The organism is Candidatus Woesearchaeota archaeon (assembly GCA_016187565.1).
In the GTDB taxonomy this organism is placed as follows: domain Archaea; phylum Nanobdellota; class Nanobdellia; order Woesearchaeales; family JACPJR01; genus JACPJR01.
Genome location: JACPJR010000010.1, coordinates 1 through 57,671, shown reverse-complemented (window position 1 = coordinate 57,671; position 57,671 = coordinate 1). Strand labels below are relative to the sequence as shown.

58 protein-coding genes and 3 tRNA genes (1 of these 61 running past the window's edge) are annotated in these 57,671 nt (G+C 41.3%); 24 read left to right on the top strand and 37 right to left on the bottom strand.

Going from position 1 to position 57,671, the window contains the following annotated elements:
- The 5 genes in view from HYW21_02990 to HYW21_02970 are tightly spaced (at most 53 nt apart) and all read left to right on the top strand, a layout consistent with a single transcriptional unit that may run on beyond the window.
- On the top strand, positions 1-174 hold the end of the coding sequence (locus HYW21_02990) for a VWA domain-containing protein (protein ID MBI2548291.1). Its footprint begins 2,247 nt before the window's first position; only the last 174 of its 2,421 coding nucleotides appear in the window; its start codon lies beyond the left edge, outside the window; its stop codon occupies positions 172-174.
- 1 nt (position 175) lies between these two features.
- Positions 176-703, top strand: coding sequence for a hypothetical protein (locus tag HYW21_02985; protein ID MBI2548290.1), 528 nt, complete (start codon positions 176-178; stop codon positions 701-703).
- Positions 704-756: 53 nt separating this feature from the next.
- Entirely contained in the window at positions 757-1,581 is an 825-nt protein-coding gene (locus tag HYW21_02980) for a hypothetical protein (GenBank protein MBI2548289.1), read from the top strand.
- Between the two features lie 13 nt (positions 1,582-1,594).
- On the top strand, positions 1,595-4,120 hold the full coding sequence (locus HYW21_02975; protein MBI2548288.1) for an AAA family ATPase: 2,526 nt from the start codon (positions 1,595-1,597) through the stop codon (positions 4,118-4,120).
- Between the two features lie 46 nt (positions 4,121-4,166).
- Positions 4,167-5,015 (top strand): DUF58 domain-containing protein, encoded by an 849-nt coding sequence (locus HYW21_02970; protein MBI2548287.1) that lies wholly within the window; start codon positions 4,167-4,169, stop codon positions 5,013-5,015.
- Between the two features lie 49 nt (positions 5,016-5,064).
- Here the strand turns inward: HYW21_02970 and HYW21_02965 are convergent, their stop codons facing one another.
- The 6 genes from HYW21_02965 to HYW21_02940 all read right to left on the bottom strand — a co-directional run bounded on the left by HYW21_02965 (position 5,065) and on the right by HYW21_02940 (position 11,359).
- Positions 5,065-5,466, bottom strand: coding sequence for a translation initiation factor IF-2 subunit beta (locus HYW21_02965; GenBank protein MBI2548286.1), 402 nt, complete (start codon positions 5,464-5,466; stop codon positions 5,065-5,067).
- 59 nt (positions 5,467-5,525) lie between these two features.
- Positions 5,526-6,116 (bottom strand): hypothetical protein, encoded by a 591-nt coding sequence (locus tag HYW21_02960; GenBank protein MBI2548285.1) that lies wholly within the window; start codon positions 6,114-6,116, stop codon positions 5,526-5,528.
- A gap of 32 nt (positions 6,117-6,148) precedes the next feature.
- Positions 6,149-6,601, bottom strand: coding sequence for an NUDIX domain-containing protein (locus HYW21_02955; GenBank protein ID MBI2548284.1), 453 nt, complete (start codon positions 6,599-6,601; stop codon positions 6,149-6,151).
- A gap of 60 nt (positions 6,602-6,661) precedes the next feature.
- Complete coding sequence (locus HYW21_02950) at positions 6,662-6,844, bottom strand: hypothetical protein (protein MBI2548283.1); 183 nt, start codon at positions 6,842-6,844, stop codon at positions 6,662-6,664.
- A gap of 71 nt (positions 6,845-6,915) precedes the next feature.
- A complete protein-coding gene (locus tag HYW21_02945; protein MBI2548282.1) occupies positions 6,916-9,078 on the bottom strand; it encodes a hypothetical protein in 2,163 nt (720 codons plus the stop codon).
- Complete coding sequence (locus HYW21_02940; GenBank protein ID MBI2548281.1) at positions 9,071-11,359, bottom strand: type II/IV secretion system ATPase subunit; 2,289 nt, start codon at positions 11,357-11,359, stop codon at positions 9,071-9,073. The genes HYW21_02945 and HYW21_02940 overlap by 8 nt, the downstream gene beginning before the upstream one ends.
- 154 nt (positions 11,360-11,513) lie before the next feature.
- Here HYW21_02940 and HYW21_02935 point away from each other — a divergent pair, with 154 nt between their 5' ends.
- Positions 11,514-12,011 (top strand): hypothetical protein, encoded by a 498-nt coding sequence (locus HYW21_02935; protein MBI2548280.1) that lies wholly within the window; start codon positions 11,514-11,516, stop codon positions 12,009-12,011.
- Between the two features lie 237 nt (positions 12,012-12,248).
- Positions 12,249-12,905 carry a hypothetical protein gene (locus HYW21_02930; protein MBI2548279.1) on the top strand — a complete coding sequence of 219 codons (657 nt, stop codon included), beginning with the start codon at positions 12,249-12,251 and terminating at the stop codon, positions 12,903-12,905.
- A gap of 24 nt (positions 12,906-12,929) precedes the next feature.
- Here HYW21_02930 and HYW21_02925 read toward each other — a convergent pair whose 3' ends face one another.
- The 5 genes from HYW21_02925 to HYW21_02905 all read right to left on the bottom strand — a co-directional run bounded on the left by HYW21_02925 (position 12,930) and on the right by HYW21_02905 (position 16,284).
- Positions 12,930-13,616: a nucleotidyltransferase gene (locus HYW21_02925; protein MBI2548278.1), complete on the bottom strand. Its 687-nt coding sequence runs from the start codon at positions 13,614-13,616 to the stop codon at positions 12,930-12,932.
- A complete protein-coding gene (locus HYW21_02920; protein MBI2548277.1) occupies positions 13,617-14,246 on the bottom strand; it encodes a hypothetical protein in 630 nt (209 codons plus the stop codon).
- Between the two features lie 124 nt (positions 14,247-14,370).
- The gene (locus HYW21_02915) at positions 14,371-14,955 is read right to left on the bottom strand and encodes a hypothetical protein (GenBank protein MBI2548276.1); all 585 of its coding nucleotides are present in this window, start codon (positions 14,953-14,955) and stop codon (positions 14,371-14,373) included.
- 6 nt (positions 14,956-14,961) lie between these two features.
- Positions 14,962-15,576 carry a hypothetical protein gene (locus HYW21_02910; protein MBI2548275.1) on the bottom strand — a complete coding sequence of 205 codons (615 nt, stop codon included), beginning with the start codon at positions 15,574-15,576 and terminating at the stop codon, positions 14,962-14,964.
- A gap of 111 nt (positions 15,577-15,687) precedes the next feature.
- Positions 15,688-16,284 (bottom strand): hypothetical protein, encoded by a 597-nt coding sequence (locus HYW21_02905; GenBank protein MBI2548274.1) that lies wholly within the window; start codon positions 16,282-16,284, stop codon positions 15,688-15,690.
- 142 nt (positions 16,285-16,426) lie between these two features.
- On the opposite strand from HYW21_02905, the gene HYW21_02900 reads away from it, so the two are divergent.
- Positions 16,427-17,623: a redox-regulated ATPase YchF gene (locus HYW21_02900; protein ID MBI2548273.1), complete on the top strand. Its 1,197-nt coding sequence runs from the start codon at positions 16,427-16,429 to the stop codon at positions 17,621-17,623.
- Between the two features lie 38 nt (positions 17,624-17,661).
- Here the strand turns inward: HYW21_02900 and HYW21_02895 are convergent, their stop codons facing one another.
- The 4 genes from HYW21_02895 to HYW21_02880 all read right to left on the bottom strand — a co-directional run bounded on the left by HYW21_02895 (position 17,662) and on the right by HYW21_02880 (position 19,852).
- Entirely contained in the window at positions 17,662-18,252 is a 591-nt protein-coding gene (locus HYW21_02895; protein MBI2548272.1) for a histidine phosphatase family protein, read from the bottom strand.
- 49 nt (positions 18,253-18,301) lie between these two features.
- Positions 18,302-18,697 (bottom strand): hypothetical protein, encoded by a 396-nt coding sequence (locus tag HYW21_02890; protein ID MBI2548271.1) that lies wholly within the window; start codon positions 18,695-18,697, stop codon positions 18,302-18,304.
- Between the two features lie 88 nt (positions 18,698-18,785).
- Complete coding sequence (locus HYW21_02885) at positions 18,786-19,199, bottom strand: DUF2073 domain-containing protein (protein MBI2548270.1); 414 nt, start codon at positions 19,197-19,199, stop codon at positions 18,786-18,788.
- Between the two features lie 20 nt (positions 19,200-19,219).
- A complete protein-coding gene (locus tag HYW21_02880) occupies positions 19,220-19,852 on the bottom strand; it encodes a 50S ribosome-binding GTPase (protein ID MBI2548269.1) in 633 nt (210 codons plus the stop codon).
- 94 nt (positions 19,853-19,946) lie between these two features.
- Between HYW21_02880 and HYW21_02875 the strand changes: the two genes are divergently transcribed.
- Genes HYW21_02875 through HYW21_02865 form a run of 3 tightly spaced genes read left to right on the top strand, consistent with a single transcriptional unit; the run spans position 19,947 to position 23,704 of the window.
- Positions 19,947-21,320, top strand: coding sequence for a TldD/PmbA family protein (locus tag HYW21_02875; GenBank protein MBI2548268.1), 1,374 nt, complete (start codon positions 19,947-19,949; stop codon positions 21,318-21,320).
- The gene (locus HYW21_02870) at positions 21,253-22,593 is read left to right on the top strand and encodes a TldD/PmbA family protein (GenBank protein MBI2548267.1); all 1,341 of its coding nucleotides are present in this window, start codon (positions 21,253-21,255) and stop codon (positions 22,591-22,593) included. Before HYW21_02875 ends, HYW21_02870 begins: the two co-directional genes overlap by 68 nt.
- Positions 22,532-23,704 carry an aminopeptidase P family protein gene (locus HYW21_02865; GenBank protein MBI2548266.1) on the top strand — a complete coding sequence of 391 codons (1,173 nt, stop codon included), beginning with the start codon at positions 22,532-22,534 and terminating at the stop codon, positions 23,702-23,704. Before HYW21_02870 ends, HYW21_02865 begins: the two co-directional genes overlap by 62 nt.
- A 23-nt stretch (positions 23,705-23,727) precedes the next feature.
- Here the strand turns inward: HYW21_02865 and HYW21_02860 are convergent, their stop codons facing one another.
- From HYW21_02860 to HYW21_02850, 3 genes are all read right to left on the bottom strand, one after another.
- Entirely contained in the window at positions 23,728-25,047 is a 1,320-nt protein-coding gene (locus HYW21_02860) for a hypothetical protein (protein MBI2548265.1), read from the bottom strand.
- Positions 25,048-25,191: 144 nt separating this feature from the next.
- On the bottom strand, positions 25,192-25,704 hold the full coding sequence (locus HYW21_02855) for an NUDIX domain-containing protein (GenBank protein ID MBI2548264.1): 513 nt from the start codon (positions 25,702-25,704) through the stop codon (positions 25,192-25,194).
- A 14-nt stretch (positions 25,705-25,718) separates the two neighbouring features.
- The gene (locus HYW21_02850) at positions 25,719-26,072 is read right to left on the bottom strand and encodes a hypothetical protein (GenBank protein ID MBI2548263.1); all 354 of its coding nucleotides are present in this window, start codon (positions 26,070-26,072) and stop codon (positions 25,719-25,721) included.
- A 99-nt stretch (positions 26,073-26,171) separates the two neighbouring features.
- Between HYW21_02850 and HYW21_02845 the strand changes: the two genes are divergently transcribed.
- The gene (locus HYW21_02845; GenBank protein ID MBI2548262.1) at positions 26,172-26,813 is read left to right on the top strand and encodes a hypothetical protein; all 642 of its coding nucleotides are present in this window, start codon (positions 26,172-26,174) and stop codon (positions 26,811-26,813) included.
- A gap of 37 nt (positions 26,814-26,850) precedes the next feature.
- On the opposite strand, the gene HYW21_02840 is transcribed toward HYW21_02845, so the two are convergent.
- The 6 genes from HYW21_02840 to HYW21_02815 all read right to left on the bottom strand — a co-directional run bounded on the left by HYW21_02840 (position 26,851) and on the right by HYW21_02815 (position 32,648).
- Positions 26,851-26,924: transfer RNA gene (locus HYW21_02840), tRNA-Phe, on the bottom strand.
- A 63-nt stretch (positions 26,925-26,987) separates the two neighbouring features.
- The gene (gene coaD, locus HYW21_02835) at positions 26,988-27,461 is read right to left on the bottom strand and encodes a pantetheine-phosphate adenylyltransferase (protein ID MBI2548261.1); all 474 of its coding nucleotides are present in this window, start codon (positions 27,459-27,461) and stop codon (positions 26,988-26,990) included.
- Positions 27,462-27,541: 80 nt separating this feature from the next.
- The gene (coaE, locus tag HYW21_02830) at positions 27,542-28,099 is read right to left on the bottom strand and encodes a dephospho-CoA kinase (protein ID MBI2548260.1); all 558 of its coding nucleotides are present in this window, start codon (positions 28,097-28,099) and stop codon (positions 27,542-27,544) included.
- A gap of 108 nt (positions 28,100-28,207) precedes the next feature.
- Positions 28,208-30,946: a hypothetical protein gene (locus HYW21_02825; protein MBI2548259.1), complete on the bottom strand. Its 2,739-nt coding sequence runs from the start codon at positions 30,944-30,946 to the stop codon at positions 28,208-28,210.
- An 88-nt stretch (positions 30,947-31,034) separates the two neighbouring features.
- The gene (locus HYW21_02820) at positions 31,035-32,030 is read right to left on the bottom strand and encodes an aminopeptidase (protein ID MBI2548258.1); all 996 of its coding nucleotides are present in this window, start codon (positions 32,028-32,030) and stop codon (positions 31,035-31,037) included.
- 30 nt (positions 32,031-32,060) lie between these two features.
- The gene (locus HYW21_02815; protein ID MBI2548257.1) at positions 32,061-32,648 is read right to left on the bottom strand and encodes a hypothetical protein; all 588 of its coding nucleotides are present in this window, start codon (positions 32,646-32,648) and stop codon (positions 32,061-32,063) included.
- Between the two features lie 178 nt (positions 32,649-32,826).
- Between HYW21_02815 and HYW21_02810 the strand changes: the two genes are divergently transcribed.
- Entirely contained in the window at positions 32,827-33,579 is a 753-nt protein-coding gene (locus HYW21_02810) for a ParA family protein (protein ID MBI2548256.1), read from the top strand.
- A 235-nt stretch (positions 33,580-33,814) separates the two neighbouring features.
- Here the strand turns inward: HYW21_02810 and HYW21_02805 are convergent.
- Positions 33,815-34,008 (bottom strand) — tRNA-Arg (locus tag HYW21_02805).
- Between the two features lie 114 nt (positions 34,009-34,122).
- Between HYW21_02805 and HYW21_02800 the strand changes: the two genes are divergently transcribed.
- The 6 genes from HYW21_02800 to HYW21_02775 all read left to right on the top strand — a co-directional run bounded on the left by HYW21_02800 (position 34,123) and on the right by HYW21_02775 (position 38,468).
- On the top strand, positions 34,123-35,376 hold the full coding sequence (locus tag HYW21_02800) for a hypothetical protein (GenBank protein MBI2548255.1): 1,254 nt from the start codon (positions 34,123-34,125) through the stop codon (positions 35,374-35,376).
- 5 nt (positions 35,377-35,381) lie between these two features.
- A complete protein-coding gene (locus tag HYW21_02795) occupies positions 35,382-36,389 on the top strand; it encodes a hypothetical protein (protein MBI2548254.1) in 1,008 nt (335 codons plus the stop codon).
- Between the two features lie 135 nt (positions 36,390-36,524).
- A complete protein-coding gene (locus tag HYW21_02790; GenBank protein ID MBI2548253.1) occupies positions 36,525-36,764 on the top strand; it encodes a hypothetical protein in 240 nt (79 codons plus the stop codon).
- Between the two features lie 148 nt (positions 36,765-36,912).
- Positions 36,913-37,596: a hypothetical protein gene (locus HYW21_02785; protein MBI2548252.1), complete on the top strand. Its 684-nt coding sequence runs from the start codon at positions 36,913-36,915 to the stop codon at positions 37,594-37,596.
- Positions 37,597-37,632: 36 nt separating this feature from the next.
- Positions 37,633-37,905: a hypothetical protein gene (locus HYW21_02780; protein MBI2548251.1), complete on the top strand. Its 273-nt coding sequence runs from the start codon at positions 37,633-37,635 to the stop codon at positions 37,903-37,905.
- 89 nt (positions 37,906-37,994) lie between these two features.
- A complete protein-coding gene (locus HYW21_02775) occupies positions 37,995-38,468 on the top strand; it encodes a hypothetical protein (GenBank protein MBI2548250.1) in 474 nt (157 codons plus the stop codon).
- A gap of 204 nt (positions 38,469-38,672) precedes the next feature.
- Here the strand turns inward: HYW21_02775 and HYW21_02770 are convergent, their stop codons facing one another.
- The 5 genes from HYW21_02770 to HYW21_02750 form a co-directional block, all read right to left on the bottom strand.
- Positions 38,673-39,929: a radical SAM protein gene (locus HYW21_02770; GenBank protein ID MBI2548249.1), complete on the bottom strand. Its 1,257-nt coding sequence runs from the start codon at positions 39,927-39,929 to the stop codon at positions 38,673-38,675.
- 16 nt (positions 39,930-39,945) lie between these two features.
- Positions 39,946-41,076, bottom strand: a complete 1,131-nt coding sequence (locus HYW21_02765) for a mechanosensitive ion channel family protein (GenBank protein MBI2548248.1) — start codon at positions 41,074-41,076, stop codon at positions 39,946-39,948.
- Between the two features lie 19 nt (positions 41,077-41,095).
- Positions 41,096-41,452 (bottom strand): hypothetical protein, encoded by a 357-nt coding sequence (locus tag HYW21_02760; protein MBI2548247.1) that lies wholly within the window; start codon positions 41,450-41,452, stop codon positions 41,096-41,098.
- Between the two features lie 39 nt (positions 41,453-41,491).
- Positions 41,492-41,605 (bottom strand) — tRNA-Gly (locus HYW21_02755).
- A gap of 69 nt (positions 41,606-41,674) precedes the next feature.
- Positions 41,675-42,364 carry a hypothetical protein gene (locus tag HYW21_02750; GenBank protein MBI2548246.1) on the bottom strand — a complete coding sequence of 230 codons (690 nt, stop codon included), beginning with the start codon at positions 42,362-42,364 and terminating at the stop codon, positions 41,675-41,677.
- 137 nt (positions 42,365-42,501) lie between these two features.
- Here HYW21_02750 and HYW21_02745 point away from each other — a divergent pair, with 137 nt between their 5' ends.
- Both HYW21_02745 and HYW21_02740 read left to right on the top strand, forming a co-directional pair.
- A complete protein-coding gene (locus tag HYW21_02745) occupies positions 42,502-42,930 on the top strand; it encodes a DNA-binding protein (GenBank protein ID MBI2548245.1) in 429 nt (142 codons plus the stop codon).
- Positions 42,931-42,941: 11 nt separating this feature from the next.
- Complete coding sequence (locus tag HYW21_02740) at positions 42,942-43,412, top strand: hypothetical protein (protein ID MBI2548244.1); 471 nt, start codon at positions 42,942-42,944, stop codon at positions 43,410-43,412.
- Between the two features lie 37 nt (positions 43,413-43,449).
- On the opposite strand, the gene HYW21_02735 is transcribed toward HYW21_02740, so the two are convergent.
- From HYW21_02735 to HYW21_02710, 6 genes are all read right to left on the bottom strand, one after another.
- Entirely contained in the window at positions 43,450-43,992 is a 543-nt protein-coding gene (locus tag HYW21_02735) for a hypothetical protein (GenBank protein MBI2548243.1), read from the bottom strand.
- A 79-nt stretch (positions 43,993-44,071) separates the two neighbouring features.
- Positions 44,072-45,109, bottom strand: a complete 1,038-nt coding sequence (locus tag HYW21_02730) for a tetratricopeptide repeat protein (protein MBI2548242.1) — start codon at positions 45,107-45,109, stop codon at positions 44,072-44,074.
- A 172-nt stretch (positions 45,110-45,281) separates the two neighbouring features.
- On the bottom strand, positions 45,282-45,953 hold the full coding sequence (locus tag HYW21_02725) for an SMC-Scp complex subunit ScpB (GenBank protein MBI2548241.1): 672 nt from the start codon (positions 45,951-45,953) through the stop codon (positions 45,282-45,284).
- A complete protein-coding gene (locus tag HYW21_02720; GenBank protein ID MBI2548240.1) occupies positions 45,950-46,627 on the bottom strand; it encodes a hypothetical protein in 678 nt (225 codons plus the stop codon). Before HYW21_02720 ends, HYW21_02725 begins: the two co-directional genes overlap by 4 nt.
- A 115-nt stretch (positions 46,628-46,742) precedes the next feature.
- Complete coding sequence (locus HYW21_02715) at positions 46,743-48,050, bottom strand: hypothetical protein (GenBank protein ID MBI2548239.1); 1,308 nt, start codon at positions 48,048-48,050, stop codon at positions 46,743-46,745.
- Between the two features lie 256 nt (positions 48,051-48,306).
- Positions 48,307-53,559: a hypothetical protein gene (locus HYW21_02710; protein MBI2548238.1), complete on the bottom strand. Its 5,253-nt coding sequence runs from the start codon at positions 53,557-53,559 to the stop codon at positions 48,307-48,309.
- Positions 53,560-53,785: 226 nt separating this feature from the next.
- Between HYW21_02710 and HYW21_02705 the strand changes: the two genes are divergently transcribed.
- The 3 genes from HYW21_02705 to HYW21_02695 all read left to right on the top strand — a co-directional run bounded on the left by HYW21_02705 (position 53,786) and on the right by HYW21_02695 (position 56,217).
- A complete protein-coding gene (locus HYW21_02705; GenBank protein ID MBI2548237.1) occupies positions 53,786-54,835 on the top strand; it encodes a tyrosine--tRNA ligase in 1,050 nt (349 codons plus the stop codon).
- A 64-nt stretch (positions 54,836-54,899) separates the two neighbouring features.
- Positions 54,900-55,442: a hypothetical protein gene (locus HYW21_02700; GenBank protein MBI2548236.1), complete on the top strand. Its 543-nt coding sequence runs from the start codon at positions 54,900-54,902 to the stop codon at positions 55,440-55,442.
- 64 nt (positions 55,443-55,506) lie between these two features.
- Positions 55,507-56,217 (top strand): hypothetical protein, encoded by a 711-nt coding sequence (locus HYW21_02695; protein ID MBI2548235.1) that lies wholly within the window; start codon positions 55,507-55,509, stop codon positions 56,215-56,217.
- A gap of 176 nt (positions 56,218-56,393) precedes the next feature.
- Here HYW21_02695 and HYW21_02690 read toward each other — a convergent pair whose 3' ends face one another.
- The gene (locus HYW21_02690) at positions 56,394-57,212 is read right to left on the bottom strand and encodes a TrmB family transcriptional regulator (protein ID MBI2548234.1); all 819 of its coding nucleotides are present in this window, start codon (positions 57,210-57,212) and stop codon (positions 56,394-56,396) included.
- Positions 57,213-57,671: the final 459 nt, after the last annotated feature.

Genomic DNA, 57,671 nt, shown 5'->3' with positions numbered 1-57,671 from the left:
GGAAAAATATTTAAATCTCCTCAGGCGGATCTTATCGTAGAGCACGCCAAGGCTCGTTCAAAGCGTATGAAGGTTCAAAAAGTCCTGTACCGTTGGCACTTTGTCGGGCTTGCATCAGCTCTTTTTTTGCTTGAAGTAAGTATTCGAAGAATACGAACCTATCACCGAGGTTAATATGGGAGAACGATTAATTCAACAAAACGTGAATACGGTATTGCTCTTTGTCCTGTTATTGATTATTGGAGGTATTGCTCTGCAGACCATCCATTTCCAAACAAAACTTGCTGAAATGGCTGGGCAAGTTGAGGAAAAGTCCCTAGCCTACAATAACGTGAGCGAGGAGTTAGTAGTTTATAAAGACAAGTATAATCAGACCCTTGCCTCACTTCAAACGTCACTGAAGGATTTAGGGTACTATGACAAGCTCTATGTCAATAAAAGTTCAGAGCTAGAAACAACCAAAGAAGGATTAATGGTTGAGATTAGCACGCTTAATGCAGACATTGAACAGAAAAAGAAAGAACTGAACGACTCAAGTGTCGTGCTTCGTCAAACAAATGATGCCTTGATAAGCGCCCAGGAAAGCAATAAACTGCTGCAAGACAATATCACAACAATAACGACTTCCCTCAACGATTTACAAGGCCTATATGATGAGCTCAAAAAAGATTTTGATGCCCTTGATGAAAATTGTAATCAATAGAGAATTAGTGTCGATGTGAGTGCTATAAAAGTACAAAAGAGTTGAAGCAGAGAATGGAAGGCGCAGGAATCCTGAGAGTTTTTCGGGAATTGAAAGGAGAAATCCTGAAGATGTTCTTCATAGAAGTATTTCTCAACGCAGTACTGTTTTTCCTCATGACGTACCTTCTCTTTTCCATGCTTCGTATTCCCATTTTTTTGGTTGGTGTAGCATTGATTCTTTTCTTTATTGCGAATACGATCTACAGCCTGAAAAGAATACGTTTAACACTCGTGGAGGAAAAATATCCCTCGCTGCGTGAAATGTTACGGACCTCTGCAGATAATATCAATCAACAAACATTCATGGCACGAGCCTTGCATTACGATGTTGCACTCAAAGTACGAGCGGTAAAGACTTCCTCATTCATGAGTATTAACCGAATGCTTGTGAAGATCTTTGCAATATTTCTCGTCTCTTTTTTTGTCATCTACGCTTCCTCAGTTAATATTCGCGTACCTGCATGGCAAAGAACCCTTGATTTTAATATAAAAGACCTCTTCCCATGGCAAAGTGGACCTACAAAACCACCGCTTGTGCCCATTTACCTCAATGACAGTGCGAAAACAAGTGAGGAATATACGCAGATCTATGGGGATGCGTCATTTGCATTGCTGGGAGATGAGGAATTAGTTATTGAGATTCAATCATTACAGGATGACATTAGTTTTGATCAGGTTCAAGATGAAGATGCAAACGCATTGAAGAACGACTATCCTGAAGATGTTTTTATTGCAGCACAAGAGGCATACCAGGAGAATATTCCACGAGAACAACAGGAACTCGTGAAGAGTTACTTTACGTTGCTCAGGGATGCAGAGGATCAGACAACCGGATGATAAGGTGAGAATCATGAAAGAACTAGATCGTATTAAGAATCTTGAAAAGTTGGGTGAAACCTTTAGTGATGTCAAGGAAGAAATAAAGAAGGTTATCGTTGGCCAGGACGAAGCAATTGAGCAGATTTTTGTAACCCTGCTCTGCGGAGGAAATGCGCTTTTGGAGAGCTATCCCGGACTTGGAAAAACACTAACGATCCGAACGCTTGCAGAGGTTCTCAATCTTAAATTCAGCAGAATCCAGCATACTCCTGATTTGATGCCCTCCGATATCATCGGGACGTATGTTATCGATGAACAGAATGGAAAAAAAGTATTTAACTTCCATAAAGGACCTATCTTTGCAAACATTGTGCTTGCTGATGAAGTCAATAGGGCAACACCGAAAACACAATCTGCGCTATTAGAGGCAATGCAGGAAAAGCAAGTAACTGTAGGAAATCAAACCCTGAAATTAGACGAGCCTTTCTTTGTCTTAGCGACGCAAAACCCCATTGAGCAAGAGGGAAGTCTAGCATTGGATCAACCCGTGTTCATCAATGGAATACTCCAAACTGGTGAAACTCTCCTTGCATTGGCAAAGGACAATCAGCTTCTGGAAGATAAAGACGGAAGAAAACTCTATGCGGTTAATGGATGGACCTTTGCGTTAAACGCTCAGGGAAAGCTTGAGAAAAAGTCTTGCTATCTGTATACGCTTCCGTATCAGGGCGAGATGATAACCATTTCCAGTGCTACAGGAAGAAGTATTACGGTTACAAAAAATCATCCGTTTCTTGTTAATGACCGAGGGGAAATTCTCTGGAAAAAAGCTGAAGAGCTCACTAAACAGGATTACTTGGTAAGCCCTGCACGAATTCCCGAAATAGATGAAATCGTTCCTCCAAGCCATGAGGAAATGATAGGTCGCATCAAGCACCTGCCAGTAACACAGATGCCGTTTGATAAAGATTTTGCGTTCTGGATTGCATTTGTTTTATCGGATGGATATGTCGGGGAAAAATGCGTGGAGGTATGCCAAAAGAACTATCCTGACGCACTGCAACGCTTTGTTTCTATCTCTCAAGGGTATGGCCTAAAGGTGCATCTCTCAGAGAGAAGAGGTTGTTCCTATGCCCGTATTTATTCAAAGCCTTTAGTTGAATATCTTCAGGCACGTTTTGGCGTAGAATCCATGAAAAATAAGCATATCCCTTCATGGTTCATTGCATGGCCAAAAGAGCTCCTGGCAGAATTTGTCAAAACCTTTGTCTCGCTTGAATCATCAATTGGAGAGAATAAGATTCATTTTACCCAAAAAAAGAAGGAAGATGTAAACGTTCTTTCCTATATGCTCTTGCGTTTGGGTATACTCTCCTGGGTGCACCATGATGGGCGAATCTATCGTCTGAAGATTCAGGGAAAATACTTTGCTCACTACCTAAGGAATGTTGGGTGGATCGATGACGCTAAGATTGCTTCTTTTGATCTCACCAAGAAAGCAAGATCGAGTTTTCGTGTCGTTCCAGTAAAACGAGAGTGTGTTTTGAGGCTCGTTGCATTGCTCGGCATGAATAGCTTTCATACACTTCCAGAAAGGAAAAGGTTCGTTGCACGTTCTTGGTATGGAAGCTATAAGGGTATTAAAGAAGGAGAAATCGTGATGAGTGTGGACTCGCTTCAGCAGATGGTTGGAGATATACGAAATGAACTTACCCAAAGAGCCAATCCCCGTTTTGCTGAGCTTCTTCATACAAATCCAAGAAGGTTTGCTGCTTCTATTGGCCTGCCTCTGACAAAAATATCAACTGAGTTGGCGATCTCAAAAAACCACATTTGGAACCTCTATACGACGGGCAAGAGCAAGCATGCTCAGCAGATTCTGAGTACCTTAGAAAGAACCTCTGCGAATCACCTTGCGGAAGCAAACGGTCTTCTCTCCTATTTTGAGCATCTATTGAGTGAAGATGTTCTCTATGAAAAAGTTAAATCAATAACCTATGTCCCCTCTACGGGGGTTGCTTTCGGCTTAACCGTCCCCGAACATCAAAATTACCTTGCGGGATATGGTGCATGCGGGATTAACCATAATACCTACCCCTTACCTGAAGCACAAAGTGATCGTTTTCTCCTAAAGATTAAACTAGGATATCCTCCTGAGAAAGATGAAGAAGAAATCGTAAAGCGTTATGCCTCTGCACAGGAACTACCAGAACTCAAGGTTAAGCTCTCTGCGCAATCAATTTTACTGCTGCAAAAATTAACCCGTCAAGTGCCAATAGCAGAGGACATCCAGAAAAAGGCCATTGGATTGATTGTTGCCACCAGAAATATGAAAGAACTTATCGAGTATGGTGCCTCGCCAAGAGCTACTATTGGCTTGGTATTAGCGGCAAAAGCCCATGCTCTGGTTAACGGAAGAAAATATGTCAGTGCAAAGGATCTCGAGTACATGGCCTACCCTATTCTCCGGCATAGGATTATTCTTAACTTTGAGGCAGAGCGAAAGGGTATGTCAGTCGATGATGTCATTAAACATGTCATTGAAAAACATCTCTGATGCTCCAAAGATACCACCAAACATGAAATAAGGTTCATCTATCCCTATGATTGATACAACGTTCCTTCGACAATTGGATAAGTTCAATTTGATTATCAGAAAGAGGATTACCTCTAATTACAGCGGTTCACGGGCATCAACAAGCTTTGGTCAGGGATTAACTTTCAAAGATTACAAAGATTATGTTAAGGGAGATGACTTCCGAAAAATTGATTGGAAGCTCTACGCCAGAACAGATAAGTTCTACATTAAGCATTACGAAGAAGAACGTAACCTAACCGTCCATATCCTCCTCGACCGAAGCGCAAGCATGGATTTTGGTGCAGGAATAACCAAGTTTGATTATGCTGCTATGATTGGTGTAGGATTTGCTTATATGGCAATGAAGAACAACGAACGGTTTCGTCTGGCAACCTTTGCAGAAGAACTCACCATGTTTAAATCCGGAAGAGGGTCTCACCATCTTCTGTCTATCCTTGACTATCTCAACAAATTAAAAATAGAGGGAAAATCAAAGCTTGAAGATAACCTTGTTCCCTATGGAAGCGGCATCAGATCAAAGTCTCTTCTGATCCTTCTTTCTGATTTTTTGTTTGATGTTGATGAATTAAAAGACTCTCTGGCTGCACTCCGAAAGAATGAACTCATTGTTGTTCAGGTGCTCGATCCGAGTGAAATCGATTTCCAACTTGAAGGCGATGTCATGCTTTACGATTCAGAAACAAAAAACGTGTTGCGAACGTACTTTAGCAGACGCATGAAAGAGATGTACAAGTATCGCTTTAAAGAGCATGTTTTCCAAATTCAAGATATGTGTGACAAAATGGGTATTACCTTCATGCCCGTAACTACCGACGCCCCTATCTTCGATACCTTCTATAAGATCTTACAGTAAATGTTATTAAAGTAACCGGAAAAAGAACTCCTTTTCTATAATAGATTAATTATATCTTCACCGGATGACGTGCACCACAGGCCATGCATTGGAGATACGAAACCTTCCCTTCCTTGACAATTTTCGTATCTGGCTTACCACAATCACGGCAGATGACAAATTCCTGAGCATACTTTCTGATTTTTTCGTTAATAACACTCGCACTTACCTTTCTTCCGACAAAAACAGCTCCTTTTCTCTGTTCGCCAGGCGTAGCTAACTCGCGGAGAATGTATTTCAGGATATGTGCGCTATCTCGATTGAGGACACCAACGATCTGACTAAAGTTACTGATGATGGTTTTATTCCCCTGAATATGTCCCCTGATTTTGGGAATTTCAAAACGTTCTGCAATCTTTACTGATTCAGGCATACGGCTATGGGCCCGTTCAAGGAGTTGTTCGTAATCCATATATCCTCGCGGTAATTGTTCTTATTCTACGAGTAAGGATTAGCGCTGTCTTTTTAAATCTATAGCTTTTTAATAAGTTCTTCACGAAGGCGTTGAAGATCTGCATCGATCCATAACTCAGAACCAACCCGATGAGTGATCTTTCCAGCATTCGCAACCGTAACCGGAGAAGTTTGCCTCATTTGAGGAGAGGTAATAGTAATCGCTCCTGCTTCTTTCCGTAATTTTGCTCGATAACCAACAAGAAGTAGGCCGCCGAGAAAAAGAACGATAAAGATAATAGTGAGGACAAAACGAAATGAAGAAAGACTTTCAGAAATTTGCTCGCCAACAACAAAACCCGTAAGTCTCGGCTCAAGAAGGAAAGGAAGACCAACCAAAAGCAGGATAAGAACCCCGTACTGGAGCGGGAGATATTTCTGCAATCGATACTGTTCTTCAAGATAGCGGAGTTTTTCTTCTATGGCATGAAGCTGTTCATAGGATTCTTTGAGGGTTGCATGAAGAATAACCTTCTGCTCAGTGGGATGGTGACTTGGTCTCACCTGCTTCTGTTTCAGTCTATCGATATGGTTCAATAACGCAAGCCGTTGTGCTTCTAAGAGAGAAATCTTTTCCAGAAGCTCGTCATCATTACGGGCTGTTACCATGGTGGTCAAGACATATCAAAAAATCAAAGAATTTAAATCTTTGTATCTCGCTGTTTTTTCATGCTATCCCTTAAATATCCGAAATCTCCTTTTGCTTTCAAAAAAGGTAGAATTTTATTCCGTAATACCGGAGAAAGTACAGTCTCGTCGTCGTTGATGCCAAACCAACGTAACTCTTGAATTTCACTCTGGGTTGTCGGTTCTCCTTCAATATCCCCAGAATAAACCGTTATGCTAATGATGGTATTTGGCTCGTTTGCTGCACGATCTTCAAACGTGCCAAGGAGCTTAAGTGAAGACCGAAGGACTTCACAACCATGCTCTTCTGCAATTTCCCTCACCAGACAATCAAGAGCAGATTCTCCATGTTCTGGCTTGCCGCCGGGAAGCAGAAACCATTTGGTACCATACTTTCTATTAATCAAAAAAGAATGATCACGAAAGGTTACCAGACCATACTTAACAATACGGTGCATATCATGCATACACCAAGAAAAATGGAGGGGTTTATATGTGTATGGTGGAATGTGGATATTGGTGAATGTTTACGTCCTTCTTTTGTACCGTTTAGCTAAGTTTTTGTTGAGCTCTGCGCCAAGGCGTAGTGCATCTGCTTCTGTCAGAGTACTGTCTTCCTTGAATTTCTTCAAGAATTCAAGATCTTTAACACGCTGCATAAACGCTTGCCTTGCTATTTCTGACCAATTCATCTCCGGGAATGTATCCATCTTGCTCTTTAATTCAGATGGAACTGCTAAAGTCATGGTTGTCATGTTCATAACTCGGGATCATTAGATGGTTATCCGGTCATACCCGTGCCAATGATATTTACGGCAATAATATTGAAGACAACCATTACTAAGAGCGAGATAACACAGTATAAAAGCGTGCTTCGTATGAGGTATGTTCCAAGGAGATATTCCTCATTTAACGTGTCAGAGCCATTTTCAATGCCATTGACGAGAATAGAGAGGATATACACGACCTGTACCACATAGATGCCAACCATCAATTGGAAATAATACGTCGGAACACCATCGTGAAACAATCCAACCATCCCCGTAATAGGGGTTCCCTCCTCTACCTGAAGTGTTGCCATCTGCTGGCCAAGCTTTCCAATAATGGTAGAGACCATAGAAGTAATACCAATGACAATCCCTGCAATAACTGGCGCTAAAAAGGCAACCTGGGATTTCATCGAGGTAATGACATCTTCCATAATATCCTTCAAGCGTTCATCAACGCGATGGATCTGCTTAATGTAGTTCGAGATATTAATAATAGCATTTGCCGCTATCCTCGGGCTTTTCTTTACCGATACAACTAAGACTTTCATAGAACTTTCAATAAGTTTTGAGGGAAAATAAACAATTGCACCACTCTTCTGCCCAAAGATAGCTTCGTCCACATTCATTCCCAAACTCTTAATATTGGTGCTTACCTGCTCAAAGAACTTTCCTGAAGTTGTTCCTTCCATGACCTTTGCTACCTTTCCAAAGGCAATTTCAGCAGGCAGGCCATCCCCTAAACGATTCCCTAACTGAAAAAGGGCTGAGGCAAATTCACGCTCGAGTTCCTTGACCCGGTTTCTGATGGCATAGACATTCTTCGAACGCAGACTGTAATAGAGGCCAATGGCAATACCAAATGACAGAGGAAAAAATAAGCTGATAATGGCTGCACCAAATCCAAATGGCCCTATGGTCTCATCAGGGTTTAACGTACTTGCACGATAATCCAAAAGAACAAATTTCCCATCCGCAAATCGTAGGTCAAAGTCAGGATTAAGTCGATGGATAAGAAGAGGAGAAATGGCTATCAAAAAAAGAAATGAAAAAACAATGATGCTTAGCCAAAGCGGACTGATCTTTATTTCTTGTGATCCCAGAGGAATGATCAGTTTACGGTATTTTTTGAGTTCAGGGTTCTCTTCAGAAAGATCAGTATCACCATACCCTGTAGGCCGCTTAGAAAGAATACTTTTGCCAAGATAATACACCGCCAATGGAATACAGATATTATAGAGGACTGCCAAATGATACCATTTGACATTACCCATGAAACTGACAACAAGAGGCAAGATGACAAGACCTAAAACCGGAAGAATGATACCAAGCATGTTTAAGATGTTTAAAGGTGACTTTAAGTTATGGGCATAATGCAACATCTTCTCGAAGGTTTCCTCGAGCATGACTTCGAGAGATTTATCCAACAGACTTAATCGTCGTGCTTCAGATCCCTCATAGAGTGAGGACTCAATAAGATGGAATGACTCAACAAATTCAAGATTCCACTTTCGCCAGGACTCAAGGTACATATCTAGGGACTCTTTAACGGATTCATAGCGTTCACTCTCTACATCCCAAAGCACTTTTTTCAAGTCAATAGAAAGGGGTGGAGAAAGATGCTCGGATGCAAACTCAATTGCCCGTTCAAGATTTGATGTATGACGCATGTACATAACCACATAAAAAATACACAGTACCATTTGATTGCTGGCCTTTAATCGCCAATTGTTTGCAAAATATTCGGGGATCCGTTGCAAAATGATAATGCAGGCAAGACCAACAAGAATACTAAAAATTGCAAGGAAAATACTTGGATTTGCTCCTAATATCACTGGAACGACAAAGCTCAAAAGCAGTGAAATGATAATGAAAAAAATAGGACCAAGAATAGCAAAACTCAATGCTCCAGTAGGCGTAATATCAAGGTGACAAATACTGATAGATTCCTGTAATACTGCCTCGCTTTCTTTATTCGGCTTAATTTGGAGAATCCGCTCACTGAAATTACACGCTTTTTCATAGAACGTCATATGTTTCGGCATGTACGATGCCTTGAATTCCTTGTATTCCCGAGAAGCATGCGGAAGATCATCAAGAGTTTGCTCATTAAGTTTTTGCTGTAAGTCTTGCTTAAATCGACGAAGAATTGATTGAAGTTCTTGATCATCAGGCATTTTTCGTGTACATCACTCGTTTTCTCATCTCTCCTTTGAGCCACTCTTCCCATTCAAACAAAATTCGTTTTGGATCGGGGAATCCTACTTCTTCTCGTACATTTTCCGAAAGAACATGAAAAAGATCATTTGCCTTAATGACAAAGGGAGCTTCAAGGAGCTCATTATCATTTGTCTTCTCTGCATAGTCTACCAATAGCTGTTTCATGGTTCCTCGAAGAACAATATTCTCCCAGACTGCGTCCCAGTTTCCAGCAAATTCCTTGATATTTCCAGCCACATCTTTCAGAATATCAGAATCTCCGGTAGTAAGTGCATCTTGAGGGACAAGCTGATCTGTTTTGACGTCATATTTCATAAGATCAACAAAGGCATGCTCCAGTAATGGGTCTTTATCCCACTTTTTTCTCACTTCGGTAATTTGCGTAATCCTTCTGGTGCTATGAATGCCATCAGCAGATTTTACTGGTGTTGCTACGATAATAATGTCTGTTGCCTTAAAAGACGTTTTGGGAATGCCTATATCATTCACCACACGGTCATACACCCCATACGGAGAGTCGCCATGAATCGTACCAGCAACAACATTAGCAGCAGCACCGACGCGCATAGCCTCGTACAAAGCAACTGCTTCCTTACTTCGAACTTCACCAACAATTAATGCAGAATCTCCCAACCGTAAGGTCGCTCGAATACCGTCTGATGCATTTACTTCAGCACTCTCCCGGGAAAGTGCACTTGCTACCTTCATCGGTTGAATGTTGTAGCCTAATTTACGTAGTGCATTCGTTGGTAATTCTAAGGTATCTTCGATAGTAATAACCCTTGTTCTTCGCATGATTTCAACCATAACACTGGTCATAAAACTGGTCTTTCCGCTACTTCGTGTTCCTGCAATAAGAATAGTTCTTGTTCCATCAACCAGAAAACTGATGAGACCTGCCCCTAATGGATTAATCATCCCTGCTTTGATAAACAAGGGCAAGGTCCACGGACGATCACGATGACGTCGAAAAGAATATGCCAATCCACTAGGGTCTAAGGGTTGCGTAATAACAGAAACTCTGGTATTTGCACCAGGAAGCTCAAGTTCTGTATCAAGGATAGGATCTGCCTCATCTAAGGGCCTACCTGAAATCATACGGAGCTTTGATGCCCAGGATTCTGCTTCGGTCGGTGTTGGAATAATATTGGTAACGCAATCCCCGTATTGACTGTGTACAATAAACAAGGGCGTTTGACCCATAGGACTATTAACCGAGATATCCTGAATTCTTTCGTCCTGCAAAAGAACTTCGATCAACCCGAATCCAACCGTATAACGCACTAGAATGTTAGTTAATTTTTCAATATCCTTACTTCGAAGCGTAACACCTCTATATGCAGATAACTCTTCTAAAAGATCACGGCCAACATTAAAAAAAACCTGCCGCATCCGTTCTGGGTCGACAAATTCTGATTTTTTCGGTTGATGCTCCGACATGATTTTTCTTGCCATGTCCAACAGTTCATACTTCTCTTCAGTTAACTTAAATTCAGGAGGCATCATATGATAAACATACTGGACACTGTCAGGCAGCTTAAAGACCGTAATTTCAGTGTCTTCATTAACCACATAATTATCAAGCTCCTCACCATCGGTTGGGTAAGAAGCCATCAGTTTGGTAAACATAAAATCAGGTTTTATGGTTGGGTAGAAGAGCTTTCGATAAACATCACGTTCTCCCATCTTAAAGCCACTCAAGTGGGGCTTTGCCAAACTAAGCAGTTTTGTCTGGTCAAGCTTACTCAACACAAAGGTAAGGAAAGATATATAACGTTGGGTATAGTAAGCCATCTGTTGATCTGTTTCCTTATCAAGGACGATTCTCTCTCTTCTCAGAATGCGTTTAAGCTCGACATATGCCCCTAAAGGATCTGCTTTTAAACGATGATAGAGCAGTTCCTGTGCTTCGTTGTAGTGGAGGGTATAATTCCTGTCGGTAGCTGGGTTTTGTGCAGAAAAATAGGTTGCTAAAACTCGTTGCTTGACCAGTTGATGGACAAGGCGGGAGATCTCAACCAAGAGTTGGGTTTGGCTATAGTCATATTCATAGTCCCGTTTTTGAGTAAAGACGATTTTAGAAATTGGTCCAGCTTCAACAATCTTATCAACGGTCCGAGACATGCAGAGCTCATCATCCTCTAGTGAAGGAATATGAGAGGAACTGCTATAATCAATCCGCATAATGGTATCTTCTCCCTCACGGATAAGTTCGTAGGTATCCTCTTTTTTTTCCATGAACTGGCACCACTCAACTATACTAACACAACATTTATTATGGAGATCCCCTTCTATTCTCTCCGAAGACTATGAGAGTAGACACTATATAAAATTTGCTATTCATCAGAGTTTATTCACCCACGTACTGTCGAGAACATAAGAGAAAGAGAAGATGTTTGAACCTCACCAAGAGAACCAAGAGGAGAAAAAGAAGTCAGCAGGAATTTTTGGCTCTAAAGGGAATAGTACTGATGACCTTATGCTTCTGAGAAATGAATTAAATAATTTATCAAGAAGAGTGAGGATTCAAGAAGAGCGTGATCTTAACTTACGAAAAAAAATCCAGGTTATCGAGCAGAATATGCTCAGCTCGCAGAAAAAGGCTTCCACAGAGATAAAAATACTCCAAGATGACCTCAAAACAGTGAAGCGAGAGCTGCTTGATGTCAAAGATAAAGTAAAGCTATTGATCCTTGAGCTGCGAGAGTCTGCAAAGAAAGAAGACGTTAAAGTACTTGAGCGATACATCAATCTCTGGGAACCAGTAAATTTCGTGACTCAACAAGAAGTTGTCAAAATGGTGCAGGATATCGTAGAAGAGCGTGCAAGCAGCAAAGAAGCAATGGAGAGAAAGACAGAGACAAAGAAAAAGGAACCTCTGGCCCTCTGAGGAAAGAGCCCCATCCAAAAATTCGCTAGCGCTCAGGTTAGCAGCTCAAACTTCTTGCTTCTTTCCAGTAAAGCTGAGAGACCCCGTAAGGGACGTCCCCCCTCTCAGCTGGACGCTTGATAAAAAGGAAGTTTGACTGAAGGCTGCTAACCCTTTTTTGGATGGAGCTTGAGGAAAGGAAAGGTTTAAAAACATATAACCGTAGGTAGTACGAGCAGAAAGAAAAAAAGAGGTACCATGCCCAGTAATGATCGCTTTGCACAACCAGGACCGTCTGGCCCCCCTATTGATCAAGTCATTAATATGCGGCAGCAGGGCTTTAGTAACAATCAGATTGTCCAAACGCTGCGCCAACAAGGATTTGCTCCTACAGAAATATTTGATGCCATGAATCAGGCAGATATCAAAGGCAGTGTTGAAGAGATTCCTGCTGAATTTCTTGAAAATCCACCACCAGAACAACCCATGCAGATGCAACCCGAAGATCAAGCCGGTGGATACTACCCTCCTCAACCTCAAGAGACAGGTGGAAACTACTACGCTCAACATGGATCTGAGGAAAGAATTGAGGAACTAGCCGAGGCAATTATTGACGAAAAATGGGAAGAACTGGTCAAGAGCATCAACAAGATGATTGAATGGAAGGACAAGGTAGATATCAGGATTTCAAAACTCGAGCAGGAGATAACTGATGTACGGGCTGAATTTGATAAAGTCCATCAGGCCATTATCGGAAAAATTGGTGACTATGATAAAAACATAGTAAGTATAGGAACAGAGATTAAAGCCATGGAGAAGGTCTTTCAGAAGGTGTTGCCAACCTTTACTGAAAATGTCAATGAGTTGAACCGAATTACCAAGAACCTGCGTCAAAAAGGACCTCCTGAGGAGTGAAAGGAGGAGTAAACGTTTTTTTTTCTATCTCGATTTCAAAGCAACACGTGATCGCTTCTTCTTTCCCGCGTGTTCAATCAAAGCCTTCTCAGCGATTTGCCGTATCTTTTTCAGGACTTCTTTTGGAACGTCTGCATGCAGATCTTCCTTGAGTTCATGCAGGAAATCATCGAGAAAGACAACGAATAGTTCCTCACCGGGTCTTGTTTGTGCTTGGGCTTCTTCTATGATGCTATCCCACTTAAGATTATAATGGTCAACCAATGATTTCGCATCTTCACGATCCCCTGGACGTTCGGTCGCACACTTTAACAGAAGAATGTCTTCAGGTGCAACAATATGGGCTACAAAGTTTCCATATTCATATACCTTTCTTATCCGGTCAATCATTCCGTGGGACAAATCAAAACAAATAATTCTTCGATAGAAAAGATCGATGCGCGTCTGACCTCTACTCAGAAGAAGAGGAACATTTTTTTTGTTAAAATAGAGAAAACGAAATTCCCTGTCTTTAAATCCAAGATCCTTAAGCAACTGAAGGAGGATCTCTCTGTCTTTCGTCGTTTGACACACTATATCAATATCTTTTGTTTTCTCCTTTGCCTTGTAGTAAAGCATTGCAGAGCCCCCAACAATATAGTAGTCTCCCTTCTGCTTTAATCCTCTTCCCAAGAGATGGAACAAATTTTCCTGGTTTTCTAGGTTTATCATTTATGCCCCCTTATAACGCAAAAGGTCCCCTTTATTTAAGGGGATCTTAATACCCCACGCTGATTCAATACCCCGGAAATCAGTAGATTGCAATCCTTGAATAATAAACCTTCGTCTCTTTTTCTGAAAGCTTTTCAGAAGACCCCGGATTTTAGAAGTCATTTTTCGTACTTTTATGGCCGTACGTGCAACATCATAGAGTGCCCCTACCTCATGGCATACATCATATTGCTTAGCAAAAGAGTAGAGACGATACCAGTTCTTCACCTGATTAAACAATCCTAAAGTCGCGAGGATTAACCGATACTTTCTCGTAGCTATTGCACGAACAATGGTCTCTTCAACAGAGATGTTCCTACCTATTATTTTGTGTTCGTACGGCTCAGCTAAGGTCACTTTCGAGTATCTATTAATAACATCATACATCCCTTCTTCTTTCTTAGGAATTCCCAATGAGCTGATGGAATAGAGGCGTTTTTGTTTACCTCCTCCAGAACTTTGTAAGAACCCCTCTTTTCGTAGTTGATGAAGCAATTTGATAGCCGTACTTCTCGCAATGCAACGTTCTTTTGCCACCTGATCTACGGTCCATATGCCTTCAAGTTGTTTAGCAATGGTTATGCATTCCATACTAATAGCAATGCATTATAACTTATATATAAATATTTGCTTTTTTAGGGTGGTTTATTGACAAAAAAGGTGCAAGAACCAAATCCAGACCAAAAGCAGAAGACATTACCCTGAAATAAATGGCCTAATGATACACGCGCGGACTTCGTGCAAGCGTCAGAACAGTAAACATACTAATCATTAAGATAAAGATAAGACCCAACATTTTGGGGTGGAAAATTACTGCCCAAAAGGTCTCAACAGATTCTTCCTCACCGACATCACCACCAACGATTGTTCCTTTGGTCGTGGCATTGATGTTTGTCTCTGTTTCTCCGGTAAAATAAACCTTTCCCAAAGACCCGATGAAAATGATGATCCCAATAACAATAATGGTATAAATAATTTCAGGATGACCCTCTTGCGTATTGCTCAAGACTGCCCGAACATCTCCATCACTGACGTTAAATACTTTAATAATCATTAGCAAGAAAACCAAAAAGAGCGCTAAGAGAACATACCAGGGGGTCATAACCGTAATGACATCGCTGACGCTTGGTGATAATAAAAAGAGAATGGCAATCAAAATGGCAATAAACCCATGAATTGCTTTGCTATCACCCAACAGTTTGGTATATTGAAGCACCCCATACACCAGAATAAGAATTAACAACGCTGCAAAGATCTGTGAGAAATGCTGAAGAAGCCCAAGATCAAGAAGCGTTGCCATGGTTCGCTAATGGCTCTTTCCGCCGCCGAAGAGTTTCCCAATTTCTCCCATGAGCTGACCGGTACGTACTGCTCCTTCTGATTTAGTATCGTCTTTAGTAATGTACCAGACAATAATACCAAAGACCAGAAGAATGATGACTAAGGCAACAGAGTCTTCACCAAAGAAATTATCAAGTGCATTAATAAAACCTTGATCGCCCCACCAACCAGCAGAAGCGCCAAAAATAAAGATAACCAGGAGGAAGGAAATAATAGCTACCCAACCAGAGAGGGAGCTTCCCATCCAAACAGATTCACCGCCAAAAAGACCAATGAGGATTAATGCCATAATCACGCCCACAATAAGGATAGAAACATTGGGCAATGCGCTATTCATTATGTCAACAACATCTGCGCCAGGCGGATACTGGTCTAAGACGTGGGGAATGACCACCAGTAAGGCAAAAACAAGGGCAATAACCACATTAAAGTTCTTTTTTCCGTGGCCTAGGACATTGGTTTTCTGTAAGATAGCAAAAAGAATAGTAAAGATAAGCAAAAAGGGCAGCATGACGTCTGTTAATCCCCATGACTCCATAATTTCGATAAAGTTTGACAGGTTATATGCATTTGTTGCCATTGGGAATGCCTCCTTTTTTATCTCCCTGTTGCATGAAATGATATCATAACAAGCTTTTTATTGCAAAAGATGAGGTTACTTATTAATTTTTTTATTTTAATACCCTTGGTGTTAATGTTTTTTCTCGGTTGGTGTCCCTCCCTGGGAGTTGTGTTTCGGCTCGTGCACAATATAAAACATAAAGACAACAATCACGATCATAAGGATGACTGAGCCAACGGTTTGAGTATCCCATCGCTCTGCCAAGTAGTCATTCCAGAACCACATCAGCCAAGGCTCGCCCTCATCCGTCTGAATGGCATAGAGAAAGATGAGGACAATACCAACAAACATGATAATCACGAAAACCGTCCGTTGCCATCCCTCCAAAAACACCTCTTCCTTTTCTGAATAAAATGTTCCGATAAGGAGAAGAAACAGGACTGAGAACATGACAAGGATGACAATATTGGCAACCGCCTGATTGATAAGGCTAACTAAACGTGTTGAGGCAATGAACAAGAATCCGGAAACGAAAGCAACCATGGCATTGAGGTTTCTTCGAGGATATTTCTTGCCATCATACTCATCGACACCTAAAACTTTGGTTTTATCGAGGATAGCAAACATAATGGTAAAAACCAGGAGAAAAGGAAGCACTACATCATAAATACCTATGGCAAAGAAAAAATCAAGGACGCCACGAAAGGCTGATTGCGTTTCTACCATGGGGAATAACGATATCCTTCAATATATAAAGGTTTCGATTTAAAAAAGGGTAACTACGTCGAAAAAACTTGCGTACCCGGTCCAAAATAAGATCAGAGAATAGGGCAAAGTTTAAGAAGAATCTCAATTTTCTTTTCCCATCATGCTTATCGGTGTTGTTGGCAAAGCAAACGTCGGGAAATCAACCTTTTTCAAGGCAGCTACGTTGGCAGAAGTGGAGATTGCAAACTATCCGTTTGCCACAATCAAGCCAAACCACGGCTGTGGATTTGTTCGTGTGGCATGTATTGACCATGAATTTAACGTCCAATGTAATCCTCGATTTGGTTATTGTATCAATCATATGCGGTTTGTCCCTGTTGACTTGATTGACGTTGCCGGCCTAGTCCCTGGAGCCCATAAAGGCCTTGGCATGGGCAACCAGTTCTTGGATGATTTGCGGCAAGCAGATGCTCTTATCCATGTCATAGATGTTGCTGGAACAACGAACGAGAAAGGAGAGCCTATTGCCGTAGGAAACTATGACCCTACAAATGATATCCGTTTTCTTGAAGAAGAGCTTGATTATTGGTATTTAGGCGTGCTTAAACGAGGATGGGAACGCTTTGCTCGACAGATGATTCAAGAAAGGCAAGAGATCCAAAAGGCACTGGCGAAGCAATTGAGCGGGCTGAAAGTAACTGAAGAGATCGTTGAACAAGTTATAACAGAACTTGCATTAGACCCTGAAAGACCAAACAGTTGGAGCGAAGATCAATTATTGAAACTGGCGCATGAGCTGAGAAAAAAGACAAAACCTATGATTATTGTGTGTAATAAGATCGATGTTCCTGGAGCACAAGAACACTTTGAGCGGTTGCAAAAAACCTTTCCCGCATACACGCTTATTCCTTGTAGCGCTGAAGCAGAGCTTGCCTTGCGTGAGGCAGCACGGCATCATCTTATTAGCTATGTCCCCGGAGACAAGACCTTCCAGATAACCAGTACACAGATGAATGAAAAACAACAACAGGCATTGTCCTTTATCCAACGAACGATCCTTGATATCCATCAAACAACAGGAGTCCAGCAAGCCCTTGATACAGCCGTGTTTACACTGCTCAGGATGATTGCCATCTTCCCTGGAGGAGTAAATAATCTCATGGACAAAGACGGAAATGTCCTTCCTGACTGCTTCTTAATGCCACCAGGAACAACTGCCTTGGATTTTGCCTTTAAGATCCATCAAGATCTTGGCAAGAACTTCATCAAAGCGATTGATGTACGAAAGAAACTACCGGTTGGTAAGGACCACCCCTTACAGCACCGGGACATCATCGAGATTAAAACAGGCAGATGAGTTCTTGGACTACAATAGAAGGTTCTTGGAATTGACTGTTAGTCTAGGTGTTGTTTACTATTGAATAGATGGATTTTATGACGTTTATCTTCATCAATGTCAAAAATGCAAATGCCGGTGTTATGTAGGTTCTCAATTGATTGTATGTCCTCAGGAGTCCTATGAGTAATGACTGCTATTAATGCCTTATTAATTCCATTGTGAGCTACGAATAAAACAGTGTCATTTGGACGTTTTGTTAAAACCTTATGCAAGAATGCTTTAGCACGATTGAATAATGACTCTAGCGTTTCTCCATTTTTTAGAGAAAGACCTGCGACGCTTGTGGTTTTTGAAAATCCAAGGTCTGATTCTTTCTTTCCCTGCAATTCGCCTAAATATCTTTCTCTTAATTCTTCCACAAATTCAACAGGTGTATGAGGATGATACTTTGCAATTTCTTTTGTTGTATCTGAAGCCCTTGCTAAATCACTCGAATAAATATAATCTATTTTCTCAGTTTTCAATCGTAATGCAACTTTCTTCGCTTGAGAAATACCTACATCTGAAAGTTTTCCATGAAGATGACCTTGAAAAATACCTGCTACATTCTCTTCAGTTTCACCATGTCTTGTAATAATCAGTCGCATAACCATCAACATAAAACCAACGTTTATATTCGTTTATATTTTGTGGGTTTTACTTCTTTTTTGATCGCATAAGCTGGAAGGTAGAGGGAAGATCAATGATATACTTTCCTTCCTCAAGTTTATAGATCAAGGGATGCTGTTTCAGGATATTGACCAGATCGAGCTCATATTGTCCTGGCTTGACAATCTTTATAGCCTCCAAATCAAGAACAACGGGCTTTGAACGGTCGATGTCATTGCCAATGAGATCATACACATCCTGCTCAATGTGTTCTTTTTCTTCTTGCGTCAGTTGGAGAGGAAGTTCCTTTGCACCTGTATCTGCTGCATCTGAGGTCTTTTTTTTGATGAAAAAGAAAAATCTACCTCCACAAGTACATCCCTCTAAAATTGCTTTAGATCCATCCTCATAAATAGATCCACAACGAACACATTGATGCGGCATGTTGACCTCTAGAGAAGATTTGTTCTCTGTAAGTTACGATGATTTGGGTGATTTACCCAACTACAAACAATTTGTCTTGCTGCTAGTCTTACTTTCGAGAACCACCGAGTTTTCTTCTGAGATATTCGTCGTCAGTAAGGAGCTGTATTTGTTCAGGATCTCTCTTGATCTCCTTCACAATATTTGCTGGCCCAATAATGGTAAACCCTTGGCGATCGCCTAATAACAGGCTGATAAATCTTTTTCTGAATTTTTGAAAAAACTGAAAAAACGCTGCGCTATCTTTATCGCTGGGATATATTACCGATAACTCAATCCCCTTAAAATGGTCGTTAATTTCTTCCATTGTCCGTTTGATGAGCTCTGCTTCTTCTTCTTTCTTCAGTCGACCCTCAAGCAAGACAATCTTGTTATCCTTAACAAGGTCCAACAATTTTTTAATACGTTTTGCAGTTCCGAGCTGTTCGATCTCTGCATACGGTATAAATTGGAGGGTTATCATTTTGGTGTTATTTTTTGGTATTATCCTGCAACCGTGAAGAGGGACTCATAAAATGCTTCGATTTGGGTCCCATATTTTGCTGAAATGCCGACGACCGGATACTGAGGAAATGCACTCTCGACTCGCTTTAAATCAGCCTTTTTCAGATCAATCTTATTTGCAATAATCATCACCGGAATATTACGAGCCTGGAGATTTCCGACAATAGTAATATTCACTTGACTGTACGGGTCTTTGGTAGCATCAAGGACAATAATGACAACATCCATTTCATCAAGCCATTTGATTGCATCAACAATGCCTTTTGTCGCTTCTTTTGCACGTTTTTTTGCTTCTTTTTCATTTAATCCGCTTTTGAGAAAATCTTCAAAGTCAACCTTGGTTGCAATCCCGGGTGTATCAACAAGGTTAAAAGAGAGCTCTTTACCGTTTGATTTAATATTAATCTGTTCTTTAATCTGAATTTCTCTGGTTTCATGGGGAATGTCAGAAACCGTTCCCATTTCTTCTCCAAGCCAGTCAGTACAAATCTTATTTGCCAGTGTTGTTTTTCCTGCATTTGGCGGTCCGTACAACCCCAATTTGATGTGCCTCTTTTTTCGGAAAATATCACGAAATACCTTGTTGATAAACTGTTTTAAGACGGCAAGCATAAGTATTTCTGGATCAGATATGACTATAAAAAGCTTTCGCTTTGTTTTTTTAGAACAGAAAAGGTAATAAATGAGCAGTCGTTATGAGAAAAACATGGAAAGAAAACTTCTCCGTTTATTTGCTGATCGTTCAATCACGTACTGGGAAATTCGAAACGAAACAATCAAAACAACAGCACTTAATGCATGGAATAAAGAAACAAAAGATATTGTCCTTGGAGAAAAAAACGGACATTCTGTCCGGGTTCTGTATAAAAATGGATGGGGTTTTGTTTCTAGTGACGGGACTTCGCTCGCTAAATCAATAAAAAAAGCTATGAGTATTGCGAAATCGTTAAACACCTCCATGACACGGTCTCCTGCAACACGAAGCGTGTGGGTCGGACATCCAAGAAGTGGACAAAAAAAAAGTCTGGTGAAGATTGCGCCCGACACTATCTCCTTAGAAGAAAAAAAGAGTCACATCGTTGCAGCAACAACCGAATATCTTCAACGAAAATTCGTCAAAAGTGTGCAGGTTTCTTATTCAGATAGTATAAAAGACTCAAGCTTTTGGAATGCCGAAGGAACAGAAATCCATCAGCAGTTAACCTATGCTGCAGTAAGTGCTTCAATGACGGTAAAAAATAAAACATTGGAAACCTTTGATGAACGGGCGGGTGGAGTCATGGGATATGAAGTAACAAAAGCCCTTCCCGAGGTAATGGCATCTACCTACAAAAATGCATGTATCCTTACCAAAGCAAGAGTACCAAAAGGGGGCATGGTTCCGGTATTATGTGATCCCCAGCTCACTGAAGTGCTTATCCATGAAGCTGTTGGTCATGCCACCGAGGCAGACATTGTACTTCAAAAGGAAAGTTGCCTTCAAGCATTACTCGGAAAACAGATTGCTCCTTCCTTTTTAACCATCAGCGATGATCCAACGCTCAAAGGATTATGGGGCAGCTACTTTTATGATGACGAAGGAGTACCTGCACAAAAAACATCAATGGTAAAACATGGTATTTTGCAGAACCTTCTCCATACTCGGGAAACTGCTGCTGCATACGGAACATCACCGACCGGAAATGCACGAGCACAAAGCGTGGAATACCTTCCCCAGGTTCGTATGTCCAATACCTATCTTGAAAAGGGGGATCATCGTTTTGAAGAATTAGCAGAAAAAGTTAAAGACGGTCTCTATCTTATCGGTTCTCGTGGTGGTCAAGCAGATACGCCAACTGGAGATTTTCATTTTTCTGCGCAAATGGGATACAAGATAAAAAACAGCAGAATTACCGAGCCTGTCAAGGGAGTCTCATTACTAGGAAATACGTTGCGTACCTTGTACGACATACGCGCCATTGGGAATACCTATGGAAAAGGTTCCCCGGGTTATTGTGGAAAAGGAGGACAGTATGTACCAGTTATTGGAAATTGTCCTCCCATGGTTGTTGGAAAAGCAATTATTGGCGGAAAAGCTTAATACCATGTTCAACGAAGCAACGAAATTACTCAAGGAAGCTGAAAAAAAAGCAGATTATGCTCTTGTTCGCATAGAAGAATCACAAGAAGAAAGTATCGATGTCAAGCATAATACGATTCACACCTATGATGCTGATTTGAGTCATAAATATCTTGTCAAAGTTTGGATCAATGGAAAGGAAGGTTTCTCCTACAGCAATCAGTACAGTCCTGAGCTGGTAAAAAACGCTTTGAAAATTGCAAAGGCAAGTACTCAGTTAGACTATTTTTATGGAATCCCAGAACCAAAAAAAAGTAAACAGGTCAAACTGTGCGATAAAAAAGTTCTGCAGTTATCCCCTGGTGATTTAGTGAGATATGCGACCGATATGATTGAGGACATTCATGATGAGCGAACGACGTTAAGCGAGGGCGGTGTCTCTTCTGCAAGAAATGCTACGGTTTTGATGAATTCAAATGGTGTTGAAACGCATGAGGAATCAACAGAGTTTGCGATAGGTGCAGGAGCCATTGCCAAAGACGGGAAAATTGCTACCTACTGGGATAGCATGAATGACCATCGATACTTCGGCTTAGGATCTTTCGCTCAAACGATTAAAGAAAAAGCTCATACCTTTCTTGATGCTCAGCCCTTTAAGAAAAAACCAACCATAGTTATGTTTATGCCAAATGTATTTGGTGACTTACTTCAGAACGCCTTCCTTGACAATCTTAATGGAAGAAATGTTGTGAAAAAAAAATCGTTGTTTACAAAAAAATTAGGAGAACGTATCTGCTCGCCACAGGTCTCCCTGATTGATGATGGAACTTTGGATTATGGTATCCATTCTCATCTGGTTGATGCCGAAGGAACACCCATGCAAAGAACAAGTCTTATACATGACGGTATTTTGAAAAACTTTATCTACGATTACAACACCGGAAAACATCATCATCGTGAAAGCACAGGAAATGCAAGCACCGAAGGCATAAGTTTTAGAAACATTATTATGAAAGGATCACCTTTTCCGATTGATGAGTGTTTAATTGTTGATCACATCATGGGATCTCACACGAGTAATCCATTAACAACAGCATTTTCAGTGACCATGGAACATGGATATTATCTCAAGAATGGAGAAAAGATTCCTGTCAAAGGTGGATTGATCCATGGTAAGATGGCCGAGGTTATGCAAAACATCATTGCCATAGGAAAAGAGATTGAACAACGCAATGGAGTCTATACAGGACCAGTTGCCTGTAAAGGTGTGCACTTTACCCAAAGCTACCATTAGCAACATGACGCGTATCAAACATCTACAAAAAATTCTTGATGAGAAGAAAATAGACTATCTCATTCTGATGAATGATGGGAACAGTATAGATCCCCATATGGTGTACTACACAAACATCAAGGTCGAATATGCATTGCTGATTGTTCCAAACAAGGGGAGTGCTCTTTTTGCAGTACCTTCGCTGGAATATGAACGCGTTCAGCGAGTGTTGTCGCAGAAAACCATAAAGATAATCCTCAAAGAATGGAAACCGGGATTCTTAAAACAGTTTTTTGCCTTGCCTAGAAAAAATAATGGAAGAAAAATAGAAAAAATAGGAGTAAACTATGCAGCGTTGTCATTGTTGAGTTCTCAAGCGATACGTAAAGCAACAGGAAGAAAACAAATCGATATGAGTCAGGCCTTGCGTGCTCTGAGGATGGTAAAAACAAAAGAAGAAATTGCTCTCATTAAGAGGGCATGTGCAATGACGACAACTATTATCCAAGAAGTAAAAGCCTTCCTCAGTAAGAAAAAAAAGGAATTTGTTACTGAACAGGATGTTGTAGCCTTTATGGAAGCTGCAATGAAGCAGCGAGGAGTAGAACCTGCATTTCCAATGATTGTTGCATCGGGAAAACACGGAGCAATGCCCCATTATGTGCCTCAGCGAAAAGTTCTTCAGAACGGATTTTTAGTGATTGATGTCGGTGTACGATATAAGGGCTATTGCTCAGATATTACTCGCACTTTTTATGTAGGAAATCCTTCTGAAAAAGAACGACAAGCATATCTCGGTGTTATGCGAGCTCAAGAGGCAAGCCTGCACCAAGTGCGGGAGGGAACACCAGCAAAACACGTTGACCAAGCAGCCCGAAAGGTTCTGGGAGAAAAGTATTTCATCCATAGTACTGGCCATGGTCTTGGTATGGATGTCCATGAAGGTCCAAATATCAGTAAAACATCGGTGGATGTTTTACAGGAAGGAATGGTTATTACGATAGAACCAGGCATTTATTTTCCGAATGCTTATGGGATACGCATTGAAGATGACGTTCTCGTCAAGAAAGATGGCTATGAAGTCTTAACAAAGATGTCAAGCTCTTTTAATGATATAGTTATAAAAAAATAAAAAGTATTCTCTATCAGGCAAATTCAGACATGAAGGTCGTATCTCAAAAATGCAGTTGAAACGCGATCCACAAGCTCGTCATTTCTGGATTTCCATGGTTTGTCAGGATCATGAAATCCTTGCGGATCGTTAAATGTTCGATAAGTGTCAAGTGTTACCGGCATCCCCAGTATCTCACGAATACCATTACGATCAAGAGGAATTGGACTAGGGTCTGTACAAGTACCTGCTCTGGAAAGCGCATGCGTCATTCTTTCTCTGAGTTGTCCTAATTCACGGGTGTCATAATGTGCAAGAGCTGGATCAAGATCTTCTATCTGCACAACGATCTGTTCTTGATTATGCTGTGCCTGCAATCGAACTGCAGCATATTGTGCACGCGTCGCTTCACTGACTGCACGAGCTAAGGCATATGCATAGGGATAGAGTGTTGAACTTGCTTTCCATAAACATTTTCCCCAAACAGCATCAGTTCCATGCTGATGAATACCCCCCGTGGCTATCACTGAGTCTTTTACTTTACTCACGCCAGCATCAACACGAAGAAAGTATTCGTTAAAATCCCCGCCAGCATTAACAGCAATCGCGCCCCTAGAAACATGATATCGAGAAAGATTATCAGCAAGATAGTCCTGCACGGCATGAAAAAATGCAGGAGAAACTCCCTTCTGGTGTGCAAGTGAAACATAAACGCCATGGGCATCATCACAAACATAAACGTCATGGGTATCATCACAAACAAAACCGTTTGGTGTATAACGTACGGTTACATGAACTTTGCCGTCTGGCCGTGATTCAGGAGAGCCTTGAAAATACAATGCCAATAGTCTATCAATGGCGGAAGCGATACCTAAACTGGGAAAGGTACCATCAATACCGTAAGGATCTGCAAGGTAATGGCCATGTACTATACAGCTATCGGCAAATTTGTTTTGCTTTGTGGTGCCATTGAGAACTATACCTTGTGGAGTAATGTGCCGTATATCAACATTAACATGATCTGGATGAAAATCGCCGTCACGAAAATAACCTGCATTGTCTAGTGTTGTGACAACAACATCCCGAGCAATTTGCTCTAAAGGGGTGTCTTCTGGAATCATCAATTGGCCGGCAATACTAACATTAATGGGAAACGGTGGAGACGAAGTTGCATCCAAAGTTCGTGCTGAGGACTGCACATTCAGATCTGCACGAAAACCTTGAAGCTGACCCTTACGTGCTGCAATTTCTGCAAGTTTTTGAACAATTCCTGCAGCAACCGCTGTAGAATATACATCCGGATGCCTCCGAAAGAACTCTACTTCTGCAACTTCTCTATAACCTGGATCAATAATAATCGTCATGAAATCACCTTCCAACTTTTCAACGGTCAAACAATGCTCAAATGAAGGTGTGCCAGAAAGAGAGTCCCATATAAATATATGTGTGAAAAATAAATTCCGATAGGAATAATCTCCGAAGAGACTTGAAAAGTTCGTTAACGAGGATTAAAGAGGATACTTTGCAAAAACAAGTTTCAAAGACTCACGAAGATGGGGTGTCATTTTCAAGGACTTTTGTGATTGCTTTCCTTGAACGAGGCACTGTTTTAAGAAAGCAACTGGAAAAAAAGTAGCTTCTTCCATTTCTTCTTCCTGCAATACAAAAGGCCCATCAGTTCTACCAAAATAAACACTTAAGAGTTCGTGCTCCTCGGGTTCATTAATGATAATCTTTCCAACAAACTCCAGTGGAACCTGAACTCCAAGTTCTTCCTGCATCTCACGAACAGCTGCATGATCTGGCATTTCACCTGCATCAACATGGCCTGCAACAGAGTCACACCAATAAAGAGGATACTGGTATTTTGTTGCTTTTCGAAGCTGTAAGAGTACTTCATGTTTACTATTGACGAGCACAATCCCAACAGCACGATGAAGGAGGTGCTGGGCATGAGCAACATCCGTACTAACAACGCGAAGCACTTTTTCATTCTTGTCAATAATATCAACGTCATCCATGTGAAAGTGAAAACTCAAAGTTTCGTAGACTCTGCATTACTCTCTTCTTTGGGTTGTATGCATTCGCAATTATATGGAAGATTGGAGTTTTCATACAATCTTACAACTTCACCAGAGATTTGATCATAGAATTCAATGCCGCGGTTTTGACCAAACCATACTACTGTTCTGCTATCTCCACTATCAAATCTATATGTTTGACCTTGTTGACCTTCTTTTGGTCTACATTTATATATCCCATCTGGCTTAAAGTTTAATTCACGATAACCTAGGTCGCAAGATTCCACGGCAGTGATAAGTGCTAAGCCCGAGAGTCCCAATGACATTTTTCGAGAAGGACCTTTCATGAGGAGGTTTACCAGCTCCATTGTAACAGTATGTATCCTCTCCTCATTTATAAATGTTTGTAGCTTCCAAAATAGTAAAGAAAACAAAAGTATTTATACCCTCTCTCCTCGTCAGTTCCCATGGAAAAAAAAGAAGTTCTGCCAACAATACAAACACACATGCACCTTATCATAGGCAGTGACGAAGCACTGAAGGGAGATACCTTTGGGGGTATTGTTGTTGCCGCAGTTATGGCAGGACCAGAAGAAAGAAAACAACTCCAAGAACTAGGAGTAAAGGACTCTAAAAAGATTTCTGATCTTGTTGTCCATCGACTGGCACAGGTTATAAAACAAAAATTTCAGTGGAGTATTCGCAATGTTTATCCCGAAGAGTACAATCAACGTGATGGTGAAGTCATCCTTACGTCACTTTTGAACAAACTTCATCGTGAATGCGCCGATGAGCTGAGGGGAAAATACACAACGAAACGTGGAAAAATAGTGCATGTGGTTGACCAGTACCCTGGTTGTACGGTTGGGGATATTATCGTAACAAAAGCAGAAGAAAAATATGTTGAAGTAGCTGCTGCTTCAATCATTGCGCGAGATGCTGCGCTCTTGCAGCTGCAAGAACTTACAAAGTTAGCAGGATTTCCTATTCCGAAGGGAAGCACGCATGTGCAAGAGGCCTTAGAACAGGCAAAGAAAGGTACTATTCCCCTCCATCTTCTGGTAAAGCTCCATTTCCGAAATGTTCAAGGGGTAATGAGAAAGGAGTAATGCGAGCTATAATAGGAAGTAATGCTTGGAAAAAAGGTGGGGACGCTGGGATTTGAACCCAGGACATCACGGTCTTCAGCCGTGCGCTCTCCCAGTCTGAGCTACGCCCCCGTGGGAAAGCAGAAAACCGAGGATGATTTAAAATAATTTCGGTTTTTTGTTTCGATTTTTCGATTATACAAACTTGTGCCTGAGATGCTTTGCAACAATCCGTGGGACTAAACCATCAACAGAAGCACCATTTTTTGCCAAATCTTTGACAAGTGTTGAGCTCAGATAGAAGTATTCTTTGTCAGTCATAAAAAGCACGGTTTCAAGCTGAGGTTGAAGTTGACGATTCATCAATGCCATTTGAAACTCATATTCAAAATGTGACACCGCGCGTAGACCACGAACAATGATAAAACATTTTTTCTGCGCACAGTAATCTGCCAATAACCCATGAAAAACGTCAACAGTAACAGGCAACTTCCTGGTCGATTCCTCGATAAAGGCTTTTCGCTCAGCAATCGTAAACAGGGGCCTCTTTTTTGGGTTATCACCAATGGCAACAATCAGCTTATCAAAAAGATGGAGAGAACGATGAATAATATCGAGATGCCCATTGGTAATCGGGTCGAAACTTCCAGGATAAATAGCTGTTTTCATAGGGTAGAGATCATCTTTCAGAGATTATCTTTAAATCCTTTATCAACCGTTATCAATAAGATAAGTCACTCATAAGATGCTTACGCAAGGAGAACCTCATATAAGGTAAGGACATCCTTTCGAAGGGCTTGTTTTGTTCCATTATTTTCAAGAACATGGTCTGCCTTGGGCATGTGCTGGGTGTGAAAGATGCGATGGAACTTGTGCGGTGGATATTTTTTGTTACGTTTCTGAAGCGTTCTTTTTTTCGCTCGTACAAGAACAGTAACATCAGTCAAATCACCAAGCTTCAGCTCTTTGTAAAGGGCTGCATCAATAACGATCAATTTTTTTTGTTTCTTTTTCTCCTGAACCTGTTTTTGAATTGCCTTACGCAAATGTGGATGAATAATGTTGTTCAGTTCGTGAAGCGCAGCATTGCTGAAGAATGCAAGGTTTCCTAGTTTTTCTCGATCAACCTTCCCCTTAGTAAAAACATGGGTACCAAAGGTCTTTTTGAGCTTTTGTTTGACTTCAGGAGCCTTCAAAAGTTGATGCCCTACATGATCAGCATGGATAACATGTGCCCCTTGTTGCTTGAGAATATTACAGACGGTTGTCTTTCCTGAACCAATTTTTCCCGTAACAGCGACAATCATAAACTATTGAGAGCAACACTTCTATATAAAGATTTGGCAGCAGGGTAACAAAGTCCCTGATTGCAGTTATACTCAAAGACATAAATCATGAAATAAACTATGAATCTATCAATGAGCATGATTGTGGTTATTGTTTCCTTCAGATTTAGGTCCGAGATAGATCAAGACATTTGGTTGTGGTGGTCTGTTTCCATAATTCATAGCAAGATGGAGACACTGTTCATGAGTTGCTGCAGGAACATGGAGGAGGCGAACAGCGGGATCTAGGTCAGAAAAGTTTGCTAAGCGTTTATCGCTAGAGAGCAGATTTGGTGCTCCCTCAAGAGGAGGAAAGAGTAAACTGCTCGTATCTCCGTCCCGTACATACATCGTGACCATATGGATTCCTCGTGCTTCTATCTGCTGAAAAAAATGTGAACCATTGGTTGGTTCATTTCCTTGACGGACCATCTCAATCATTGCACGAGTATTATTAATCTGTTCATAGCGTACAGGAACACCAAGATTTGGATGCGTAGATCCCCATCGTCCTGGTGCAGCCAATGCAACTGCTTCATGGGCATAGTGACGGTTAATAACATCTATGAGCATAGAGAGTTTTGACCATCCCTGCGGACCAAGTGTTGCATAACGAGAGGGATCAACAACCAAAAGATATTCAATGTTTGGGACAGAGCCATTACTTTCTGGGGTAGTACTTTGGTAAAGGACAGTAAGATTACTTCCATTGGTAAGAGAGGGCATCGTTGCAGGTCGATCTCCTGGCTTGTTGTACTGTGGCCTGCATTGGACAAGGCTGACTGACGAGCTCCATCCATCAACTGCATCTGGGGAAGTGACAAAATTAATTGCAAATTCAAGATCCACATCACGATCATATGCAGTACGTAATATATCCTTCATTCTTTCGATAATACGGATTCCATGACGAAGTGCTCCTTCTCTCTGAGAATTACCATAGGCTCTTGCAATATCACAGTAAGGGCTCAATGGATGGCCAGAATTATGAAATGGCGGATACGGCCGGACAATACCATCATCACGATCCATAACCACGGGCAATCCACTAGCCCGAAGTCCAGATGGGCTGACTGAATCAAGGAACTCTTTAACCGGGAGTGTGCGAAAACTGTTGTCTTCAAGATCAATAACATCAACACGATGTTGTGCATATCTCCCACGTTGATCTTCTGTGGTAGGATTAATTGCTGGTCGCTGAAAATAGAGAAGATGGGCATTATCATCAATGTCCACGGCCCGTGTACCTAAGCCAACAACAATTCGCGCACAACCTTTTTTAAGATCAAGAGTTGAGTCTGGTGCCCGTGTTGCTCGACTGAAAACAACACCAGCAAGGTCAGGAAAGAAGTACCTTCCCTCTCGATGTCCCTGTACTTCCTGCACAAGAACTGCCATCCGCTCATCTGCATTAAGAAGATCAGTATCTAGGCGATACTGGAAAGCTCCTGGGGAGAGAACGCTTGCATAAACGGTTTTAATTGCATGCAATAGTGCAGCAAAATTCTGTTCTTGATCTGGAGATGCGTTTGGAACAAAGACGGTCTCATAAACACCGGGAAATGGTGCATTAACCCCATCCTCAAGAAGGCTCGATGATCGCACGGCAAGGGGAACCGAAGGAAGCGCTCCATACGCCCGTCTCAATCGTTGAACAACATCAGAAGGAAATTCTCCTGCAAGGATTTTTTGCTGTAAATCTTCAATCTTTGTTTTGGCATCCTCAATGTCTCCATCAATATTACTGTGAACAGCGCCAGCATAGGTCCACTTCATCTGATTGATATCACCCAGAAGTCTATTGTGGGTAAAGAAAGCATCAGAGATAGAGGTGTCAACAACAAACTGGTGTGGATCTCTCAGATATCGTGCGTCATCACCCATCTCTCTATGAATAATAGGGGCTGCAAAAAATATTCCTGCGGTTTTTCCGCCAATACGCCCTTCATAACCGTCAACGTTTACGATCTGTTTACGCAAATGAGCAAAATATTCAGAAGAAAAATATTCAGGCACAAGATGCAAAAGACGGGCATCTGAGGTAACTATCCGTTTTGCTAGTTCAATCGTTGCCCAGTCAGAAAGTGGATGATGGGGATCATATGCAGTAAGAAGCGTACGTAACCTTGCAGTGGTTGGTTCACTACGAACTACCTCTCCGCCATAAAGAGTTCGTGAGACTTCATTGAGATGCGCTTGAAGCTTCGCTCTTGTATGGGTTGTTGCAAGGAAAAGATCCTGCAAGATTGCTTCGAGCGTTTGTTGAGGGAGTTCTGCTACGAGATAATTTTTTCCACTTAATTGCCCTGCATAAGCCTGAAGGTCAAATTCCCCAGCAAATTGATCCTGCATCCGATGATACATCTCTCCACGGAGTTCATCTCGGTGTTCAGGATGTTGATACCAGACATCATTCAGTAACAGAAGATTTCGCAGATAACGGTTAAGCCTGCCCTTCATATCAAGAACTGAGCGCTGCGAAAGTTCAAGAGGCCCTTCATCAATAAGTCGTTGTAGATGTTCAGGTGTATAAACCAGTGAAGCGCTGATATCAAATAAGAACGATTCAAGTTTTTCTGCAATTGGTTGGATTGATGCTAATGAAGAATCCGATGACAGCGGTAGATCTCCTCCCCCTCTTCCTAATTCAAGCAAGGCAATGCTCTGTGCTGCAAGGGTAAGATTTACCGGAGAAAGAAGTCCCCTCTCATGGAGATCACTCGCAAAACGAGAACGCAAAGCAGTATGATCACGCCACGGTTCATAGACGGTTTCAGTAAAGTGAAGAAGTCTCTCTAAGGTTGTTGCTACAGGAACTGTTTTCATCATAGGTTATTCCCCTAGTAATATACATGAATGACTGCCGGAAATTATGATGAGTAATGGTGCAGGGTAATGATGGATAATGACCTATTGATTAATCCTGAATAAGCAATTTCCCCTCATGCATGATAGTCTTCCCATCAACAATGATGGTTGGTTTTGTAAACACACCATCGATATGCACCGGAACATCGATACTACCACCAAATGAAAGATTGTTTCCAAGGGCTACATGAGCAGTTCCTAATACTTTCTCATCTTCAAGGATAAGACCGGTAAGCTTCGCATCTGCATTGGTTCCTATCCCTAGTTCTGCCACACTATAGCCCTTTTCACCAAAGCCATCAAACTGGGCCTGTATCACCTTTGCTTCTTCATCATTACCATTACTACCTTCAAAGGCAATAGCAACACCTTTTCTGATGTTTATTTTTATAGGTTTTGACAATAATCCTGTTCCCATGCAAGAATCTACCACTAAAATGCCATTTGTGACACCTTCACAAGGACCTAAACACACCTCTCCGGCAGGTAGATTCCCCCATTGCTTGGGCAAGGTATACAAGCCTGTATCACTGAAGATTTTTCTTCCTCGAATAGACATCTCGAGGTTGGTTCCCAAACTTGTGGTAATAAGCAGGGTATGGGCACCTTCAAGAGCCTTGGCAAGCTTTTCTGTCCGTACTTTCATTCTAGGGTAATCGGTCATGACTGCTCGGGCCATCATTGCTTCAGTAATACCTGGCATGCTTGCAATGCGTGCTCCTTTGGCTGTAGCATCCCTCCGGGCTTTCGTATGGGACAGAGATTTTGCCGTTGCTAAAATAATGACACCAGCAGCCTGCATCTGTCGAGCAACGGTTTCAGGAGGCTCTTGTGCATTCCTTACCAAGGGAGGTATTTCCTTTAGATCGATTTCTTGACAACACTTTTGTGCTGCATGAGCAAGGGCTTCTCCGATCTTTCTCGTCAAATGATCAGTAATAACAAGAACCGTATCACTCTTTGTTGCCCCTAAACATGTTTTGAGAACGAGCATTGCTGCACTAGCAAGTACAGCATCTCTTTGAAGTACGGGATTTTTTGACATGATAGCTCGACCCGATCATGGTGTTTGTTCTTAGTGTTGTTTATTCTTAATACTCAGGACCAACTCATCCATCTTAGTGAGGCTGTATTTCAGACCATCGAACTTTTTCCGAAGATCGGTGTTGCGGAAGTCAAATAAGAGTAATTGGCCATACAACTCAAGCAGAAAACTACGGATAATGACTGGAAGTTCGTCATTTCCCTCAATGCTTGCATTAATAGCTTTCCTGACAAGTTCGCCATAGAGGTCACAGATACCGAGTAAATACTCCTCAGGTTCAACCCCTAGCGATTGGGCATTGGGCACCGACTGTTTTACCATAAATTCATAATAGCACAGGGCTTCAACATACTCTTGCATAGCCATACGATAAAAGCCTTCAGACGTTAATCCGGAATGGGCATGTCCACCGGTTTTAAGGTCGGTAATGAGCTCGGTTATGTGAGGAACAAGTTCCAAGGCACGCTTCATGTCACCACGGTGAATCGCATAAATGATCTGCTTGGATAAAACAACGATATCCCTACTTTTCTTGATAAGTTCTTCTCGTTTAGCATCGTATGATGCAATGGCCTTTTTCAGCTTTTGAAAATCTTGTTGATTGATCATCGGTTTCATCAAAGGACAAATGGATGCCTGTTTTAAAAAGGTTTGCCCTTTCCTGACTTCATAAGCTTCATCCAAAAAGAGTTAGCAACCAGAGGAAAGAAAAACGTCTTTACTTGGGGATAGAAACATTTAAATAATACCCACCTCTCCCTGCTCTGCTGTTCCTAGCATAAAATGAGGTGTAGTTATGCGCAAGATATGCATCATCAATCAAAAAGGAGGCGTCGGAAAAACAACAACAACTGTTAATCTTGCTGCAGGACTTGCCAATAAAGGAAAGCGCGTTTTACTTCTTGATTTAGATCCTCAGGGAAATGTTAGTACCTGTTTGTGTGCACGTGCTGATAAGAATATATACCATCTTCTTGCAGAAGGCGAAAACCCAAAAAAATGCATGGTTGAACTAACCAAGGACTTTCACCTTATTACGAGTGATAAAACATTGGCAAAGGCCGAGCTGATCCTTTCAGGACAACCAAATCGTGAGTTGGCCTTACGCAAAGCAATGCGGACAGTGCAGGATTACGACTATGTTTTCATTGACTGTCCACCATCCATTAATCTCCTTAATCAAAATGCGCTTCTCTATGCAGATGAGGCATTTATTCCAGTCTCAACAGACTATCTTGGTCTCGATGCCTTAAAGAAGATGGTTGCCACGATTGATAACTTCAACGAGCTTTTTGAACACACCTTAAAGGTCACGGCAATTATTCCAACCCTACACGACAAAAGAAATAAAATCTGTGTCCAGACCTTGAATGAAATTAAGAAGGGCTACAATGGTATTGTCGTCGAGCCTATAGGAATTAACTCGAAGCTCAAAGAAGCTCCCAGTAAAGGATTAACCATCTTTGACTATGCCAAAGGCTCACGGGGCGCAAAAGATTATTTGAAGCTGGTGAATACGGTTATTGAGAAAGAGTTTTATTACGCATAACTTAGGTGTTCTTCTTCACATTCTTGTTCTGAAAAGATTTAATATAGCAAAAGACACAAATGTTTAGACAAAATAAGATTGGCTTTTGCTCCCTCAAAAATGTAAGACATTTTTGGGGCACAGAAAATCCATGCGGATTTTCTCGTGTATTACGAAAAGACTACATTGTCTAATTATTTATGTCTTTGAGTATAGAAAGAAACGAGGAAGATTCCTACGGAATCTTCCGAACTAGCGGACCAGGGGAGATTTGAACTCCCGACCTACAGCTCACTTCGAGAAGGAAGCAACAAGATCACTTCCTCTGCATAGGAGGCTGTCGCCCTATGTACCCAAAGCTTACGCCTCTGCTGCAAAGACCTTGCAAATAACAAGGTGCTTTTTGCGTATGAAATAAGCGTAAGCATTACCAGGCTAGGCTACTGGTCCATTTCCTCATGGAGACTTTTCTTTCTTATTAAATTTGTCTAAAAAAGGCATCTAACTAAAACATTTATATATGCAGAGCTTTTCTCGCCCTAAACGAGGGCTTGGAGTTATGCAATGTATAAAACATCTTTGGTTAAGGTAGCAGCAAGCTTTAGCCTAGTAATTATCTTCTTAGCTACGATCTCAGCTTTTCAGCCGAGTTTTTGTTATGAAACTGATAACGGATCCAATTATTTTCTCAAAGGGTATGTTAATTCTTCAAACGGATCTATTACTGATTACTGTCAGGACGAGGTTCTTATTGAATACTCCTGTCTCAATGACACTTATTTATTCAAAGAAACGGTTAGCTGTAGTGAGTATAATGCAACTTGTCAAGAAGGAGCATGTAGCTTTCTTCCACAAAATAGCTCAATCTGTGGCGATGGAACCTGTGATCAAAATGAGACATGGTTAAATTGCCCAAAGGACTGTAAAGAACCTCAGCCGAGTTTTTGTTATGAAACTGATAACGGATCTAATTATTTTCTCAAAGGGTATGTTAATTCTTCAAACGGATCTATTACTGATTACTGTCAGAACGAGGTTCTTATTGAATACTCCTGTCTCAATGACACTTATTTATTCAAAGAAACGGTTAGCTGTAGTGAGTATAATGCAACTTGTCAAGAAGGAGCATGTGGCTTTCTTCCACAAAATAGCTCAATCTGTGGCGATGGAACGTGTGATCAAAATGAGACATGGTTAAATTGCCCAGACGATTGTGAAGATCCAACCCCTCCTGAGAATACCTCTCAGGAGAACAAGAGCAAAACGACACCCGAACCACTTAATTCGTTGACAGAAGAACTTGACGCAGCAAGCGATAATCAAAAAGGTAGTGCGCCTCATGACGTAATCGATGCCAGTCCTACGACTACATCTACGCATAGACAAACAATTATCTTTTTTAACACTCTTACCTATCAGCCCGATCAAAGTACTGATCTTCAACGGAATATATCTACGTTCTATAATCAGACAAATGTGGGAATTGGTGAACGAATAAAAGCCACAGGCATTGCACCCGATTTAGATAACAAAAAGATCAAAATTCTTATCACAAGGAAAATAAAAGTACCAAAAGCAAATCTTGAGCAACTGGAAAGCTCTTCTGAGGAGATTAATGCTTCCTTTTACTATAGTGGGTTCTTGCGAGTTGAAGACGAGCTTTATCTCCTTTATAATGTGCATGAGTCTTTAGATATCATAAGCTTCAGTCTTCAGAAAGAAGGGGATACTTCTCAAATGAGGCTTGATCGTAACAACGGACTGCTTGTTGGAAGCATTCAAGGTATCGGAGAGATCACCTTAACACTTGCACCGTAAGGACAATGAAACCAATAAAAGCAGATTCTGACAAATCAAAAGGAGTACCTTGGTCACGTTGGTTACTCTTAGTCATTCTTCTAGGAACGGTTATTGTGCAAACAGAAGGGGTTCAGGCACAAGGATCAATTTCATTAAGGGAAACAGAGATCAGTTTAGACTATTTTGGATCTGCACTTGTCAGAGATTTTTATTATCTCGATACCACAACTATCCCTACTATTAGCGTTACTATCCCTCGAACAGAGTCAGTAAGGGTTTATGATTGGGAGGGGGAGCTTAATTTTACTTACCAAGAGGGAGTTATACGTATAATTCCTTCACGCCAAGAAAAAATCTACACCTTTTCAGTAGAGTACCTTACGAATGAATTCACCATTAAAAATCGTGGACGTTGGCAATTTGATTTCACGTTTCTAAGCTCTTTTGCAGTGGAAGATTGGCTCTTTACTCTCTATTTTCCTAAAAATACTTCTATTCAGTCCGTTGATACAAATGGTTTTGTGGTAAACCGTCAAGAAGATGACAAACTGAATATCTATCTAGAGGACATTACCAATAATGAGAGCAATCGACTTGTAGTATATTATGAACTACAGGGAAAAAAGAGTATACCTTCCTCTTCTCCAAATGTTGATGTTGGACGCTCAAACAAAAAAGTGAAAGAAAATTTGTTTGCCTCTTTACCCTGGAAAATTATCGGGAGTGTACTTCTTCTCCTTGGACTTGGAATCAGTAGTTGGATATTTATGAAGAGTAAACAAAAAAAGACATTGTCACCAACACAGAAATCTATTCTGGGTACCCTCTCCCCTACAGAACAAATGATTATTCAAGCAATTATCCAAAACAGAGAAAAGGTAACACAGAACCAGATTAGAGTCGTAACGGGTATGCCCAAAAGCACTTTATCGAGAACACTACGAAAATTACAGCAAAAAAAAATTGTCGAAGTATTGGCAATTGGAAATTCTAACCTTGTTAGGCTTACTGAATGGTTTAAACATCAGTAAACGGCTTGTTCCATCTTGTTCCACTATACCTTAATATTCTGTTCCACTCCTTATTCTCCACCAAAGCCCTTAATAAAACAGAAGGCTTGTCACTTTGATAGGTCTTCTGTTTCTTTGTATGGGCGGAGGTAAAAAATGGGAGATATAAAAAATAAAAGAAGGGTGGCAGAGATAGCCATCTTAACGGTAGTTGTGGTAGCGGTGCTGGTAACAAGCATCTCAGTGTTTGGCAGTGTTCCACCTGGAGATTCGGTAAACCTTAATGGAACCCCTTGTGGTAACATGACCAGAAGCAACCAGACTGTAGGTGTTCATTGTATCGAATTTCCGGTTAACAGAAGCCAGTTGCCTACAATGGACTATACTCTCTCTTAATTGAGAGCAATTTTCTTTTTTTTTAATTTTTATTTTTTTCATAATTCATAATCTTTTTATAACGTGTCATGCTTTTCTCATAGAATCGAAGTTCCTTATACCAGAGGTAAGAGGAACATTTAAAAAGTTAGAACGTAAGGGGGAGATAATGACCGAATATTTTATCACCTTACCCTGGTTCAGGGGAGTTTATGTCGTCTTTGAGATGATCGCGCTTGTCGTTGCGTTTCTCATCGCATTTTTTAGCTATCGTGCATACAAATACACCGCACAAAAACAGTTCCTTATGTTTGCCGGTGCTTTTCTTTCCATTGGCTTTTCATTTGCCTTGAAAATGGTAGCCCATACCTTGGTTTTTGTCAATGATTTAGAGACAAAAATGGTTGGTTCTGTGGTGATAACACAGTATGTTCCACAACAGATAGAATGGATCAATCTTGTTGGACTCTTTCTTCATCGGTTTTCGATGCTCTTTGGCTATCTGATCATCCTAGCGATTGTACTACGTATACGTGACCAGAAAATATTTTATGTATTAACGTATTTTATATTCATCACAACGATCTTTAGTTACAATTCTTACTTTGTCTTTCACCTAACCTCTATTGTATTACTCTTGGTTATCGTGGGTAAATATTATTATCATTACATCCATGAGAAGACACAGACCACATTGCCCGTTGCTATTGCGTTTACCACACTGCTCATCAGCCAAATTTTGTTCATCCTATTAGCGTATACCGTAACTGCGTATGCCATTGCAGAAGCATTGCAACTTATTGGATTTTTGATACTCCTCTATGCATACCGATGTATTACTAAGAAATGTTGAAGGTGATTAGCTCAGCGAATTATTCGAATAACAAGCATGGCACAACGACGAACAAAGATTGAGATTGTCAATGATATTTTGACCTCAATCCAAGTAAAAGGCGGCAAGATTAAACCGACCCATCTGCTGTACAAATCAAATCTTTCCCACCAGAAGATGAAGCTCTATTTAAAAGAGCTCATAGCAGGAGGAATGGTCGTTGAAACCATGGAAAAAAACGTTAAATACTACGCGATTACTGAAAAAGGTTACCACTATATCAGTGAGTTTAAGAAAATCAAAGAGTTCTCGGATGTTTTCGGCTTATAATGATACCTACATCAACTGATAGCAAGACATTTATAAGGGGGCTGAAATCTAAAGAAACAAGGATTAGAAAAATAAAGCAGATCATACCCATGGTAAACAAAACACGTACCACTGAGGAGATCAGCCAAGATCTCCTGGGGTGGATTGAAGGCTTTATCAAACATAAAGACCTTATGCTTCGAAAGATCGTTGGGCTAGAAAAAACTGCAAATACGCTACAAGTGAACTATAAAGATAAAGAACAGTTATTTATTATTGCTCCTGTTGTTGATGACCTGACTAAACTTCTTGTTCCTTACGAAACAACAAAATCAATCGGAATAGTTCTCCTCAATACCAAGGAAAATCTGCAAGCAGTTCTCCAGCATTGGAACGCCCTCAAAGAACGAAGATTCCTGAGTTTGTATTTCGTCAATCCTTTTGCTGAACATGATAAGCAGTGGATTATCTTTCCCTATACGCATAGCAGAATTGGGGATGACGCCAGTCTTACCTTAGGTTTGAATACCATGTTTGAACAAGTAGGGGAAGTTGATATGCAAAGGTTTAAATCAACAAGATAAGCACAAAGAGATGAACGTAAATAACCTCAATAGAGCAAAAATCCGATAGAGATGCTTAGGCAGGTTGCCACGGCCATACCAATCAGGGATATGGGGGCTCAACTATAACAAAGGACTGTGTCCAAAACTGTTTTGATTCCCTTTTCCCTGGGTATCAAGGCCAGGTATTCCAAAACGATATCGAGAAAAAGATAATTGTCGGCATCAAACCATACGAGCCATTTCTTGACGAAGAGTTTTCTCAAGTTTTCCTGATCGAAGCAGTTGTGTTGCTTTCCCCAGTACTCCTTCATTACCCGGAGCCGGTTTTTCAAGATCTCGAAGCGTCCGGTAAAAACCACGTCTCCGTCCATACTGGAATGCAGCCCGTTGTTCAGCAGGAAGGGAAAGGTATCCGTCAATAGTACTCATTATTCTAGTTTTATCATCAGGCATTTTTCCATGTACTTCCATAAGGAGGTTGGTGGTATGATCACTGACGATTTCTCCGGTAAATCGACTATCGAGGTGCTCGATGAGCAAACGTTCTTGACGAACAATCTCATCATCATTCATAGAAACAAAAGTGCCTTTCTGTTGCTGTCTATAGAGCGGAATTCCTTGGCGTAGAGCAAGGGTTCTGAATCGCACAACCTCTGGATTCACTTCATTGATAACACGAGCAGTCTCAACAGCATGCTCCTCAACAAGATCGTGCCCACCAAATGTTCGTCCGGATAATCCAAGAATCACGTAATAACAGAGCGACAGACCTGCTGCTTTAACATTTAATCCGCCTTGTCTGAGATGTTCAACATCAGTATCTTTATGAACCAACTGAAGTAATTGCGGAGAACCCGATTCGAGACCAACATGAACGCGGCGTAATCCTAAACCATATAGCTCCTGAAGCTCATCAACGGTCTTCCGAGAGGTACTCGTCCCCGTACCATAGGTAGTAACCCGCTCGATCCATGGAAAGGTTCCTTGAAGTTGGGTAAGAACAGGTATAAGTGTACGGGTCGGAACGGTTAATGCATCCGCATCCTGGAGGAAAACATTCCTTGCGTCAGCACCAATCCAATCTGCGACATACAAATAGCTTCGCAATCGTTCATCTCCAAAGAACCCGGGATCAAACATAGCCTGAATTACTTCGCCATCAACAACACCATTTTTCCTGAGCATGAATGGACCAACCCATGGTCTTCCAATAGCTTCCATAACCTCATGAGTAACGGTTCCTCCTAAACCTAGGCTGAACGACTCTGCTTTAATGTCGTGATAGATTGCCTCCATCGCTTGGATGTCCGCACCGATGTCAGCTGGAGATCGGGGAGTATACCTTCCTTTTCTATACAGCCCGCAGAAAGAACAACTAAAGGCACAGTTTTGTTGGACAAGCACAAAAAGGCTTCCCTGTTCACTCGGTGGCCGAATAGGACCTTGCGCATACTGGTAATGACCGGATTGATAAAGCATAATCACGCCTTTTTCTTTAATTTTTCTTTAACTTTTGAGGAAGTGCCTCAGCCGGAGTAGCTGCAGAAAGGGTCGGAACAGAGGGCTTTACAGGAAGGGCTTGGGTTGGGGATGTTAAGGTAATGCCTGCTGACTCCATTCGTTGCTTGACCATAAGATTGACTTGGTTCTTAACTGCCATAGCTTTTCCGAAATCTACATCATAGATTATCCAATAGATAAACTGAATCTGGAGAGAATGTGTTCCAAAGTCATCGAGGAATACGAAAGATTCCTCTTTAATCCCTTTGGTGTTTTTCAAAACATCTTGAATGGTGGCAATTGCTTCCTCTACTTTCGCGGCAGGGGTATCATAGGTCAACCCAATCATGGTCTTGATTTTTCTTCCTGCTCTGCGTGAGATGTTTTCAATGCCTGCATTTGCAACGAGCTTATTAGGAATAGTAACCTCTGTTCCTTCAAGAGTCTTAATTCGGGTGCTTCGCATGCCCACTTCTTCTACTGTCCCATCATAACCCGCAACAATGATATGGTCCTTGACGTGAAATGGCTTGTCCGCAAAAATAGAGAATGATCCAAACATATTGCCCAAGGTATCCTGGGCTGCTAAGGCAAATGCCAGTCCACCAATACCGAGACCTGCAAGGATAGAGGTAATATTATAGCCAAAGTTAGCCAGCATAACCAAGACAGTCATAATGATAACAATCACTTTCGTTGTCTTCCGCAAGATTGGAATGAGCTGATCGTCAAGTTTTGACTCTGTCCTTTCAGTGATGGGCACAATATACTCGAGGATCATGGCATCAAGGAATTTCAGAACAAAATAGGCAACGTCGAGAGTTACGGCAGCAACAAAAATTCCCCAGAACACCTTCCAAACTAAATCGTTAACCACAAGCACGTGCATGGCAAAATAGAATCCAAAGATAACCATCAGGGCTACAAGCGGTTTTTCGACCACTTCAAGAAAGATATCGTCAAATTTTGTTTTTGTTTTTGCGGTTATCTTTCGTATCTGGTTCTTCGAAAGAGAATAGAACATTTTTCCCACAATAAACGATCCTAAAAGTATCAACAGAGACAAAATATACTCTCTCACGGTATTCCCGAGCAAAGAATACTCTAAAACATCAACGTAAGCCATGGTATTCGATCAAGGTTGTCTACCTTGCTTTATAAATATTGCTCCCTCCACAACGTTGATTAATACAGCTGCACGAGGAGATTGAAGGAAAACCACAGATGCTGCTCATGTTCTCCTCTTGACATTTCTGATCGACAAATTCAGGCGATACTGCTACATCTTTATTAACACATTGCGGATAGATGCCACAGCAGTTGTGTACATCCTTGATTGCACAATCTGCATCACTGGTACACGAGTAATCAATCGATGCGTAATAATCATCCAGCGAGGAAAACGCAACCGATTTATTCGCTGATTTGTCTGAGACGCATCCAGCCAAGATAATAGAAAAACCAAAGAGTATGGTCAGTAAAACAAGAGATAACATTCTCATCGTATCCTCCTCCTCGGGTAATCTTCTATTAATAGAACATACGGCTGCCGGGATTTGAACCCGGGTCCCGACCTCTCTTCAACAACACTACCCACAGGATATGGTACGCTAAGGTTATGGGAGGGTCGTGTCCTGCCGCTAGACTACAGCCGTACAACCGTTCTAAGAAAGGCAGCAAACTATAAATACCTTATGATCGAACGTGGGACATAGAGGTTAGATTCATCCTCTCATGAAGCGCACCGGCATGTCTGCCATCATCTCACGAGGCCGGGTGTTGATAAAGTACGGTCTTTCCATGGTGAAGAAATCATTGAGGGATTGTGGGGGCACTTCGATCTTCCTCGTCCCGGTCAATTGGATAACCTCTGCTAATGTTTCCCGCACCTCTCCCTCGGTGAGTGTAGGAAGCGCCGCTCGTGGAGCACACAGAAAATGAACAGCACCAACGACATGACCATAACGAACACAAGCGACAGGAAGTTCTGATATACCTTTTCCCAATGAAGCTCCAAGATCCTTAAACTCAACAAAATAACTGTGTTTTGAACTTACCGTATCCATATCTGGTGGCGGAACCAGCGCATACCTCCTACTTTCAGCAGCGTATGGCTTCTCCTCAATGATATACCCTCCTTGATAAGGTACGCCTCTTTCCGACATATTCTCTTTGGCAAACATTACAAGTACCCTTTCTATTCCATTTTGGTCATAAGGAATGGCTGAAGGGGTCTGAGGATAAAAACCAAAACTAGGCAGAGAATCAACAACGTGGTTATATCGGTTAATCATTTCAAAAAAATTCCATGCCTCTGGAGTGCTACTGCTCAATCCAGGAGTTGGCCCATATGCTACGAGCATAACTCCCCGGCTATGTGAAATGTTTCCTTGATTGAGGGTTTCTACACGCATATTCCCACCTCGTTGAATACCATCCTAAACACCTATCGTATGATGGATAAGGGTACGGATAATGGGCAATTTAATAAAAAGGTTTTTATCCAACACCAAACATCCCCTATTGAAGAGGAAGCAAAAACAAAGTAAAAATGCGCTACAAAAAGTTCGATCAGAATTATGTCGTTGTTCTCGAAAAAGGAGAAAAAGTCATCGCATCATTACGCGAGTTTGCTGCGCGCGAAAAGATTATGGCTGGTAGTTTTACGGGCATTGGTGGTGTAACGAATGTTGCTCTCAGCTACTTCTCATCGACAAAGCGAGCGTATGACACCAAGGTGTTTGGTCCTGCCATGTATGAATTAGTGAATGTAACGGGTAACTTCAGTCTTGCTAGTGGGGAGCCCATGATTCATGCCCATGCCACTATTGCCGATAAAGACCACAAAACCTACGGTGGCCATCTCACCGAAGCAGAAGTAGCCATTACTGTGGAAATCATGGTTACCATATTACCCAGCCCCGTTACGAGAACAATAAACCCTGAGTTTAATCTCAAGCTTCTTAACCTTCAAGAATAAGGACGCTCAAAATGATTGTAACCGGTGGCGCTGGAATGGATAGAGAACAGACAGGCTATAGTTCTTTGTTTTTTACCGATATGACTTCTCGGTTGAATGGAAGGTTTGGTATTGATGAAGTGATGGTTGATAGTTTAACAGGGAATAGCCCATTACGAGCTTTTTCTGGAGAAGTGCCTGTACCAATGACGAGGGAAACTGCTGAGATGCTTTTGGGTGCAGCAATCATGAACATTGGAAGCTATGAATCTAATCCAGTTATAGCTCATTTCCTCGATCTTACTGCAAGAATTGGACAGTTCGCTGCTCTGCCTTATGATGAGGTTGCGCAAGCAGCTAGAATTTCAAGAAACTATATTGATATTGCCACAAACGAGCCTCATTTTAGGACAGGCGAAACCACCATGATGGATGGGAGACCATTAAGAATTCTCGAACTTACCGATAGATTAGTACCCGTACGTGCATATTTACCATTATAATAATGGCGAGATTTAAACACCCGAAGAAATATAATCTTCAATGATAATAAAAACTTCCCGAATGTCCGTATGATCGTGTCTGGGTAAAGCTCTCTTGCTGGTAGGTGTTTGGTTCTTTTGTTAAGATCCAACGCGTTAACACTCTTGTTTCGTATTCATCAGGGGTATGAATACTTTCGTGCACATCCACTTCTCGGCTTCGTTCTCCCACAAGATCATCTCGTAAGGTCATCTGCCCTGCTCCGAGGTAAGTAAAGCCCAAAATACCACCCATCATGGTAACCGGAAGCCTGGAAACATGTTTGCCAGGAACCCGTAATGACCAATCTGCAAGCATCTCCTCACGCTGCTGGAGATAATCAGCATTGTAGTGCGGATGAGCACGTTCATCAAGAGCATAGGTAGAAGAAGATGTCTGAACCAAAGGAATGGGCGAAGGGATATCCTCCTTGAGATCATATGACTGTTCTTTATGATCAGAAACCTGCAAAAAGGGATGTTCAAAGCTTCCGTCATGGATTGCTTGAATAGCCTGCTCTACCTCATAAACATATTCTTTATGCATGGGCTTTTGTTTCATGGGGGAGCTAGAAACACTCCGTATTTATAAATCATTGGGTACTCAAAAAGGTGATTCTGCGACAGGAGGATCATAGTTACTAGCTCTGTTGCAGATTGCCGGTCATGGTCTGGTAACAGGCGTGAAGGTAATGAGGAAGCGCTCGAATTCCTGTCCAGAGATCATCATGGATCATAGCTGCTCCAAAGAGCGAGGCTGCTTTCTGTGGATCGCCTAATGAGAGATAACGCTTTCCTAGGTATAGACGCTTCCCCTCAGGATCAAGTGATAAAGCCTGTTCATAATGTGATCGGGCAGTCTCAGCATTGTTACACCATGCATAACAATTACCCAGTACACGATGGATTTCTGCGCGAAGCTCTGGATTTGCAATAGCTGCTTGGTCCAAACGAGAGAGCTGTGTTTCCAAAGAGGGGATAACACCCCATGGTGTTGCTCCACTCATGAGACTATTTGCGAGCGAAAAATAAATTCCTTGAAGTTCTCCTCGCACCTTTGTATCAATACGTGGTGTTGTTGGTTGGAAATACGGAGAATGGATACGATGAAGACTAAACCCATCTCCATGATAGCTTGTCTCGGCTGTAGTCTCAACATACATACGATCACCAAATTCACGGAAACAAACCTCTCTTCCATCCATTATCTTTGTTTTTTCTCTATATTCGCCATTCCCTGGCACAGTGATGCCCGAGGTAAGAACAGACTCGCTTACCTCAAACATGGGTGGAAGAACAAACCCCGATCCCTCATAATCAAGATGGTAACCTCTCTGGGAAACAAGGTCGAAAAAATCAAGAGATGACCTTTCTGTAGAGAAAATCACAGACATGTCGCCTGAGTATCTAATCCCTCCTTTCGTTATCCTCCGCAAACCTTCATTAAACGATTGTCGAGGATTGACCTCATCAGGATTTTGAGCACAAAACCGAGCATAATCATCAACCAATGCAAGAACTGCCTTTCCTAAGGTACGAGGATCCGAAGAAAGTCCGTTTACATGATTTCGTAAGTCACGGCTACGAAGAATCCCTAGGGGCCGTTGTCCTGCATGTTCGCCGACATCATAGCCAAGTACTACTAAATGTTCCAGTCGCTCTGGGAATTTTGCTGCCATAATTCATCCCCCTGTGTCCAATCTAAACTACGATACTTTCTTTACCACACAATGAGTAACCTTCATGCTAAAATTACAATACACGCAACGCTTTACTTTTTGAGCAAGCATTGTTCCTTGCGGTTGGTATTTCATGGTCTGCTTGCATCGTGGGCATCTCAAGAGAAGCGTATTACGGGGCATCTTTCACCGGAGGTTCTACTGGCTTGTTGTCGTCTGGAGGAACGTCAGTCGGAGAGGGTTCTGGCTCTTGGTCTTGATCAGATTTGCTAAACTCCTCAACTTTCTTTTGGATGTTTGCCGAGGCGTTTATATCCTTAAACAAGGCCCGTGCATCCTGTGAGCCTTTGAGATCAAAATAGCTAAAGAACTTTGGCGTTAATTTCAAAAGCATGGATCTTCCTTTCCTCTGTCTTGTAAGAAAGCCCAAGTCCTCAAGTTCCTTGATATGGTCGTAAGCACTACTTGATCTTACTTTGATAATCAGTGACTGTAAGACTGGCTGTTTCCAGGCAATAACCGCCAATGTTTCCATGACTGGCCGGTTTAGCTCGGTTTGAGGAACAATCTGCTGCACTAACGGCATAAACTGTTCACGAATCGTTACTTTCCATGAACTCTGCTTATTTTCTGTATCTCCTGTTTCCTTAGCCTCTTCAACAACCATCAATGCACTACCTTTTTTCTCATATTCTTGCTGAAGAGCAAGGAGCGCTTTCTTCATTGGCTCAAGTGTTCGTACATTACAAAGACGGGAAATCTCCTGAAGGCTTAAAGGCCTGCCTGCAGCAAAAAGGATGGCTTCAACTTCTCGGGTGTAATCTTTCATGGTGTAATCCTTCATAGACCAGCCACCCCTAAGCTATACATCTCATTTTCTTTTTGAAGAATTTTATCCTTTACTAATTTTTCAATAAATGGTTTTAATTGTGCCGCATCAAGACCAACATTCTTTGCAAGATCCTCAAGTGTTTTCGGTTTTTGCTGAACCGAAACAAGGACAACATTTCGTATTAATGTTAACGAGTTGTCCATCAATTTCTTATTTTGGGCTTGAAGGTTCTTTGCGAGCATATCAAGGCTATGGAGCTTTGCCTGAAAATCGTTGAAATAGTTGGAAAGCTCGTGGGCATCAAACACCAGTTCCTCAGGTTCTATCAGTTCAATGCTTGAAGGCATATAGTCCAAACAAAATGCCCCCACTTTAGGAACATCGGCAAACCAGAGTTCAACCTCTGCAAAAATACTGTACATACCATCCTCCACTTCTTGGGATTCAGCAATATCTACTTTTTTAATATCCAGCTTCTGATCATGATGGAGGGCTCCAATGAAGTCACGAAAGGTCTTTTCAAGATGTTCTTTTGGTCTTCCCAACATCTCAATAATAACCCGACCATACATCATGCCCTGTTCAATTTTTTCTCCATCACTTAGTTTACTCATAGCCGTGACTATGTCTGGTTCTTCTCGTTCCTTAGCATTCTTGTCCGGGGATTTCAGAGAGGGTCTTGTCATGGATATCTTTCTCTAAAGTTCGTAGAGAACAACTCAAGAAGAGAGCATCATAGCTTTATAAAGATATCGCTCCAAAAGTTTATCAGGAAAACTCACAAAAATATCTTAGAGATCCCTATTTTTTCCATTCTTTGGCAAAGATGTACAGGTAGATATAAATTCCCAAACCGACGAAAACAAAAACTGCCAAGAGTACGGTCCAAAATGCAGGTGCCTCTTCTCCTGTTGCCAGTTCTTTAACATCAGATGCAACCCCTTTTATCTTCCCGGTTGCATTTTGAGGCTTTATTTCTTGGCTTTCATTAGTTGTTTCTACCCATAAACATGGTTGTTTTTCATCCGGCGGAGTTATTTCAATAACTTGATCGACAAGCCCCTCTGTTTTTTTTGTAAGGCAATCGTTGCTTTCAGTACACGTTCGTGTTTGTCTGCCCTCGAAACATTCGTCCCAATCATTACACGCCCACGATTGAGTACATATCTTTTTATCTGTTTCATCAATATCTAGATTGGACTCACATCCAGGATCTTTGAGATCAATAAGGGTATCATTGTCATTATCGATACCATCTGCACAGGCAATAGTCGTATTTTTGGTGGTTTGAAATCCTCCTCCACTTCCTCCCCCACTACTTGTCGATCCAGGGCTAGAGTCATCATCATCAGAGTCTGAGGAGCTAAGAGTTATTGTGCCACTTGCAGCGTCGCTTTTGCTTGCAGACCCATCAGGATTGCTCTGGGCTTCTGCAGTAACCGTATAGCTACAGTTAGCTGTTCCTAACGTAACCGTCCATGTATGAGAGACCGTCTGGCCATCCTGAGTATTGTTTGTGGTAACCGAAGAAAGCTGGCTTCCGATACTACAGTCTCCAGCAGTTACGGAAAAGGTCATGGTAATATCTGCATTCCCCCCGGTTGTTGTTTGCGCTGTGACGCGAACGGTACTGCTCGAAGACCCGCTTGTGGCAGATGAATTGACAAGCAACAAGAGATTGATGACATTGACTTCGATGCTGTTATCGGCAACATAGGTGTCAGTAACCTCACCAATCATAATCTTTGAGAACCCATTAGCTCCGGTCTTTTTTCCCTTTAACGAATCAAAGACAACCTCTACAGTAGCACCTGAATTAACATTAGTATTAATGGTTTCAAGATAATTAGAGTCCTCAAGCCAACTCGTACTATCAGGATAGAGGGTTGCTGTTCCTAAATTTCCAGCAGCATCTCCTGTATTTTGAATGGTTGCTGTACAGGAGAATTGATCATTCAAAGCGACTTCATCGGGGCTACAGGAAAAGGCAACGACTTCCAAATCTGCTACTGCAATACTTTGTGGAAGGATAATCAGGAAAGAGAAGAAACATAAAACAAAAATGCCAATGCTACGCATGCATCTTTCTGTACTTTGTTGATACACCATCTCCACCTCTTTTTTTAACGCAATTTGAATTTGATAATGAAGGAATCAATCTTCTTAATATGTTTTAATGATTTTTGAGCTTCATCCAAAAAAAGGGTTAGCAGCCTCAAGTCAAAGTCCCATCAAATGATTGAATCCAACCGACAAGGGGGATGTCCCTTACGGGGAATGTCGGACTTCAAAGATACCATCAAGGACTTTGAAGCTGCTAACTTAAGCGTTAGCGGATTTTTGGATGAAGCTTGATTTTTGGTGACTACCCGGTATAATTATTGGTAAATGTCCAATTTTGATCTCCCCAATCCGTATTTGTGGTATTTGTTGTGTCAATGCAGTAGACATTCCAAAGGAACGTTCCATTTCTCCAAAGGGTTGTAAAAGATCGCTGTCCACGAGTAACCGAGCTACTCGTTGTGTTGATTGCCCATGTTCCTGTTTTGTTGCTATAGAGACTACAATTTGCTGAGGCAGGTCCAGCAAGCGTGTAGTTCAGCGTTGGATTCGTCATATTAATGATTACATTGTTTGAAGGGCTCCCAAGTGTGACATTTGCACGCGAAGAGTATCTAAACACTGACCAACCATAGGCATAGTTCCAATCAATATCAGAACAATAGATCTGTACGCCGTAATCTTGAGGTAAAAGTATAGCATTACCGTAAGCGAAGGAATGATTTCTTCCTCCGGTAGTGAGACCGGTTGCTGCAGACGTCCATCCATAAGACGAGCCATCGCTCCATGAGCGGTAATAACTACCAGCATAATCATAAATATATGTTGAACCACGATAGACGGTGTTGTTACAATAGACAGTCGAGCTAATATTATACCACGTATACGATACCGGACAGTACCATGAGTAAAAGTTATCGTAATTCACAACATAAATGTAACAGGTCGCGTCTTCTGTCGTTGTCCAGTTAATCGGAAAAGTTGTTGTTATTGCACCGGTTAGACCAGTAAACGTAGTTCCTGTTGCTGGTGACGTGACATTAATGGTTGGTCCGGCAAGGTCCTTTACATAAACGCTTCCTGCATCAATAACTGCATAACCACTTGAACCATTTACAGTTGCACGCACATAAATATATCCTCGAGTCCAGTTAGTGGCTGAGGGTTTAACGATCCGGATAATCGCATTGTCGCTAAGATTTGTCGTACTTGAACCAACACGATCAAACGTGGCAGTACTGTAGGCCCTGCAACTGTCACTCCAGCAACTTTCAGAGGGTGTAGAATATTCTACTTTAGTGACATTAACCGTTACAGGGTTATTTGATACATCTCTCACATATAATCTTAGGCTAAGGTTCTCATCAAGACCGAAATTATATTTCCAGTTTCCATTGATATCAACACCGCTTCCCCATCCGGTATAGACATCATTAGCATTAAACCAGACTCCACCATAATTTTCTATTGTTGAAGTTGCATCTGTGGAAGAACTCCAAAGGGTCGTCAAATAATTGTATCCCTTTCTCCATGAACCAGATGGCGGATAAATGGTCAAATTCTGCGTACCGGTAATTTGACATCGGGTTACTCCTGCATTTCTCGTGCTACAATTACCAACAGAAAAGTTATAGTACTCTAGGGTGCTTATATACGAGTCATACCTCCATTGATAGATGCTGGTTAAGTTTCCTGTTGCTGCTGATCCGCTACTTGTTTGAACACTAACCGAAACCGTAATATTATTAGATTTTGGAATGTTCGTACCACCAATGGGCGTTCCCCAGCTAATCTGGAAAGGAACTGCTCTAAAGGAAAGCCAGCCTTCTTGGATATTATTCTGGGCATCAGCAACTTGGATAGTTAAATAATGGTAATTTCCCCAGCTCCCGCTTCCCCACGCTCCGTTATTGGGGCAGACACTAAAGCTACTATTCCCGCCAAAGGTCCCTGAAGGGGTTATATTCGTATAATTGGTGACAGAAGAATATGAGCCTTGCCATGATGACTCTATAACCGAGATGATACGATACGTACCTGAAAGCAGGGCATTGTTTGACCAGTCCGGTTCACGGATGCTAATCGTACCATTCACACAGGCACTTGCATCTATAGAGTATGAAGGTGTTGTTACCTCAACACGGAAGGGCTTTACATCAAACCAGAGCCATGCTGTTGCTGTTTGGCTTTCATTGTCACGAAGGGTTAGTTCTCCATTCATGTATCCTGAGGGCCACGTTCCTCCTGTATAGGACAAATTAATTATCTTGGTCCCATTGATCGTTGTGCCGCCTCCAACAATAGTTATATTAAACTGTTCAGGGTAGGTGTATTCAACTTGTTGATAGGTTTGTGAATCCCACCTTCTGAGAACCGCATCAACAATAGTCGTGTTAAGATAATCGCTCGAGGTGTAAGAAGAGTAATAAGAACCACTTTTCTGGCTTCTTGCCGTTGTCACTTTGAAATACATAGGTTCATTGTTCTTGATGCTATACTTCCAATTACTTCCTGTAGCGTCAGTTGGCTGGGCTTCTGCATAAAAGGCAATGGTATTAAACCACCCGCTTCCTGTTTCTGAATCGTTGACATCAAGAACAACTTGATAATAACCAGTTCCCCATGTCCCGGAGGTGGGGGTTAAATTGATGAGATATGCCGTATTGATAGAACCACTCCAATACCATCCATTAGAGGTGCTTACAGTAATGTTTGTTGCTGTGTAGCTGCTTTCGTTTAAATCTGCACAAGGCCATTTACGACAATCCTGAAGTTTCTTAACCCGCACACTCACATTACCTCCGAGAGAATTACCGCTTTGTCCCCATTCTCCCGCGTTCTGAATAGTCACGTACAGACTGATATTATTTCTGGAATTAATGTTGTACACCGACGTACAACTTCCACTTGAACATTCAACAGGTGAAGCATAAACCTCCCATTGGCGTATTTCAAACCATGCATCTCCATAATCACTTGTTCCACCACTATCGGTACCTTGGAGGGTAACGCTATACGAGCCAGGTTTCCACTCTCCTCCAGGAGCGAAGGTAACAGGAAGAGTTATATTCCCTTGTCCATTCGTAACTGTCGACGTATTTAATTGTGAAACATTATAAGCATATTCGATAGGTGGCCAAATCCACTGACCCGGGCTTCCTTGATAGCGGACTTTTTTTACCGTTAATGTACCACTTAAACCCCCACTCCCATAATTGCCCCACCAGTTATTCCCTGCCTCATACATATAGACATTCAAGCTGATGTTGTTTGTCGGTTTATTACGCCAATTTAAGGCATAACCATAAAGATAAAATGCCCGCGCCTCAAAACCTCCGTATGCAACGTCTTGGGTTTGGCCATTTTGGCCAGTAATCAAAAAGGTAACGCTATAGCTCCCCCCATCCCAATCCTGGAGGGCTTTAATCGTACAGGTATAACTTCCCTGGCTGTTATCTGCCTGACAGCTTGATTGTGAGGCATTTAACACAAATACCTTTCCGGTATCACGCTGAACAACCTCGACAATAGTTATCGTAGCATTGGTTACTGCTTGTTGGGTTTGGGTATTTAAGGTACATGCCTGCCCCATACCGTACGAGCTATTCGTTGCATTGCTAAAACTTGCACGGCCCGTCGGATTATTTGCCTCAGCAACTTTCATTTCAAAGTAGATCGTATCAGTCGTCTTGAAATGCCAGACATAATAGTATCCGGTTGATCCACCAGCCTGCCCAGGTGTATTTTTAGGAACAAGGCAAACATCATAGGGATTAATGATAAAAGAAGCAGCTGTTGCACTAGTCCCATTATCAGCACTAATATAAACCGTGTAAAGTCCACCCTCGCTTGGTGGGTCTAACTTTAATTTTTGTGTTGTAGCGTTCCATGCCCATTCTGAGTCGTTATTGCTGAGGTTCACTGAATCAAAGGCATTAACTTGAAGATAGGATAATTCAGTACCATTCCCATAAGTAACAGAGACGACACGTGCATCACTCAAAAGAACCGTTCCTGTAGAATTTTGTGCAGTAAACGTAATATATACTGGCTCCTGTGTACCGAACAACTCCTTTAAAGATCCTTCTCCATTGGTTGAAAGTGATGATAACATCGTGGTAATAACACGTATGGGCTTGGTTACGATATTCTCATGATTGTTAAAGGAAACCGCCACCAAAATAACATATTTACCTGCACTTGAAGGGCTGATCAGCGAAAAGGTGTAACATCCTTCTTTTCCACAACTTGCGTTCCACGTGGCATTTGCACTTGAGATAGCATTGTCGAGACCATCCTTTAATAAGAGTGTCATGGACGTGGTGGTATTAATCGAATTAATGATGGAAGCATTCGCACGCCAGGTAGGGAAGAGCTGAAAGGCAATAGTAGCGTTGGCAAAGACGCTATACTCATAAGCAAATCCTGAGTCAAGATCACTTTTTTGTAAGCTTAAATCCCATGTCTGAAGTTGGAACGATGTTGTACGCTGAATCATCGTGCCATCTTGGTTGGTGATATTGATCGTAACAAAGTACGTTCCTGGTTGAAAGTTAATGGCGTCGAGGGTTGTGGTAAATCGGTTAACATACCCATTGGTACTATTAAGAAGAGTTGTGCTAATGTTCTTTGCTATGTTTCCAGTTTTATCAGTAACCGTTCCGTTAAACCGATAAGTTTCATTAGTTGCATTGGTAAGAACCGTGACTTCAAAAGAAGCTCGCTCATCAGTCGTAAATGTTCCTTTGATGCTTTGTGCCAATTCATCCTTCACTGAAAGGATTGCATCAAAAGGTTTTACAGTGAAGGAAGAGAATCCTTTAAAATTATTGACTTCAACAATATACGTTCCGTAAGATGACGGAGCTGTTGTTGTAACCGTACATTTCCCCGTTGTACTTGTATTACAAGAAAAGGAACTCAAAACACTTTTTGCACTATTACGGATAGACCCATTGATAGAAACATTTTGAATAAACGTGATCTCATCGTTAATTTCTGCAATGGCTTCAACAAAGAGTTGCATGGTCTGGCTGGGATTATATGCAGACTTATCGGTACTCGCAATGAGTTTATCAACGCTTTGATTTGCAACCTCAAATTCAATCTGTGTCCACCAATCCGTTCCTGCAAGATCGGTGTAATTGGCACGGAGATAATAGTTTCCTGACGTAGATGGTGCCGTAATTCTGGTTGCATTGGAAAAATAACTGCTCTGTGAATAAAATGTCCCTGTGGCAGAACCAGTAAGTCCTGTTGAGGAGATAACAACACCACTTGCTTTATTGATGACTGAAATATTAATTGATGCATTCGCAACTTCAGTATGATTTTGAACAACGCTACCATTGGTTGAGAAGTTTGATAAGTAAACCGTACCCTTTAACTCAAGAGATTCATTAAGGGTATAGACGGTCTTGGAAAGAATCACATTAAGATCAGTAACATACGTGTTCGCAGAAACCAATGGTAAATACAGAAGAAGAAAGGCGATACTCAACAAGAAAGATAAGAAAAAACAGTAACCCTGATGCTGCCCATTCTTCCCAAGATTCATACAAAATGCGCCTCTTTTAGGAATATTGATGACTCTGATACTCTCCAGAGAACTAAAGGTTTATAAATGTTTCTTCTTTGCTCAACATAAGCATATATAATAGAGGACAATAGTATTTAATATGTTTTTTCCTCTAGTATATACTAGAAAACCTAACAAATAATATTAAAAATGTAGGTTTTCTATTATAACTATAGATCTTGTAGGAGATTACAACAGGGAGAATATGGATCAGAAAGATGTTGATGCTCGATTGCAACTGGTGATGCGGAATACCCAAGAAATCATTACCGTTGAGGAATTGCGAGAGCTCTTAACAAAGAAAAAACATCCCAGAGCGTATATTGGGCTTGCAACAACAGGAAGAGTACATCTCGGTTATTACATTCCCTTAATGAAGGTAGGAGATTTTCTTAACGCAGATTTTGAGTTTATCATTCTGCTTGCCGACATTCATGCGCACTTAGATGATCGAAAATCTCCTTTTGAATTACTAGACTTAAGAGTAGAATATTATAAAGAAGTTATTACAGCAATGCTGGAATCATTGCATGTAGATACGAAGCGACTAACCTTTGTCCGTGGAAGTGAGTTTCAATTACAAAAAGATTATACCTTAGATATGTATCGTCTTGCTGCGTTGAATACTTTTGAACGATGTAAGCGCGCTGCAGCCGGCGTTGTTCGGTTTGGCGAACACCCACGATTAAGCGGATTTATGTATCCCCTGTTGCAGGTTCTTGATGAACAGTATCTTGACGTTGATATTCAGTATGGTGGTATAGATCAGAGAAAGATTTTAGCCTTTGCTCGCGAGAATTTACCGCTTCTGGGCTATAAGCCACGGATTGAGGTTATGACCCCAATGCTTCCAGGATTAACCGGTACAAAGATGTCTGCTTCAGATAACAAATCAAAAATTGATGTCATTGATGATGCAGATGCGGTCAAGAAAAAAATTCAAGCGGCTCACTGCCCTGTAGGTGTTGAGGAAAACGGTGTCCTTGCTTTTGTGAAACAGGTTATTATGGTCAATAAGAGCGACGCAAATGAAAGATTTATTGTTGAACGATCGCCAAAGTATGGTGGAAATCTTTCTTATGAGAACTACGATGATTTGGAAAAAGATTATTTAGCACAGCGACTCCATCCCATGGATTTAAAGAACGCTGTTGCAAAAGAAATTAATGTCCTGCTCGAATTAGTACGAATGCATATGAAAGGAAAAGAAGGGCTTATGGGCAAAGCATTTCCCGATATGGAGAAACAAAAGTAAACAATTTTTTGCGAAAATTAATATATTTTCCTACAAACGCCCATTAAATATCCGCTAAAAAAACATGAATCTCACCGTAAAAAAGGATATAAACGCTATACTTCTCAATGCAGCCCATGCGCTCCAAAAAAATGATGCTCAAAAACTTAAGTTGTTAAGTAATCAAACCATCCACAATGCTTCTATATTTCAAGATGAGTATTCGGTGTCTATAGCTGTTGCCATATATGCGCTGTTTAAAGTTATTGAAGACGGCAACCGGGAACTACAGATTCAGGTAATCCCTCTGCTCCTTAAGGCAAATCGCTATTTGATCCGTGAAAAAATTAAACACTACAAACAAACAATAAAAGAAATATTTCGCCTCATTGGAAGACATGATGCACGGTTGAAACTATTTGTCGACGAGGTTATTCAGTATGCTGATGTCAAGAAGGGATCAAAATTATTTGAGCACGGCTTAAGCACGGCAATGGCTGCCCAAGTTCTTGGTATTTCACAATGGGAGTTAATGGAATATATAGGCAAAACAAAAATTGTTGATCGTCAGAAACCACGTATCGGTGTGGAGGAACGGTTATCTTTTGCGCGACGATTATTTCAATAAGATCCTATAATCCTGTAAGGACCTAAAAAATCAAACAAAGGATTACAGAGTCAAAAAATAAACCATGGAAAAAAGAACTCTTCAGCCAAAACGTTTGGTTTTTGATGCAGGCCCGATTATCAGTCTCGCTACGAATAATCTCCTCGAGATTCTTCCACTTCTCAAAGACAAGTTTCGAGGTGAATTTTTGATTACTCCAGTAGTAAGGAAAGAAGTTGTTGACAAGCCGCTTCTGTCAAAGAGATTTAAATTTGAGGCATTGCAGATATTACAACAGATCTCTCTTGATACATTAATGGTTATTGACTCCAAAAAGCTTCATCAAAAAACACTCGAATTACTCGGACTTGCGAATACACTTTATCGTGCCCGAGGAAACTGGATGAGAATCATGCATATCGGAGAGATTGAAACGCTAGCTGCTGCTGCGCTTTTGCATGCAGATGCTATTGTTATTGATGAACGAACAACACGAATGGTCCTTGAATCTCCAACAGATCTGGTCTACCATCTCGAGAGCAAATTACACACTAAAGTAACCATGAACGAAATAAACGTTGTGGGCCTACAGACAGCCCTCATGAATATCCCGGTTATTCGATCAACAGAGTTAGTAACTATCGGATTTGAACTAGGGTTCTTTGATAAATATCTAGCGCAGATTCCAGAGCCTCGAAAAACCCTCATCGAGGGACTTCTTTGGGGAGTAAAACTCAAAGGGTGTGCTATCTCTGACCAAGAGATACAAGAGATTGTGAAAGCTGAGCAGCTATAGTTGAAAAGCAGCTTTGGTTAAGAAAGATTACAACAGAAAAGAGAAAAATAAAATATGAAGAAAAAATAAAAATGTTTTATGGCTTATATAATAGAGGACAATGGTATTTAATATGTTTTTTCCTCTATTATGTACTAGAAAACCTAACAAATAATATTAAAAATTTAGGTTTTCTATTATAGTTTCAGCACAACCTTTGCTGGTTTCATATCCTTCCAAGCAACTTCGAACAAGGTTTCAAGGGCAGATGCAAAAAACGGTGTATTGACCCAGATCCCAACATCATAAGTTGGATGCACTTCTTTGTCGTCAAGCACCATAAAGATCAGTTCTTTGCCATCGACAACGCAAAATCTCGCTTTTGCATCGGTATGTCGAACTTCAGCGACTTCAAGTATGTCCTTCACTGCATTTACTGTTTCTTTTGTCAAGGGTGCTGCAATACGAATTTTTACTCCACGCTTTTTCAGTTGTTCAAACGTTGGCTTTAACCCCTCGATTTTTCTCATAAGTCCCTGTGATGTGGTCATAATCGTAACCATTTCTTCTGCGTTTCTAATCGTTAATTCAAGATGGTTGTAGAGGTTATGTCTCCCGCGAAGGCTTCCTGAAAGGTCGCTTGGCTCAACCAGCTCAACACCTTGAGAATGTAATGCGTTCAACTCACCAAGAACTTCAGTCTCTTTCAATTCCTCTAATCGTTTTATTTTGTGTTCAGCATCCTCATGCATATTTCGCTTGACACGCTCAACAACTTCATTGGGAGGAACAGCGATGTACTTGATGGGCTTGCCCAATTTCATAACCACAAATCCTTTACGCTCCAAAGATTCCAAGACATCATAACTCCTGGATCGAGGAACATTCGCAATATCGCTTAATTCTCCTGCAGTTGAAACGCCCCGTGAAAGTAACGCGGCCCAGATTTTAACTTCGTAAAGATTAAGCGAGAAATATCTTCTCAATTTGCTTAAAAATTCTTCTTTAACAATCATGGACAACCCCCTCCTCTTTTTTTGATATAACTTTATGGGAATTACTTATATGTCACTCCTATTAAAATGTTACGTTTTTTAATATTTGCGAAGTGCTTATAACCACAAACTTATAATCACAACGAAAATGAATACATTTGGAATAAATTTCAAGGATTACACACAAAACAGGTATCACCGAGGGAATTTTCTGATTTTGTTCTTAGAGATAAATGCGAACTCCTATTTAAATGTTACTTTTTAGTAGAGATTTTGGGATGGTATTCTACGGCTGAAGAGTAAGCAGAGAATAGAGAATTACATAAAAAGTATAGAATCATTATAATCTAACCTTTCCACCAGTCTCTGACTGGTGGCGTAAACCATAATAAGTGCTCTTTCTTAAAGGAATAAACGAAGCTGACCTGAGGCATACTGCCGTTTGGACACTATCCGTACAGCGTTAACGGCCACAACTCA

What these genes read in the sequence shown, in the direction of transcription:
- HYW21_02985 (MBI2548290.1), top strand. Translation starts at nt 176, where the DNA reads ATGGGAGAACGATTAATTCAACAAAACGTGAATACGGTATTGCTCTTT.
- HYW21_02980 (MBI2548289.1), top strand. Translation starts at nt 757, where the DNA reads ATGGAAGGCGCAGGAATCCTGAGAGTTTTTCGGGAATTGAAAGGAGAA.
- HYW21_02975 (MBI2548288.1), top strand. Translation starts at nt 1,595, where the DNA reads ATGAAAGAACTAGATCGTATTAAGAATCTTGAAAAGTTGGGTGAAACC.
- HYW21_02970 (MBI2548287.1), top strand. Translation starts at nt 4,167, where the DNA reads ATGATTGATACAACGTTCCTTCGACAATTGGATAAGTTCAATTTGATT.
- HYW21_02965 (MBI2548286.1), bottom strand. Translation starts at nt 5,466, where the DNA reads ATGGATTACGAACAACTCCTTGAACGGGCCCATAGCCGTATGCCTGAA.
- HYW21_02960 (MBI2548285.1), bottom strand. Translation starts at nt 6,116, where the DNA reads ATGGTAACAGCCCGTAATGATGACGAGCTTCTGGAAAAGATTTCTCTC.
- HYW21_02955 (MBI2548284.1), bottom strand. Translation starts at nt 6,601, where the DNA reads ATGCATGATATGCACCGTATTGTTAAGTATGGTCTGGTAACCTTTCGT.
- HYW21_02950 (MBI2548283.1), bottom strand. Translation starts at nt 6,844, where the DNA reads ATGGATACATTCCCGGAGATGAATTGGTCAGAAATAGCAAGGCAAGCG.
- HYW21_02945 (MBI2548282.1), bottom strand. Translation starts at nt 9,078, where the DNA reads ATGCCTGATGATCAAGAACTTCAATCAATTCTTCGTCGATTTAAGCAA.
- HYW21_02940 (MBI2548281.1), bottom strand. Translation starts at nt 11,359, where the DNA reads ATGGAAAAAAAAGAGGATACCTACGAACTTATCCGTGAGGGAGAAGAT.
- HYW21_02935 (MBI2548280.1), top strand. Translation starts at nt 11,514, where the DNA reads ATGTTTGAACCTCACCAAGAGAACCAAGAGGAGAAAAAGAAGTCAGCA.
- HYW21_02930 (MBI2548279.1), top strand. Translation starts at nt 12,249, where the DNA reads ATGCCCAGTAATGATCGCTTTGCACAACCAGGACCGTCTGGCCCCCCT.
- HYW21_02925 (MBI2548278.1), bottom strand. Translation starts at nt 13,616, where the DNA reads ATGATAAACCTAGAAAACCAGGAAAATTTGTTCCATCTCTTGGGAAGA.
- HYW21_02920 (MBI2548277.1), bottom strand. Translation starts at nt 14,246, where the DNA reads ATGGAATGCATAACCATTGCTAAACAACTTGAAGGCATATGGACCGTA.
- HYW21_02915 (MBI2548276.1), bottom strand. Translation starts at nt 14,955, where the DNA reads ATGGCAACGCTTCTTGATCTTGGGCTTCTTCAGCATTTCTCACAGATC.
- HYW21_02910 (MBI2548275.1), bottom strand. Translation starts at nt 15,576, where the DNA reads ATGGCAACAAATGCATATAACCTGTCAAACTTTATCGAAATTATGGAG.
- HYW21_02905 (MBI2548274.1), bottom strand. Translation starts at nt 16,284, where the DNA reads ATGGTAGAAACGCAATCAGCCTTTCGTGGCGTCCTTGATTTTTTCTTT.
- HYW21_02900 (MBI2548273.1), top strand. Translation starts at nt 16,427, where the DNA reads ATGCTTATCGGTGTTGTTGGCAAAGCAAACGTCGGGAAATCAACCTTT.
- HYW21_02895 (MBI2548272.1), bottom strand. Translation starts at nt 18,252, where the DNA reads ATGCGACTGATTATTACAAGACATGGTGAAACTGAAGAGAATGTAGCA.
- HYW21_02890 (MBI2548271.1), bottom strand. Translation starts at nt 18,697, where the DNA reads ATGCCGCATCAATGTGTTCGTTGTGGATCTATTTATGAGGATGGATCT.
- HYW21_02885 (MBI2548270.1), bottom strand. Translation starts at nt 19,199, where the DNA reads ATGATAACCCTCCAATTTATACCGTATGCAGAGATCGAACAGCTCGGA.
- HYW21_02880 (MBI2548269.1), bottom strand. Translation starts at nt 19,852, where the DNA reads ATGCTTGCCGTCTTAAAACAGTTTATCAACAAGGTATTTCGTGATATT.
- HYW21_02875 (MBI2548268.1), top strand. Translation starts at nt 19,947, where the DNA reads ATGGAAAGAAAACTTCTCCGTTTATTTGCTGATCGTTCAATCACGTAC.
- HYW21_02870 (MBI2548267.1), top strand. Translation starts at nt 21,253, where the DNA reads ATGTACCAGTTATTGGAAATTGTCCTCCCATGGTTGTTGGAAAAGCAA.
- HYW21_02865 (MBI2548266.1), top strand. Translation starts at nt 22,532, where the DNA reads ATGGAGTCTATACAGGACCAGTTGCCTGTAAAGGTGTGCACTTTACCC.
- HYW21_02860 (MBI2548265.1), bottom strand. Translation starts at nt 25,047, where the DNA reads ATGACGATTATTATTGATCCAGGTTATAGAGAAGTTGCAGAAGTAGAG.
- HYW21_02855 (MBI2548264.1), bottom strand. Translation starts at nt 25,704, where the DNA reads ATGGATGACGTTGATATTATTGACAAGAATGAAAAAGTGCTTCGCGTT.
- HYW21_02850 (MBI2548263.1), bottom strand. Translation starts at nt 26,072, where the DNA reads ATGGAGCTGGTAAACCTCCTCATGAAAGGTCCTTCTCGAAAAATGTCA.
- HYW21_02845 (MBI2548262.1), top strand. Translation starts at nt 26,172, where the DNA reads ATGGAAAAAAAAGAAGTTCTGCCAACAATACAAACACACATGCACCTT.
- coaD (MBI2548261.1), bottom strand. Translation starts at nt 27,461, where the DNA reads ATGAAAACAGCTATTTATCCTGGAAGTTTCGACCCGATTACCAATGGG.
- coaE (MBI2548260.1), bottom strand. Translation starts at nt 28,099, where the DNA reads ATGATTGTCGCTGTTACGGGAAAAATTGGTTCAGGAAAGACAACCGTC.
- HYW21_02825 (MBI2548259.1), bottom strand. Translation starts at nt 30,946, where the DNA reads ATGATGAAAACAGTTCCTGTAGCAACAACCTTAGAGAGACTTCTTCAC.
- HYW21_02820 (MBI2548258.1), bottom strand. Translation starts at nt 32,030, where the DNA reads ATGTCAAAAAATCCCGTACTTCAAAGAGATGCTGTACTTGCTAGTGCA.
- HYW21_02815 (MBI2548257.1), bottom strand. Translation starts at nt 32,648, where the DNA reads ATGAAACCGATGATCAATCAACAAGATTTTCAAAAGCTGAAAAAGGCC.
- HYW21_02810 (MBI2548256.1), top strand. Translation starts at nt 32,827, where the DNA reads ATGCGCAAGATATGCATCATCAATCAAAAAGGAGGCGTCGGAAAAACA.
- HYW21_02800 (MBI2548255.1), top strand. Translation starts at nt 34,123, where the DNA reads ATGTATAAAACATCTTTGGTTAAGGTAGCAGCAAGCTTTAGCCTAGTA.
- HYW21_02795 (MBI2548254.1), top strand. Translation starts at nt 35,382, where the DNA reads ATGAAACCAATAAAAGCAGATTCTGACAAATCAAAAGGAGTACCTTGG.
- HYW21_02790 (MBI2548253.1), top strand. Translation starts at nt 36,525, where the DNA reads ATGGGAGATATAAAAAATAAAAGAAGGGTGGCAGAGATAGCCATCTTA.
- HYW21_02785 (MBI2548252.1), top strand. Translation starts at nt 36,913, where the DNA reads ATGACCGAATATTTTATCACCTTACCCTGGTTCAGGGGAGTTTATGTC.
- HYW21_02780 (MBI2548251.1), top strand. Translation starts at nt 37,633, where the DNA reads ATGGCACAACGACGAACAAAGATTGAGATTGTCAATGATATTTTGACC.
- HYW21_02775 (MBI2548250.1), top strand. Translation starts at nt 37,995, where the DNA reads ATGGTAAACAAAACACGTACCACTGAGGAGATCAGCCAAGATCTCCTG.
- HYW21_02770 (MBI2548249.1), bottom strand. Translation starts at nt 39,929, where the DNA reads ATGCTTTATCAATCCGGTCATTACCAGTATGCGCAAGGTCCTATTCGG.
- HYW21_02765 (MBI2548248.1), bottom strand. Translation starts at nt 41,076, where the DNA reads ATGGCTTACGTTGATGTTTTAGAGTATTCTTTGCTCGGGAATACCGTG.
- HYW21_02760 (MBI2548247.1), bottom strand. Translation starts at nt 41,452, where the DNA reads ATGAGAATGTTATCTCTTGTTTTACTGACCATACTCTTTGGTTTTTCT.
- HYW21_02750 (MBI2548246.1), bottom strand. Translation starts at nt 42,364, where the DNA reads ATGCGTGTAGAAACCCTCAATCAAGGAAACATTTCACATAGCCGGGGA.
- HYW21_02745 (MBI2548245.1), top strand. Translation starts at nt 42,502, where the DNA reads ATGCGCTACAAAAAGTTCGATCAGAATTATGTCGTTGTTCTCGAAAAA.
- HYW21_02740 (MBI2548244.1), top strand. Translation starts at nt 42,942, where the DNA reads ATGATTGTAACCGGTGGCGCTGGAATGGATAGAGAACAGACAGGCTAT.
- HYW21_02735 (MBI2548243.1), bottom strand. Translation starts at nt 43,992, where the DNA reads ATGAAACAAAAGCCCATGCATAAAGAATATGTTTATGAGGTAGAGCAG.
- HYW21_02730 (MBI2548242.1), bottom strand. Translation starts at nt 45,109, where the DNA reads ATGGCAGCAAAATTCCCAGAGCGACTGGAACATTTAGTAGTACTTGGC.
- HYW21_02725 (MBI2548241.1), bottom strand. Translation starts at nt 45,953, where the DNA reads ATGAAGGATTACACCATGAAAGATTACACCCGAGAAGTTGAAGCCATC.
- HYW21_02720 (MBI2548240.1), bottom strand. Translation starts at nt 46,627, where the DNA reads ATGACAAGACCCTCTCTGAAATCCCCGGACAAGAATGCTAAGGAACGA.
- HYW21_02715 (MBI2548239.1), bottom strand. Translation starts at nt 48,050, where the DNA reads ATGGTGTATCAACAAAGTACAGAAAGATGCATGCGTAGCATTGGCATT.
- HYW21_02710 (MBI2548238.1), bottom strand. Translation starts at nt 53,559, where the DNA reads ATGAATCTTGGGAAGAATGGGCAGCATCAGGGTTACTGTTTTTTCTTA.
- HYW21_02705 (MBI2548237.1), top strand. Translation starts at nt 53,786, where the DNA reads ATGGATCAGAAAGATGTTGATGCTCGATTGCAACTGGTGATGCGGAAT.
- HYW21_02700 (MBI2548236.1), top strand. Translation starts at nt 54,900, where the DNA reads ATGAATCTCACCGTAAAAAAGGATATAAACGCTATACTTCTCAATGCA.
- HYW21_02695 (MBI2548235.1), top strand. Translation starts at nt 55,507, where the DNA reads ATGGAAAAAAGAACTCTTCAGCCAAAACGTTTGGTTTTTGATGCAGGC.
- HYW21_02690 (MBI2548234.1), bottom strand. Translation starts at nt 57,212, where the DNA reads ATGATTGTTAAAGAAGAATTTTTAAGCAAATTGAGAAGATATTTCTCG.